This window comes from Amycolatopsis sp. NPDC052450, assembly GCF_044547565.1.
Classification (GTDB): domain Bacteria; phylum Actinomycetota; class Actinomycetes; order Mycobacteriales; family Pseudonocardiaceae; genus Amycolatopsis.
This window is the reverse complement of record NZ_JBIUAQ010000014.1, coordinates 804-57,790: the sequence shown is the minus strand read 5'-3', so window position 1 is coordinate 57,790 and position 56,987 is coordinate 804. Positions and strand designations below refer to the sequence as shown.

The following is a 56,987-nucleotide window of genomic DNA, read 5'->3' as shown; positions in this document are numbered from 1 at the left end:
CTTTACGGCACGTGTGCGAGTGATCGTTCCGGCACGGTCGGTGAGATCGTTGGGCCGAAAGGGGTGCAGGCGACTTGTGGCGGGTCCCTCGGACGGGGTCCCGGGTCTAGGGTCTCGCTACCGGTGACCTCACCCGGTCACCGGACTGTCCAAGGAGGTCAGTCTGTGGGGTATTCACCAAACCGGCGAAGAGCGGGATGGACGGCGGCGACCCTGGTGCTCGCCGGCACCTTCGTGGCACTTCCGTCGGCCACGACGGCAGGGGCCGCGGACAACGTGGTGCGGACCAATCAGGCCGTGCCGCGTTCCTGTTTCGCCGCGCTGCAGAAGCCGGGTGCCTCCGGCACCGATCGGCGCGAGTTCACGTCCACAGTAGACGGTCTGCTGCAGGCGCGGATCGCGCCTCGTGGCGGCGGTGATGGCGACTGGGACCTCGCGGTCTTCGACAAGGCGACCGGCGCCGTGGTCGCCGCGTCGGCTGCGTTGCGCAGCCACGAGCTCGCCGAAGGTTTCGTGAAGAAGGACCAGAAGCTGGTCGTGCAGACCTGCCGGTACGCCGGGCAGACCCGCGACGCGCTGCTGGGCGTCGACTTCCTCGCCCTCACGCCGACCGGGGCCGCGCCCGCGCCGCAGCGCGCCGAACTGGTCCGGGTCGAGACGCCTGCCAAGCAGGACAAGGACAAGCTCCTCCGGCTCGGGCTGGACGTCACCGAGAAGGCCGACGCCACCGGTGTCGAGGTCGTCCTCGCCAACGACACCGACCGCAAGACGCTGGCCGACAACGGCTTCAAGTCGAAGGTGATCGAGCCGGATCTTTCGGGCAAGTCGATCCGGAACGCCAAGGCCGACAGCGAGTACGACGCCAAGACCCAGGCATCGACGTTGCCGTCCGGGCGCACGAGCTACCGGCATCTCTACGACTACCAGTTCGAGGTCAAGGAACTGGCCCGCAAGAACCCCAAGCTCGTCACGGCGTTCACGCTGCCGCAGCCGACCTGGGAAGGCCGCGACGTCGTCGCCCTCGAGATCGCGACCGACGTCAAGAACATCGCCGACGGCAAACCCGTCAACTTCACCATGGGCGTGCACCACGCCCGGGAGTGGCCCGCCGGCGAACACGCCATGGAATGGGCCCACGAACTGGTCAAGGGCTACACCGGCACCAACGCCGAACTCCGCGGCCTGGTCGGCCGGACCCGCAACATCATCGTGCCGATCGTCAACCCCGACGGCTTCGAAATCTCCCGTGAGGCCGAGCCCAAGGGCGACTTCTCGCGTTTCGACTACGAGATGAAGCGCAAGAACTGCAACGTCAACGACTCGCCCAAGGAGTTCGCGACCGGCGTCTGCAAGGCCAACCCCGCCGGCCGTGAACGCGGCACCGACCCGAACCGCAACTACGCGGGCTTCTGGGGCGGCGCCGGCGCGTCGACCCTGTGGCGCAGCGACACCTTCCGCGGCGCGGGTCCGTTCTCCGAGCCCGAGACACAGAACATCCGCTCGATCGTGTCCAACCGCCAGGTGACCAACCTGATCACGCTGCACACCTACTCCAACCTGGTGCTGCGTGTCCCGGGTGTCGCCGCCGTCCGCCCGCCGCTCGACGAGCCGGCGTATAAGGCGCTCGGTGACAAGATGGCCTCGCGCAACGGATACACCAGCCAGCCGTCGTGGGCGCTCTACGACACGACCGGTTCGACCGAGGACTGGTCGTACTGGGCCACCGGTGGCTGGGGCTTCACATTCGAAGTCGGCCCCAACGAGTTCCACCCGCCGTTCGCCGACGGTGTCGTCGCCGAATACACCGGTGTCGCCCCCGCCGCGGGCGCGGGCAAGGGCGGTAACCGGCAGGCCTTCGTGGACATGCTGGCCAACACCGCGGACCCGGCGGCTCATTCGACGCTGATCGGTACCGCGCCGAAGGGCTACCAGCTGAAGCTGCACAAGACCTTCCAGACGCCGACCTCGCCGGTGGTACAGCCGGACGGCTCGACGAAGCCGCCGATCTACGTGACCGACAACCTGAACTCGTCGCTGGCCTCGACCGGTGGCCGGTTCGCGTGGTCGGTCAACCCGTCGACCCGGCCCTACGTCGCGGGCCGCTACGGCCGCGAGCCGCAGGGTCCGGCGCAGCCCGCTATCCAGGTGGCCAACCCGGCCGGGGTGCCGGCGATCAACACGAACTACCCGAACGACCCGACGTCGGAGAGCTTCAAGTTCCGCGTCGACGGGCTCCCCAAGGTGGACAACGGGAAGTTCAGTGTCGACGTCAAGTGGGCCAGCCAGGACTCCGACTGGGATCTGTACGTCTTCGACGCGGCGGGCAACATGGTCTCGTCGTCGGCGAACGGTTCGACCACGGAAGAGCACGCGATCCTGTACGACCCGCCCGCCGGGGAGTACACGGCCGTGCTGGTCAACTACGCGCAGGCCAATCCGTCCACTGTGGACGACTGGACCGGCGGTGTGTCGTTCCAGTCGCCGATCCCGCCGACCTACGGCCCCAAGGAGGCGTACCAGCTGACCTGTACGTCGCCGAAGGGCAAGCTCGTCGGCTTGGCGGACGTCTACATCGACCGCGGCCAGACGGTCGACGTCGGTGAGGTCTGCACCCGTTCCGCGCGGGCCAAGAAGGAGCGCGGCTAGCCGAAAGACTCGTGAGTGGCAAGGACGGTCAGGGCCAAGGGTGTCTTAGGTACCTACGTGGTTGAGGCCGCGGTTGATGCCAGGCCCTGTCCATGAAGGTCTCCTTGAGGGACCCAGAGTCTCTCAAGGAGACCTTCACGGACTCGGTAATCGCCACGTTCGCCCCACAGGCGCCAGCAGTCACAGCGGTTGCGCGTGAAGGACCCCTTCCCTCGGCTGAGCCGAGGAAAGGGGTCCTTCGGATGTCGTGAAGGGTCCCTTTGAGACGTTGAAGGTCTCGAAGGGACCCTTCGCGACATGAGAGTTCGACGACTGGCCGTCGGAAGCACTGAAACAGCCGCTCGCTCATCCTCGCGTCTCGTGAGTGGCGATTCGGGTTAGGGCCGACCGTGTTCTAGGTGCTTATGGCGGGGGTCGGGTTCGCAGGTCGGTGAGGGACCCCTTCCCTACCCTGAGAGTAGGGAAGGGGCCCTTCACCTCAGGCCGGACGGACCGGAACGCCACCGTGCGCTTCGGCGCTACAGCGATAGCGCGCGAAGGGGCCTTCACTCGCAGAACTCACTACATGAAGGACCCCATCCTTGCGCCCAGGTCACGCAGTACCCAGGTCACGCAGTAGATGCCACGGCGTCGGCCCGCTCTAGCCGTCCCTTGCCACTCGCGAAACCACATCGGGGTAGCGAGGGTCTCCTTCACCACCCTCAAGGTAGGTAAGGAGGCCTTCACGGCGAGATGAGCGGGCTGCCTGCCTAAACGGTGCCGACGACCCGGTCCCGCACCAGGCGCATCGTCGCCGTGTCCACAGTGGACGGCTCGGCAGCCAGCCAGCCGCCGATCTCGTGCAGGAACTGCTCGGGTGTCATCGGCGGCGCGGGGGAGGGGTCCTCGTGATCCGTGGTGATCTCGCCGGTCCGGCTCGGGTACACGATCATCGCACCGCGCAACGCGACGCCCGGCAGTATCCGCCGGTATTCGGCGAGGCTTTCCGTCAGTCTGCTCCCACCGCCGCGGAAGGCGCGGCCGTTGCGCAGCAGGCGATCGTCGTCATCGGTTTCGTAGTGGCCCGGCAGCCACAGTTTCGATTCGACGAGCACGAGCCGCTTTCCGCACAGCACCGCGTGGTCGACGTCGGCGAACACCGAATCCGGCCACGAGAGCCCGTGGAAGATCCGCGCGCCGGGCAGCCGGGTCAGGTAGCGCTCCAGCAGATCGGCGGTGAGGCGCTCGGCGAGTTCGTCGGTCTCGGTGCCGGGGGTGCCGAAGACGCGTTTCCCGCCGAATTCGGCGGCGAACCGGTTCTTGGCGCGGGAAGCGGCGAGATAGCCGCGCGCGAGGCGTTGCACCAGCAGCGCGGTCCCGGCGGTCAGGATCAGCCAGACGATCAGCGTGGGGGCGGTGAATCCGACGCCCGTCAGCACCGGGAGCAGCACCAGCACCATCCCGCCGACCGCCGCGACGACCGGGGTGTGCCCGGGCCCGCGCCGCCGTCCGTGGCGCACGCGGCCGTCCTGTGCGGCGAATTCCCACCATTCGAGGTCTTCCGGATCGATCACGACCGGCTCGGGCTCGTAGCCCGGTTCTTCGCCGAAGCGGCGTCGCGGCCGCGGCCGGATCGGGACGCGCACGGAGCGCCCGCCCGCGTCGTAGCCCGCACGCCGCATCGGATCGCTGAGTATGTCGTAGGCCTCGCGGACCAGCTGGAACGTGAGCGCGGAACCCCCGGTGTCCGGGTGATGCGACTTCGCCAGCCGCCGGTACGCGGTCTTGATCTCGTTGACCGAGGCGGCCTTGCCCACGCCGAGCACCTCGTAGTAGTCGACTTCGGGCACGGGCGGGTCACCTCCAATGGGCCGGGCCGCAACAATATTCGGCCGCCGCCGGTCACCCGCAACCACCTCCGCGGCGCGTCGGGGTGACGTCGCGGGCATACTGTTTCGCTTGTGGCGGAACGAGGTCCGCTTCCCGCGCGTCCTGGATATCGTGGAGATCGACAGCACGCGAGGAAGGACAGCGGTGGGAGAACCCGTCACGGGCACGGCCGCGGGAGTACCGTTCACAGTCTTGCCGCCATCGGCCGAGGTCAGCGGTCCCGCGCCGGTGGTCGTCGCTTGGCACATGATCGACGCGCCCCGTTCCGACGCCGCGTTCGCGGCCGCGTTGCCGCTGGCAGGGGTGCCGGCGTGGCGCGTGTACCTCGGAATGCCGTTGTGCGGCGCGAGAATGGTCGACGGCTCGATGGACGCCTTGCTCGAGCGGGCCCGGCGTGACGCGATGCTCGCCTACATCGACCCGGTCGTCGCGCAGGCGGCGCTGGAGTTCCCCGCCGCGCTGGCCGAACTGCGCGAACGCTTCGGTTTCGACTCGTCGCGGATGGCCGTCGTCGGCGGTTCACTCGGCGGTGCGGTGGCGCTGACGATCCTGGCCACGCGGGAGATCCCGGTCCGCGCGGCGGTCCTGATCAACCCCGCCGTGCGGGCGCGTTCGGTGATCGGCCTGGTCGAAGGCATGCTGGAGCAGGCGTATCCGTGGACGGACGAAGCAGCACGAGCGGCGGATCAGCTCGACTTCGTCGCACGATCGGGTGAAATCTCGGCGCGGGACGAGCAGGTTCCGTTGCTGCTCGTCAGCGGCGAGAGCGACTATCCCGCTCTGCGTACCGATGCCGACGACCTGGTCGCGGCGCTGCGTGAGCGGTACGCCCGTCCGGATGACGTCCACCTGGCCAGGCTGCCCGGTCTCGCGCATCCGCTGGCCGAAGAGCCGGGCATCGAACCCGCGCCGCAGCTGCCGATCGCGAAACTGGTCGACGACACGGTCACCGAGTGGCTGGAGCGCCGTCTGGCTTGACGAGCGTCAGCAGGCGGGCGGCGGGACCGATCGGGGCGGGCCGAATTCGAGGCGCAGCTTGTCGGTCTTCGGGATCACGAACGCGACGCCGGTCGAGGCCCGCCAGTTCGACGGAAGGAAGACGTACTGGCCACCGGACTGGAGCAGCAGCTTCAGCCCGGTGTATCGGTACTTGTACGCCGATTCGGCGTCGGCGCATTTCACCTGAACGACACCGTTCGCGGTGAGGTTGAGGCTTTCCGCGCTGTACAAGGTCGCGGCCGGTCTCGTCGGGATCACCCAGGAGGCCTCGTAGGCGCGGCTGGTGCCGACGGCTCCCGAGTAGTCGCCGACGGACCAGAAGAGGCCGATGCTCACCAGGACGTAGCCGGTCACCAGTTCCGCGACGTTCGAACGGCCGCTCGCCGTGCTGCGCGAGGTCCAGTGCCGCCAGGCGAAGAGCACCATCAGGACGCCGATCGCGAAGCCGAGCCCGGGAGCGCCGGGATGGTCGCGAAAGGGTTCCGGGTCGAGGGCGATCGCCGTCGACGAGACGAGGAGCGCGAGGCCGAGCACGCCGGCGACCGGGGCGCAGATCCGCAGCAGGCGGTTCCAGCGGCCTTCGCCGAGCCGCGTCTTCAGGAACCGGGTCAGGATCAGGAAGAGCAGCACCGCGCCCGCCGCGCCGGTCAAGGGCACGAGCATGCCGTCGACGCCCCGCCCGAAGATCTCGTCCGGGGTCTGGCCGAGCAGCGTGTAGTGCACGCGGAAGTAGATGAAGTACGTCTGCGTGTAGACGAGCCCGAAGTAATAGAGCAACGCGGTGAGCAGGGTGGTGTTGGCCAGCGCGGTGCCGATCAGCCTGAGCGCGCGCGACGGGTCGGCCACCGGCTCGCCGACGGCGGGCTCGGGTCTGCGGAGGCCACGGCGGTGTGAGCGCCGGACGCTCATCCGCCCGTGGTTTCGCTCGGTGCGGTGCTTTCCGGCTTCGAGGGAGCGGAGCTTCCCTCTGTCGTCTCGGTTGTGCACGACCTGGCCACGATCTTGATCGTCTTGCCGGGGGAAACCGGATTCGGCCCGATACTGCGGATGCAGTCACCCGCGTTCGGGTTCGGGATCAGCACGGAGACACCGCACCGCCGTGGACTCTTGCAGAGGTCCGCGAGGTTCTGCTCGATCGCGTTCTTGGCGGTGGCGGGATCGGTGCCGAGCAGGTCGCTGTTGTACCTGATGGGGCTTCCGGGAACCACGGGCGGACGGGGTTCCTCGGTACGCCGGGGTCCCGGCGCGGTCGGGGCCGCTTCGGAAGACGCCGTCGGCGCGGTCTCCGTCGTCACCTCGCTGTCGGTGGTCAGATCCGCCGGAGCGGTGTCGCGGGGAGCCGAGGTTCCGCCGCAGGCCGCCGTGAACCCGAGAGCGGCGATCGTGATAGCCGTGCCGAACAGCCGTTTCATGGACCTCACCGTCCCTGGGAAGACGTCCTTCTGAGTAAGGACGCAGAACGACGGCCCCCTGATACGTCCCGGCTTGGGCCGTTCGGGCGTATTTCGCCGATTTCGCCCTTTCGGGCAGTCCGGGGTGGACCGGCACGCGACAACTTCGCCGCCTGGCCTTCCGACACGCCGTGATTTATGTTAAGAAACTTTACTAACTAACAGGGAGGCGCGTTTTGAGTTCATCCCCGCTGCCGGGGCTCGAGCGGAAGATCGGGCCGCTCCAGGCGACCGCCATCAACATGACCCAGATGTGCGGGATCGGCCCGTTCGTCACCATCCCCGCGATGGTGGTGACCCTCGGCGGCCCGCAGGCCATGTTCGGCTGGCTCATCGGCGCGGTCATCGCGCTGGCCGACGGCCTGATCTGGGCCGAACTCGGCGCCGCCCTCCCCGGCGCCGGCGGCACCTACGTGTACCTGCGCGAGGCGTTCGGCTCCCGGACCGGCAGGCTCATGCCGTTCCTGTTCGCGTGGAGCGCGGTGCTGTTCATCCCGCTGATCATGTCCACCGGCATCATCGGGCTCGTCCAATACCTCGGATATCTGATCCCGGGGGTGGCCGACGACGGCGGGACCACCGGGCTCGGCAAGGTCATCGGCCTCGGCGTCATCGTCCTGATCGTGCTGGCGCTGTTCCGCAGGATCGGCGAGATCGGGAAGCTGACCACCGTCCTGTTCGCGATCATGCTGTTCGCCGCGCTCTCGGTGATCGTCGCGGCCTTCACGCGTTTCGACGGCGCGCAAGCGTTCGCGTTCACGCCGGGCGCGTTCTCGTTCGACGGCGGCGCGTTCTGGGCGGGGCTCGGCGCGGGCCTGATCATCGCCATCTACGACTATCTCGGCTACAACACCAGCGCCTACCTCGGCGGGGAGGTGCGTGACCCCGGCCGGACGCTGCCGCGATCGATCATCCTCTCGATCCTCGGCATCATGAGCCTGTACTTCCTGCTGCAGCTCGGCGTGCTCGGCTCGGTCCCGCTGGAGGAATTGAAGAACGCCACTTCGGTCGCCTCCACCGTGCTGGAACAGGCTTGGGGCACGGGCGCGGCGAAGGTCATCACCGTGTTCATCGTGATCGCCGCGATCGGCTCGGTGTTCGCCGGTCTGCTCGGCGGCTCGCGGGTCCCGTTCGAGGCCGCGCGCGACAAGGTGTTCCTGCCGGTGTTCGCCAGGCTGCACCCGAAACTGAACCTGCCGACGGCCGGCGTGCTCGCGATGGGCGTCATCGCCGCGATCGGCTCGCTGTTCACGCTGACCGCGGTGATCAACGCGGCGGTGACGGTGCTGGTGCTCATCCAGTCGCTCGCGCAGGTCGCGGCGATCGTCGTGCTGAGGCGACGGCGGCCGGAACTGGAGCGGCCGTACCGACAATGGCTCTACCCGATCCCGACGGTCGTCGCGCTGCTCGGCTGGGTCTACATCTACTTCTCCGCCACCTGGCTTTCGATCGGGCTTTCGGTGGGCTGGATCGCGCTCGGCGTGGCGGCGTTCCTCGCCTACGCGAAGGCGGAGCGCGTGTGGCCGTTCGGGCCCAAGGGAATCCAGGAATCGTTCGCGGGGGCGACAGCAGAGGGGAACGTGCGGTGACGGGGGACGAACTGATCCTGGGGATCGACTTCGGCGGGACGAAGGTCGCGATCGGGCTGGCGGACAGAGCCGGGAGCCTGCTGGTCACCCGGCGGCTCGACACCGACGCGCAGGCGGGCGCCGGGCAGGTGGTCAGCCGCGCGCTCGCCGCGGCACGGAAACTGCTCGCCGACGAAGGCGCCGCGGACAGCCTTGTCGCGATCGGCGTCGTCAGCCCCGGCATCGTGCTGGAGGACCGCATCCTGCTGGCCCCCAACGTGCCGGGCTGGGAGCAACTGCGGCTGCGTGAACTCGTCGCCGCGGAGTTCGAAGGCGTGCCGATCGAGGTGGGCACCGACGCCAAGGCGGCGGCGCTCGCGGAATGGCGGTGGGGGGCGCTGGCGGACACCGATCCGGCGGTCTTCCTCTCCTTGGGGACCGGGATCGCCGCGGCGGTCCTGGTCGGCGGCCGGCTGCTGGCAGGCGCCAACGGAGCTGCGGGCGAGATCGGGTACAACCTCCGCTCGCCACAGGACACCGACGGGTTCTCCGGCGGAGCGGCGCCGCTGGAAGAGGCCGTCGGTGGGCGTGGGCTGGGCGGCCGGGCGAGTGTGCTGCTCGGCCGCCCGGTAACCGCGGGCGAACTGTTCGGCCTCGCCAGGGAAAACGCACAGGCCAAGGAACTGGTCGGAGCGGCGCTCGACGAACTGTCGATGCACGTCGCGAACCTCGCCATCGCGCTCGACCCGCGGCGCATCGCCGTCGGCGGGGGACTGGTGCGCTCGGCCGACGTTCTGCTGCCCGCGCTGCGAGAGCGGCTGGCGCAGGCCGTGCCGTTCCCACCTGAGCTGGTGGCGGCGAAGTTCGACCAGGACGCGTCCCTGCTGGGCGCGATCGCGATCGCGCTGGCCGCGTAACCCGCGATTCGGCACCTGGTTGCGATAGTTGCGCCAGGTAAACATCGCGTTCAGGTGCCGAATCGCGATCACCGACCGAAGCCGCCGGGCCTTCGCTAGATCCGATCTAGCGAAGGCCCGGCGGCTTTCTCGCGCCTAAGGGGTGAGGCGAGAGAGGAGGTCGGTCATGGACGACAGTCCGCTGAGGGTCGCGGTGATCATCGGCAGCGTCCGCGAAGGGCGGGTGGGGGACGCCGTCGGCAAGTGGTTCACCGGCCGCGCGGAAGAGCGGGACGACCTCGTCACCGAAGTGCTCGACCTCGTCGAATTCGACCTGCCCGCCGGGCTGCCGGAACCGCCGTCCGCCGACATGAAGCGATTCGCGAGGCTGGTCGACGAGGCCGAGGCGTTCGTCGTCGTCACCCCCGAGTACAACCGCAGCTTCCCCGCGTCGCTCAAGCAGGCGATCGACTGCGCCTACGACGAGTGGCGCGCGAAGCCGGTCGGGTTCGTCTCCTACGGCTACCGCTCGCAGGGTCTCTACGCCGTCGAGCAGCTGCGCACGATCTTCACCGAACTGCACACGGTGACCATGCGCGACAGCGTGGCCTTCAACCTCCTTGACGGCACCTTCGACACCGACGGGCAAGGCCAGGCCGTGACCACCTTGCTCGACGAACTCGTCTGGTGGGGCCTCGCCCTGCGCGAAGCACGCGCCACCCGTCCCTACGTCTGCTGAAAGCTTCTGAAAGGAAAACGAAAATGAGTGAACTGGCCATCGAAGCCTCGGGGCTGGTCAAGGTGTTCGGGGAGAACCGGGCGGTCGACGGGATCGACCTGAAGGTCCCCGCGGGCACCGTGTACGGCGTCCTCGGACCGAACGGCGCCGGCAAGACCACCGCGGTGAAAATGCTCGCGACCCTGCTCCGCCCCAACGGCGGCGAAGCGCGCATCTTCGGCAAGGACGTCGTCCGCGAGGCCGACGCGGTCCGGTCCATGGTGAGCCTGACCGGGCAGTACGCCTCGGTCGACGAGGACCTGACCGGGACCGAGAACCTGGTGCTGATCGGCAGGCTGACCGGGCACCGCAAACCGGCCGCCCGCGCGCGGGCGGCCGAACTGCTGGCGGCGTTCGGGCTGACCGAGGCCGCGGGGCGGCAGGTGAAGAACTACTCCGGCGGGATGCGGCGGCGGATCGACATCGCCGCGAGCATCCTCAACACCCCCGACGTGCTCTTCCTCGACGAACCGACCACCGGGCTCGATCCCCGCAGCCGCAACCAGGTCTGGGACATCGTGCGCGCGATCGTGCGGCACGGCACCACCGTCCTGCTGACCACGCAGTACCTCGACGAGGCCGATCAGCTGGCTTCCCGGATCGCGGTCATCGACCGCGGCAAGGTGATCGCCGAAGGCACCAAGGGGCAGCTGAAGGCGTCGGTCGGCGCGGGCGCGGTCCACGTCCGGCTGCGGGAGGCAGACCAGCGTTCCGAAGCCGAAGCGCTGCTCGTCCGCACCCTGCAGGCGCAGGTGGTGCTCGAACCGGACCCGGTCGCGCTGACCGCGCGGCTTTCGGGCGAGAGCACCGAACAGGGCGCCGCCGAACACGCCTCGCACGCGCTGGGCGAACTCGCCCGCGCGGGAATCATCGTCGACACCTTCTCCCTCGGCCAGCCGAGCCTCGACGAGGTCTTCCTGGCCCTGACCGACCGCACCGCCACGCCTGAGGAGAGTGCAGCTTGAGCACCACGGCAGTCACAGAAAACGAACCCGTTCTCGCGGCACCGAAGCCCGAAGACCTGGCCGCGGTCCTGATCGCGAAGAACCGTCCTCAGCGCCCGAGCGCGCTGTCGGCCTCGGTCACCTTCGGGTGGCGCGCGATGCTGAAGATCAAGCACGTGCCCGAGCAGCTGTTCGACGTCACGGCGTTCCCGATCATGATGACGTTGATGTTCACCTACCTGTTCGGTGGCGCGCTGTCCGGTTCGCCGACGGAGTACCTGCAGTTCGTGCTGCCGGGCATCATGGCGAGCAGCATCCTGATGATCACCATGTACACCGGGATTTCGGTGAACACCGACATCGAGAAGGGCGTGTTCGACCGGTTCCGCACGCTGCCGATCTGGCGGCCGTCGGCGATGGTCGGCTATCTGCTCGGCGACATGCTGCGCTACCTCATCGCCTCGGTGGTGATCCTCGGCGTCGGACTGATCATGGGCTTCCGTCCCGGCGGCGGGTTCGGTGGCGTGGCCGCCGCGATCCTCCTGCTGCTGGCGTTCTCGTTCGCGTTCTCGTGGATCTGGACGATGTTCGGCCTGCTGCTGCGCAGCGAGAAGTCGGTGATGGGCGTCAGCATGATGGTGCTGTTCCCGCTGACCTTCCTCAGCAACATCTACGTCGACCCGAAGACGATGCCGGGCTGGTTGCAGGCCTTCGTCGACGTCAACCCGGTGACCCACGTGGTCGCGGCGGTCCGCTCGATGATGTCCGGCGACTGGGACGGCGGCGAGATCACCTGGGTGCTGATCGCCGGCGGCGTCATCCTCGCGATCTTCGGCACGTTGACGATGCGGCTCTACAACCGGAAATGAGCTGGGGGTGACAAGGTCCCCTGGCGGCTCACAGCCGCCAGGGGACCTTGTCTTCGGGCGCGTAGCGGCACGAAGAACCGGTGGTGACCGACGCGCGCAGGTGCGCGGCCAGCGCCGGATGCAGCTCGTCGAGTTTGCGCAGGGTGTCGCGGATGCGGGCGGTCACCGTCTTGCGGGCGCGTTCGGCCTCGTCGCCGAGCCGCCTGGTGCGGCCGCCGAGCCCGGCCGCGGACCGCAGTTCGGCGAGCAGCGCGTCGCGTTCACGGTCCAGAGCCGCGGCGCGCGCGTCCTGGCCGAACTCGGTCGCGGTGTCGATCAGTTCGTCGAGTTCGTCCAGCCGCGCGCGATACCGGGCCTTCGCCTCGTCGTCGAGGACGGCGTCCCCGCCGAGGCTCTTCGCGGCGACGACCTCCTCGCCTCCCGCGGGGTCGAGCAGCCGGACGGCCGCCACCTCCGAACCCGGCCTGCCGAGCAGGAAATGCAGGTCCCGCAACCCTTTCGAGTCCGGAAGGCGGGTGGTGACGCCGTCGAAGTGCAAGGTCCACACGGCTTCGTCGCGACGGAACTCGGCGGCGGGGGCGGCCGGCGTCCGCGCGCTGTTCCGCGTCCGCGCCACTCTGGCCACGACCTGCCGCATGCCGAAGGCGGTGGCTTCTTCGTCCACTTCGGACAGAAGGGTCACCGCGGCCGCCGCGTCGCCTTCGAGGTTCCGGCCGAGCAAAGCCGCCCCCAGCCAGGATTTGGCCTCGGTCGCCCAGACCGTGGCCCGCAGCCGGTCCGCGGAGAGCGCGGCGCCGCGAAGCCGGTCCACCGCGTCGTTCCAGCGTTCCTGCGCCAGATCGAGCCTGCCGAGCCAGAGGTCGACCGGGCCGGAGATCTCGCAGCCGTACAGGGAAACCAGCCATTCCCCGCTGTAGGGCGCGAGCAGCGCGCGGGCGGCTTCACAGCGTTCGGGATCGCGCGAGACCGCCGCCGTCTGCGCCTGACAGCGCAGCCACAACGCTTCCAGATCGCGAGGGTACGGTTTCGCGTCGGCCGCGAGATCGGTGAGCCGCACGGCCTCCCCGACGTCCTCGCGGTGGGCAGCGGTGATCGCCTCCAGCACGCGGCTGTACGAGTACCCGCTGCGGGCGATCTCGCGGTGTAAGCCGGCGAGATCGTCGAACCGTCCCTCCAGGCACAACCGGACCCACCGCTGCAACTGGTCCAGGTCACCGAAATGGGGATGCTCATCCCCCTCGTGGCACGAGATCACCTGCTGGATGTACGCCTCGGCTTCGGTGAACCGGCCTTGGAGCGTGGCGATGATGCTCTGGTCGATTCGGGACGCGAGCTGCGAACTCGGCGCGCGGCCGGTGCTCGCCAGGGCGAGGAATTCCTGATACTGCTCGAAATAGCGCGGATCGCCCTGTTCGAGCAGCGCCACCCACTTGAACGACGCCGCGTAGTGCTCCAGTTCCGGGTTCGCCGTGCGACGGCCGACCACGACCAGTTCGTCGGTGAGCCGTTCCCGTTCCGCGGCGCTTCCCGGCCCCCAGATCGCGTCGTGCCGGGCCCACAGACCGAACAGCAGAGCCGAATCGTCCTCGTGGTCGCGGGCGGTCATCATGATGCGCGCGGACAGTTCCTGCGTCATCTCCTCGACGGTGAGTTCCTGCCCTGGCTCGCGGCCACAAAGCCGCGCGTGCGCTTCGGTGAGCACCTTGACCGTCTCGTCGATCCGGAGGCTTTTGTGATCGGCGCGGACCAGGGTCAGCGCCAGCCTGGCGAGGAGATCGTCGTCGTCGAGTTCGTGGATCAGCGTGGAGACCTCGTCGAGGACCTGCCTGCCCTCGTCCGACTCGTGGTGGCGGGTCAGATGCGCGCCCAGTTCGAGGGCGATGACCGCCTGCTTCCGCCGGTCTTCCGCGATCTCCATCGCTCGCCGGTAATGCGTGGTCGTCTCCTCGACCGCCATGCGGCCGGTCGCGTCGACCGCGGCGGCCAGCAACAGGTCGATGGCCTGGTCCGGATCGAGTTCGGGTCCGGCGAGCAGCGCGTGGCGGGCCATGTCCGCGGGGAAGAGCCTGTCCCGTGACGTCGGTGACTCGCGGGCCGCCGCGACGACCGCGGCATGCTTTTTCCGGCGGTCCTGTTCGGACAGGGCCGCGTACAGCGTCTCGCGGACGAGGTCGTGGGCGAAGGCGAACCGGCCTTGCCCGTGTACTACGACCAGCCGCGCCGCGACGGCCTGGTCGAGCAGCCGGTCCGCCTGGGGCACGGGCGCCGAGGCCACGCCGGCGAGCAGCCTGCGGTGAAATTCCCTGCCGAGTACGGAGGCGGTGGTCAGCAGACCGAGAACAGGTTGGGGGAGCAGGGAAAGCCGTCTCTGCAGGGCATCGGCCACGCCGGGCGCGATGGTCTCCGCGGAACCGCCGCTGTGCCAGAGCCGCGCCGTCTGCTCGACGAAGAACGGATTGCCGCCGGTGCGGCGGTGGACCTCGGCGACCAGCGCGTCGTCGGGCGCCGTGCCCGCAGTCCTGGCCATGAGCGCGCCGACCTCGTCCGGTTCGAGGCCGGTGAGCGTGACCGAAGTGGCCTTCGCGAGCAACGGCAGCATGAGCGAGCGAAGCGGGTGATCGGTCGCCTCGACCTCGACGTCCCGGTACGTGCCGATCAGCAGCAACCGTTCGAACCAGGTGTGCTGCGCGGCGAACTCGAGCAACCGCAGCGACGCGGCGTCGGCCCAGTGCAGATCGTCGAGCACCACCACGATCGGCTGATCCTGGGAGGCGGCCACCAGCGCGCTCGTCACCGCGTCGTACAGCCGGAAGCCGTCCGCCGCACCGTCGCCGCGGGCCTCACCGAGCAGAACGTCCAGTTCACTGTCGGCCATCGCGGCCCAGCGCCCCTGCCCGACCGCGCGCCGCAGCCCGCGGATCACCTGGGTCCACGGCCAGTAGCCCGGCGCGCTGGCCGAGTCCCAGCAGGACCCGTTGAGCACCAGGGCACCGAGGCGTTTCGCCTCCTCGGCGGCGCCGGTGACGAGCGTGGTCTTGCCGATCCCGGCCTCGCCGGTGACCAGCACCAGCCCGCCGTGGCTTTCGGCGGCACGGGCGATCTCCGCGCGGAGAACCCCCGCGGGATGGTCGCGTCCGATGAGTACGGCTGACATGTCCGAATCCTCCCAGTAGGGTCCGACAATCCCACGACGCGCACCCGCTGTCAGGCGTTGTCTCCGGTCCGTTGTGACCTACGGTGACCGAGGTCTCCCGGTCGCCGGGAACCTCCCGCGGCGGAAATCCGACTTTCTGGACGTGACTAATCGAGTGGGACGGCGGGGTGATGCCGTCGTGCGTCCTGCCGGGCGAAGGCGCCCTGTTGTGCCAGGTCAGGTACTCAGCGGCTGGAGTAGGGTGCAGAGTATGGGGAGCATTCGCTCGCGTGTGTTGGCTTGGATCGGCCGCCGCTACCTCGCGCGTCAGCAGAAGAACGGTTTCGACCTGTCCAAGATGTCCATCATCCCGGACAACGCGCTGTTGCCGCTCAAGCGCGACGGCCTCGACCCGGTGGCCGAGCTGGGCCGGATCCGCGCGACGGAGCCGATCAGCAAGCTCGACCTGCCGTTCGGGATGAACGGCTGGCTGGTCACCGGTTACGACGAGGCCAAGGCCGTACTCGGCAAGGTGAGCGAGTTCAGCAACGACTTCACCAACCTGGTCGGGAACGCGGGCGTGACGGAGGACCAGAACCCCGGCGGGCTCGGGTTCGCCGATCCGCCGGTGCACACCCGGCTGCGACGCCTGCTCACGCCGGAGTTCACCATGCGACGCCTGTCCCGGCTGACGCCGCGGATCGACGAGATCGTCGCCGACCAGCTCGACGTGATGGCGAAGGCGGACGGCCCTGTCGACCTGTGGGAGGCCTTCGCGCTGCCGATCCCGTCGCTGACCATCTGCGAGCTGCTGGGCGTCCCGTACGAGGACCGCGACGACTTCCAGCGGCTGAGCACCGCGCGGTTCGACCTCTTCGGCGGCGCGGGCGCGTCACTCGGCGCGATGACCGAGTCACTGTCCTATCTGGACGACATCGTCAAGAAGCAGCGCGAGAACCCGGGCGACGGACTGCTCGGCATGCTCATCAAGGACCACGGCGACGAAATCGACGACCGCGAGCTGGCGGGCCTCGCCGACGGCGTGCTGACCGGCGGGCTGGAGACCACGGCGAGCATGCTCGCGCTCGGCGCGCTCGTGCTGCTCAAGGACCGCGAGCTGTTCGAGACCGTCCGCGGCGACGACGACGCCGTCCACAAGTTCGTCGAGGAACTGCTGCGCTACCTGACGGTCGTGCAGATGGCCTTCCCGCGCTTCGCCAAGGAGGACATGGAGGTCGGCGGCGTCCGGATCGCGAAGGGCGACATCGTGCTGGTCTCCCTCAGCGTCGCTAACCGTGACGGCGTCCTCGGCGAGGACATGGAGAAGTTCGACGCGACCCGCGAGCCGACGTCGCATCTCGCCTTCGGCTGGGGCATCCACCGGTGCATCGGCGCCGAACTGGCCAGGATGGAACTGCGCACCGCGTATCCCGCGCTGGTGCGCCGGTTCCCGGAGATGCGGCTGGCGGTCGAACCGGAGGCGGTGGACTTCCGGAAGGTCTCGATCGTCTACGGCGTCGACGCGCTTCCCGTGCTGCTGGACTGATTCTCAGGCGACTCCTCTCGGGCGGAACTGGATGCTGATCCTGGGGCCGACCGGTTTGGCGGTCTTGGGGATGGCGTGTTCCCACGTTCGCTGGCAGCTGCCGCCCATGACGATCAGGTCGCCGTGGCCGAGGGCGTGCCGGACGGTTTCGCCTCCGCCACGCGGGCGCAGCGCGAGCTGGCGGGCGGCGCCGACCGAGACGATCGCGACCATGGTGTCCTCGGTGCGCGAGCGACCGGTGTCGTCGCCGTGCCAGGCGACGCTGTCGCGCCCGTCCCGGTAGAAGCACAGACCCGAGGTCACGAACGGCTCGCCGAGCTCATCGGCGTAGTGCGCCGAGAGCGTCTCCCTCGCCTCCGTGAGGATCGGGTGGGGGAGCGGCATGCCCTCGCGGTAGTAGCTCAGCAGCCGGGGGACGGCGACGACACGGTCGTACATCTGCCGTCGTTCGGCGTGCCACGGCACGTCTTCGGCGAGCCGGGCGAACAGTTCGTCCGCACCGGTGAGCCAGCCCGGCAGCACGTCGATCCAGGCGCCCCTGGTCAGTTCGGTGCGCCGGATCCCGTCGAGCGAGCCGAGCCCGAGCGCGGCGCACTCGTCGAACAGTGAGGCTTGGAGGGCGGGGGTCATGGCAACCGAACATACCCCGGTCCTGATCATTTGTCGAACGCATGTTCGAGTGGGATAAATGACCTGCGTCCGGCGGCGAGGAAGGGCACGATGGCCGCATGATCAACACAGCGAAGTCCGCCGACGGAACGCCGATCGTGTTCGAGCGGCGCGGCGCGGGGCCGGTGGTGGTGGTCGTCGCGGGTGCCGCCAACGACCGGCACGGTGACGAACCGCTGGTCGCGGAGCTGGCGGCCGAGTTCTCCGTGGTGACCTACGACCGGCGGGGCCGGGGCGACAGTGGCGACACCGCGCCGTACGCGGTCGAGCGCGAGATCGAAGACCTGGCCGCTGTCGTCGCTTCACTCGGTGAGCCGGTGATCGTGCACGGCATCTCCTCCGGGGGCGCGCTGGCCCTCCTCGCCGCCGCGGCCGGCGTGCCGATGGCGCGCCTGTCGGTCTTCGAGCCGCCTTATCGCGGCGAAACCGAAGAAGTCCCCGAGGGGTACGCCGACGAGATGCGCGGCCTGGTCGCGGCGGACCGCTGGGACGACGCCGTCGCCCTGTTCATGATGTCCGCGGTCGGCTCTCCCGCGGAGGCCGTCGCCGAGGCCAAGGCGACGCCGATGTGGGCCGAACTCCGGTCGTTCGCGCCTACTCTCGTTTACGACGCCTTCGTGATGAGGGACTCGAAGGTGCCGGGCGAACTGGCGACGATCGCGACGCCTGTCCTCCTGGTGAACAGCAACGGCAGCACGGAGTGGCTCAAGGCCGCCGCACTCGTCGCCGCGAAGGCGACCCCGGGGGCGAGGCAAGTGGAGCTGGACGGCGAGTTCCACAGTGTCCCGCCGGAGCGGCTCGTGCCGGAACTCAGCGCGTTCTATCGGGATCCTCGCTGAGGCGCAGGTAGGCCGCGCCGCGTGGAGAGATCCGATAGCCGACTTCGAGGCTGAGCGTCAGTCCGAGGTTCTTGAGCTTGCGGATGTCGACCTTCAGTGTTTCCTTCTCGCGGCCGAGGAGGTCCGCGAGTTCCTGTGCCCGGCGGCCGGGATTCCCGGCGATGATCCGCAAGGTTTCGTGGGTCCACGGCCGTCGTCTGTCCATCCTGGACAATCGCTCGCGAACGGCTTCGAAGTCCTTTTCGGACAGTTCCGCCTCCGCGCTGAGCGCACGGCGGGGATCGGGTCCGAGGTAGCGCAGGTGGATGCGGTACACCGGGGCGTCCGCGGGGCCGCGCAGGGTGCCGCGGACCGCGTTCGCCGAGTCGGCTCCGGAGCGGCGGGCGTCGGCATCGGTGATCGCCGCCGGATCGACGGTCTCGACCGAGCCGACCTCGATCACGCCGGCCTCCAGGCGCATGACGTCGCCCTGGCGGACGTTCTGCTTCGACCAGCGCCGGAAGGCGAGATCGATCGTCCCGGCCGCCAATCCTTCGAGGACCGTCATGGAAAGGATCACCTTCGGTACCCAATCAGCGGGACGCCGGAGCGTCAACGTCTTGTCCGATGACGGTTCGTGCTCGTACAGTCGCAGCCTGGTCCTGGTCTGGACCATCACCGCCGCCCTGAGTGTGCAGGAGGCAGGATGCGGAGACGACTTCGGACCGCCGGGGTGGCCACGGCGGCCGTCCTCGGCCTGATGGCGTCGGCGGTGCCGGCGACCGCCCAGGTCGGAACGGGACCGTGGACGGCGGAGAACCCCTCGTTCAACGTCCAGGAACGCGGGTGCGGAAACGTCGACGGGCTGAATTTCGAACTGACCTGCTCCACCGGAAGCGGGGACCAGCGGGCCGAGCGGCGCTACGTGACCCACACCGGCGGCACCAGGCAGTTCGAAGGATCGTTCCGGATCACCAGCATGGCGGGCAGCCGGATCAGCCTGAAACAGACCTTCCGCGACGCGCCGACCGCCGGACCGTACTTCATGCTCGCGGTCGAACGCGGCGGGCGACTCTACGCCGTCCACGGCGGCGACACCCTGGGGAGCGGCGCGACCGTCGGGACGTCCGTGCGGGTCAACACCGTGCACCAGGTCGGAAGCACGCACAAGGTGTACATCAACGGTTCGCTGAAGCAGACCGTCAGCAGCAGCGGCGGCAGCTACTACGACAAGTTCGGTGCCTACCGGACGGCCAGCGGCGCCGGGCCGGTCAAGGTGACCTGGAGCGGGATCAAGTTCTGGCGTAAGTAAGGCGCAGAACGGTGTCGGGGGTCGTGAGTAGCGATTCGGGTTAGGGCCAAGGGTGTCTTAGGTACCTACGTGGTTGAGGCTGCGGTTGATGCCAGGCCGCGGACTCGGTAATCGCCAAGTTTGCTTCACAGGCGCCAGCAGTCACGGCGGCTGCGCGTGAAGGCCCCCTTTGAGACGTTGAAGGCTCAAAGGGGCCCTTCACGACATAGGATTTCGACGCCGGGCCGTGGGAAGCGCTGAAGAGTAGGGAAGGGGCCTTCACGCGCAGAGTCCCAGTACATGAAGGACTCCTTCCTTGCGCCTGGGTACAGGAAGGGGGCCTTCATGTACTTGGGGAAGGCCTTCACGGACTCACAGTCCTTGGTTCTAACCTGAATCGCCACTCACTACTCGTTCCGGACCTCGGCGCCACGAGTCGAGATCCGTCCACGCTTCGAGTGTCCGCTTGCTTTCGAACCGGCGGCGTTCCCCGGTGACCGGATCGGTGAACTCGAGGACCTTCGCCAGTAGCTGCAACGGTTCGGTGAAGTCGTCGAGCGGGGTTTCGGTCAGCTCCGGGTAGAAGTCGTCGCCGAGAATCGGCAATCCGAGGCCGCTCATGTGCAACCTGAGCTGATGCGTGCGGCCGGTCGCGGGGATCAGGCGGTAGCGGCCGAGGCCGTCGCGGTGCTCGATCAGTTCGACGCGGGTTTCGGCGTTGGGCGGGCCGTCGACCTCCTGCGCGGCGATGACCCCACGTTCCTTGACGATGCGGCTGCTGATCTCGCGCGGCAGCACGACGTCCGGATCGTACCGCGCGATCGCCTCATATTCCTTGTGCACCAAGCGATCCCGGAACATGGTCTGGTACTTGCCACGAAGTTCGGGGGTGCTCACGAACAGGATGAGCCCGGCGGTCACCCGGTCGAGCCGGTGCGCGGGGCTGAGCGCCGGGAGGTCGAGTTCGCGGCGGAGGCGGACCAGCGCGGTCTGCAGGATGTGCCGTCCGCGCGGGATCGTCGCGAGGAAATGCGGTTTGTCGGCGATCAGGAAATGCTCGTCGCGGTGCACGACGGAGATCTCGAAGGGAGCCTCGACCTCGTCGGGCAGATCCCGGTGGAACCAGATGAACGAGTCCGGCACGAACGGCGAGTCGACGCCGAGCGGCCCGTCCAGCCCGACGATGCGCTCCTCGCGGAGCATCTCCACGATCCGCTCGGGCGCGACCCGGGGGAGCCGCTCGACGAGGTGCTCCCGCAACGTCGTCCACGGTCCCTCGGCGGGCATCTTGAGCCTCGCGGGGTCGAGCCCGTGGCGGGGCGGCAGCGGCGGGCGGAGCTTGCGTCTCATCACCGCGCACTCTAGCCGCGACCAGGTGGAGTGGACCGACGTGAGGTTGCGAAAGCCACTTTCGCAACCATCAACGTTGCGAAAGTGGCTTTCGCAACGTCTGGCGAGTTATCCACAGTGAGGCTGATGTGGCGAGTTGTCCACAGGTCGAGGGGAAGACGGTGGCGCGCGATGGTCCGAAGCGCCGACGATCATGGTGTGAAATCCGGAGAGTGGGCCCGTGATCCCGAGGGGCTCCATCAGCACAGCCGTGGTGGCGTGATCACCGTCGCCCGATTGACGGAACTCGGCGTTCCTTCCATGACCTGCTATCGCCGGTGCCGTCCGGGAAAGCCGTGGCAACGGCTGCTTCCGGGTGTCGTGTTGCTGCATTCCGGCGAGCCGACGCGACGGCAGCTGATCGATGCCGCCCTCTTGTACGCGGGGCCGGACGCGGTGGTGACGGGGGCCGTCTCCTGTCGACGGCAGGGTTTGCGGGCCTTGCCGGACCAGCCGTTCCGCGTTCACTTGCTTGTGCCGCTTGAACACAAGATCGGCGGTTCCGGGCAGGTGATCATCGAACGCACGACCCGGCTGCCGCAGGCGGTCGTGTTCGATGGAGTGCCGCTGGCACCTTTGGTCCGGTCGGTTCTCGACGAGTGTCGCCGGCTCGGCTCGCGACAGGACGTTTCGGCTCTGCTTTCCGAGGCGGTGCAGCGGGGTGCGAGCCTTCCGGAGTTGTTCGGCGAGCTCGATGCCGGGAGTAGCCGTGGCACCGCGATCCCGCGCGAAGCGTTGCATCGGATCGCTGATGGTGCCCGATCGGCCGCGGAGGTCGACGCGATGCGGGTGTGGCGGATGACCGGTTTGCCGGAGCCTCGGTGGAATCGCGAGCTACGAGACGAAAACGGCGAGTACATCGCGACTCCCGACGGCTACTTCGCGGCGGTGGGCCTGGCCTGGGAGATCGATTCGTACGACTTCCACTTCGGCAAGCAGCAGTACGCCGCGACAGTGGCGAGAAACGCCAGATATGCGGCGGCAGGCATCGTGGTCCTTCAGACCTTGCCCAGTCGATTGCGAACGGAACCCAGGCGCGTCGCCGCCGAACTCGTGGCCGCGCATCGTGCCGCCGAAGCCCGTAGCCGAGCCGCCTGAGTGGCCGCAGTGCGTTGCGAAAGCCACTTTCGCAACCATCAACGTTGCGAAAGTGGCTTTCGCAACACCGGTGACCGCGCACCGCGGGATCGCCGCGCACGCTTGCCGCGTCGGCGACGTGACTGACCGCGGAGCGTCATCCGGCCTGGTCTCGGTACCGCGCGAGGTACCGCTCGGTCACGTCGGCCTCCGCGATGGCGGTGGCCTCGGCGCGGGTCCGGCGGCCGATGCCCGGCGGGAAGCCGTTCTTGGCGAGCCGGTGCTCGATGCTCTCCTCCATGTACGCCATCGAGTAGAAGTACGCCACGAGCGCGGCCATCAGCACGATCGCCAGCCGCAAGGGGAGCGGGCCGGGCAGGAGGAGCCACACCGCGCAGAGCGGGGCGATCATCACCGTGCTGCGGGCGACGTGTCGCCAGCGCCAGCTTCCGGTGGTGGCGTCGTGGAGGATCCAGTCGTGGTAGCGCTCGGGCAGCCTGCCGCCGAGTGAGTACCACAGCCAGCGGAACACGTCCGGGCGCTTGCGGGGCATCGGGCGACTCCTTCCGTCGATGCTCTCACAGTACACTAATGATTAGTACGCTAAACATTAGCGTCACGGTTAGGATCGGCGGCATGAACTCGGAGGGGCCGGAGATGAAGTCGATCGATCTGGGCGAGGATCCGCTCGCGCTGGAGCGTCAGGTGTGTTTCGCGCTGTCGGTCGCGTCGCGCAGCGTCATCGCCATCTACCGTCCGCTGCTGGAGCCCCATGGGCTCACCCATCCGCAGTATCTGGTCATGCTGGCGCTGTGGGAGCGGGGTCCGCAGGCGGTCAAGGATCTGAGTGTCGCCCTGCGCGCCGAGCCCGCGACGCTGTCGCCACTGCTCAAACGGCTGGAGACGATCGGTTACGTCACGCGCAGACGCAGCGCCGAGGACGAGCGGCTGCTGACGGTCGAGCTGACGGAATCCGGTCGAGCGTTGCGCGCGGAGGCGGAGAAAATCCCGTACCGCGTCGTCGAGAAGCTCGGCATGGAGGTCTCCGAGCTGGAGGCGCTGCACAAAGCCCTGACTCGCGTCATCGAAGCCACGGCTTGAGCGAACCGAAACCGGGGTGTGACGAAATGAGGGTGTGAAGCCGCGCCGGGGTGGGTAATTCCCGTCACGCCAACTCAATGTGACAGGAAGATGAGGGACCGTGACCACCTCGACCCCCGCGCCCACGGAAGCAGGTCTGGAGCTCGTGACCAGGCTGAACGCCTACCTGGAAGACGTGGCCGCGGCGCTGGGGATACGGAGGGATTCGTGCACCGTCGACCTCACCGGTCCGGTCGCCGCGCGGATGAGGCTGAACTGGCGCCTTCCCGGCTTCCCCGAACGTGACGTCGACCTGATGTGGCACGAGGAGCACGGTTGGTCGGCCGCCGTGGTGACCCATTCGGACGACGACCACCACGTCGTCGTCGCGTACCTCGGCGGCCGCACGGTCGCGTCGCAGCCGCGGCTGGTCGCCCGGTTCGCCGAAACCCTGCGTACCGGCGAACACCAGGACTGCTGGCCCGGCCCGCCGACGTTGCGTACCGCCGGCGGACCGTCCGCGCTCGCCAAGGAACTCGCCGCCTGGGCCTGATCAGCCGGGCGGGGCGAGGACCACGTCGAGCGCGATCGTGATCTCCGCGCCGATCAGGAACCTCGGCGCGCGGACACCGAGCGCCCGCCGGTCGAAGACGGCACCGGCGAGCACCCGCCAGGTGCCGTCGCCGTTGTCCACCGGCCCTGTCGCGGTCACCGTGAGGGGACAGGATTCGCCTCGCGCGCCGAGAGTGCCTTCGACCGACCACTCGCCGGAGCCACCCTCGATCCGGTCCGCGGCGAAGGTCAGCACGGGATGCGCGTCGATCGCGAGCAGACCGGGTTTGCGCAGGTCGGCGTCGCGTTTGGCGTTGCCGGTGTCGATCCCGTCGAGGTCGAGGGCCGCTTCGACGGCGGTGACGCCGTTTCCGGAGACGCGTACCGAGCCGAGGCTGACCGGGATCGAACCGTGGACCACGCGGAAACCGAAGTTCCGGACCGTGAACGCGGCCGAGGTCCGTTCGGCCAGCACGGTCCAGGTGCCGACGCGCGCGGACGTTCCGGCGGTCATCGCGGCTCACCCACCAGACCGGGTGCGGGCAGGGATGTGTGGAGCACGCGGTGGACGTCGATCCGGTCCGGCCCGGACAGCAGCGCCGGGTCCTCGCCGGGTAGCAGTTCCGTGCTCATGACCGCCTTCTGGACGGCTTCCATCGCCTCGATCGACTCGGTGAAACCGAGAACGAGACGAGACCTGTCCTCGGCGGTCAGGACGTAGAAACCGGCGATCCCGCCGAGCCCCTGGACTGCGGGCCGGATCCGCTCGCGCCCGCCGAAGTCGGCGGCGTCGGCCTCAGCCTGGGTGAGCGGCCGGTCGAACCAGGTCGCCTGCGCGACCCTGGGCTCGGCAGTGCCGCTTTCGACGTCGGAGACCTCGTAGACGCGGGCGTCGAAAGTGCGGGGGGTGTGGTGGTCCCCGGCCGCCAGCGCGGAGCCGCGGTCGCGCCACAACGCGACGACGAGCCCGGTCAGGCCGCCGATCTGGGCGAGGGTGCAGGTGCCCGGTGAACCGGTGCCGGGGTGGAGTTCCGCGGCGAGGGCGTGGCCCCAGCCTTCCGGCTCGTCGGCGTGCGAACGCCGGAACTGGTGAACGGTGGCGTACATGGGTTTTCCTTTCCGTCGGACGTGCCGACTCTGCGCTCCCGGCGGTGTCCGGACATCAGTGCCAGTACGCAGGGCGGTACGGAATCGGGCGCGGAGCGCGATACTCCTTCCGTGAACCGGGAACCGTTCGTGGGCAGGGTGGGCGAACTGGCGAGCCTGCGCGGCAGGCTCGCGGACGCCGCCGCGGGCTCCGGCGGGCTCGTGCTCGTCTCCGGGCCGCCAGGGATCGGCAAGACCCGGCTGGTCGAGGAGGCCACGGCCGGTGCCTCCGCGGTCGTGTGGGGCCGGTGCGCCGACGATCCCGGAGCGCCGCCGCTGTGGCCGTGGCGGCGGGTCGTCGAGGCGCTGCCGTCGGTCGATTCGGCGGTGACGAGGGCTTTCGCCGAGGCCGATGGCGTCGCCGACGTCCAGGCCGCGCGGTTCCGGCTGGTCGCCGCCGCGGCGGACGCGCTGGTGGCCGCGGCGGAGCCGTCGGGACTGGTCGTCGTCCTCGAAGACCTGCACTGGGCGGACGAGGCGTCCTTGCGCCTTTTGCGGCATCTGGCGGGGGAATTGCGGCGCTCGAAGCTGGCCGTGATCGCGACGCATCGGGACACCGGGCACACGCCCGCATTGGACGCCGCGCTGCCGGATCTCCTACGCCGTCCGGGCGCCCGCGGTATTTCACTGCCGCCGTTGGCCGAGCCCGATGTCCGGGCGCTGCTCACCGAATTGGCGGGGACGACGCCCGCCGAGCAGGAGGTACGCGAGGCGCATCGCCGCTCCGGCGGGAACCCGCTCTATCTCGGCGCGATCGCGCGTTCGGCGGGTGGATCGGAACTGGGGCACCTCGTCCGTGCCGCGGTGGCGGCGCTCGAACCCCAGGTGCGGCGGCTGCTCGCCATCGCGGCGGTGATCGGCGAAGACGTCGAAGCCGCTCTGCTCGCGAAGGTGTCCGGGCTGCCGCTCGGAGAGGTCGTCGACGGGCTCGACCGAGCGGCGGGGGCCGGGGTGCTGGGTGACGGCCGGTTCGCGCACGCCGTCGTCCGCGACGGGATCTACGCGGATCTGGGCCAGGCCGAGCGGGAAGCGTTGCACGGCCGCGCCGCCGCCGCGCTCGAGGAGCGCGCCCGGCGTGCTCCCGTGCTCGCCGGAACGGTCGCGGGGCATTGGCTGCGTTCGGCGTCCGCGCCGGAGAAGACGGCGGAATGGGCGGCGCTCGCGGCCGCCGAAGCGAACCGGGCACTGGCCTTCGACGAAGCGGCGCGTTTTCTCGCGATCGCGCTGGACGCGCGCTCGAAGGCCGGACTGTCCGAGAGGGACCGTGCCGGGCTGCTGCTCGATCTCGCCGTCGCCGAATACCGGTCCGGCCGGTTCGCGCGAAGTCTCGACCACTCCCGCCGGGCCGCCGATGCCGGGCTGGTCGCCGAAGCGGCACTGGTGGTCCGCGACGTCGCGGCGCCGGATCTCCTGCCCGGTATCCGCGACCTCGCCTCACGCGCACTCGCCGTGGACTGGGTCGACAAGACGACGCGGGCCCGCTTGCTGGCGCACAGCGCGTCGGTCGAGGCCGACTACGGCCGATTCGCCGAAGCGGGGAAACTCGCCGACGAGGCCTTCGCGCTCGCTGAAGAGTCAGGCGATCCCGAGGCGCTGGTCGACAGCCTCCGCGCCCGGATGAAGGTCGCGCCGGACACGCTGCCGTCGTCCGAGCGGCTGCGGCTCGGGGCGCTCGCGGTGGAACTGGGCACGCGGACCGGGCAGCCGCTGGTCTCCCTGTGGGGTCACAAATGGCGGATCGACGCCGCGCTGGAGGACGGGCGGATGGCGCTCGCCGACGACGAACTCGTCGCGGTGACGGCACTGGCGCGGTTGACGAGGCTGCCGCTGATCCGCTGGCATGACCTGCGGCTGCGCAGTTCGGTGCTGGCGTTGCGGGGAGATCTGGCCGAGGCACGCGAACTCGACTTCGCGGCGGAGGAACTGGCGGACACCGAACTCGCGGACGACTTCTCCGCGAAAGGGATGTCCTACGCGTTCCGCATCCAGCTCGTCCTGCTCACGGGTGATCCCGGCGAGCTGCGAGGCGACTACGCGAGGTTGCTGGACCGGGCCCCGCATCTGCCGGTGACGCTGGTTTCGCGGCCGTTGCTGAGCCTGCTCAAGGGTGACCTCGACGAGGCGAGGGTCCGGTACGAGCAGCTGGTACCGCTCGTGCGGAGCCCGGAGTTCGCGCTGCACAGCACTGGCGCGCTGCCCAACCTCGTGCCGCTGGTCGAGGCCTTCCACGACGTCGAGATGGCGGAGTACCTGTTGCGGCGCCTCGAAGAGGTGCGGCCGATCGTGTCCGGCGGTGCCGGCGTCTTCTGCGCCGGCTCGACCCTGGAACAGCCCGCCAGGCTCAACGCCGTCCTCGGCCGCCACGACGAAGCGGTGCGGCTGTACGAGCGGGCCATCGTCGTCAACGAAGGCATCGGCGCCCGGCCCGGTGTCGCCCAGGTTCGGCTGCTGCTCGCCGAAGTCCTTGTCTCCCGAGGCGACCTCGCTCGTGCCCAAGGCCTCGCGCGCGAGGCCCTCGACGAGTTCCGGCGGCTGGCCATCCCGGGGCCGCTCGCGCGGGCCGCGGCGCTGCTCGACCGGATCCGCGCCGAACGCCGCGCCGCCGACCCGCTCACCGGGCGGGAACGCGAGATCGTCGTCCTGCTCGCCGACGCGCTGAGCAACCGCCGGATCGCCGAGAAGCTGGTGCTTTCCGAACGCACGGTGGAAAGCCACGTCCGGAGCATCCTGGCGAAACTGGGGCTGGCGAACCGGACCGAGGTCGTCGCGTGGGCGAGCAGGGAAGGCCTCAGGGACTGACGGTCAGCTTGCCGAGGATGCGTGCGACGACGGCGTCGAGATTGGCGTCGAGGAAGAAGTGGCCGCCCTCGAACACCTCCATCTCGAACGAGCCCGTGGTGTGCTCACGCCAGTTTTCGACGTCCGGCACCTCCAGAACCGGATCCGCGTCCCCGGTGAACGCCACGAGCGGGCAGCTCACGTCGGAGCCGGGCCGGTACCGGTAGGTCTCGACGGCCTTGTAGTCGCCGCGCAGCGCGGGCAACGCGAGCGCGCGGATGTCCGGATCGTCGAAGATCGACGCGTCCGTACCGCCGAGCCTGCTGACCTCTTTGAGGAACGTGTCGTCTTCGGCGAGGTGGTGTGAGGTGTCCTTCCGCACGTCCGGGCCGCGGCGGGCCGAGACGAACAGCGCCGCGGGGACGAGGCCACGCGTTTCGAGCCGGCGGGCGACCTCGAACGCGACGATGGCGCCCATGCTGTGGCCGAAGAGGGCGAAGGGTTTCGGGAGCGCGGCGACGACGTCCACCAGCTGTTCGGCGAGGACGTGCAGATCGTCGACGACCGGCTCGCCCATGCGGTCCTGCCGTCCCGGGTACTGCGCGGTGTGCACCTCGACGGTGGGCGAGAGGGCCGCCGAAAGCGACCGGAACGCGCTCGCCGATCCACCCGCGTGCGGGAAGGCGATCAGTCTCATCCCGGCCGAAGGCGCCGGATGAAAGCAACGTGTCCAGCGGCGAAGATCCTGCCCTGCCATCGAAAATCCCCCAATCCGCGCGCGGACGGCCCACGCGACACTGGAATGTACGGGGGATTCGCGGGGCGAGTCCATGCTTGTGCGGGGTTCTTCACGTGAGAACACTGGACACCGGGGCCTGGCGGAAGGGAGCGAGTGTGGCGGAGGACCTGAAGATCAGGGTCGGTGCGGGGCTGGGGACCGGGACGGCGGCAGAGGAGTTCGGTGCCGCGGTCGACCTGCTGGAGCGGGCGGGCGTCGATTCGCTCTGGCTGCCCGAAGCGGTGTACTCGCCGAGGATCGACCCGGTCGTGGGGCTGACGCACGCGCTCGCCCGCACCACGAAACTGAAGGTCGGCACCGGGGTGATGGTGCTGCCCGGCCGTGATCCGGTCCTGGTCGCCAAACAGCTCGCCTCACTCGCCGCGCTCGCACCGAAAAGGGTCCTCCCCGTCTTCGGCCTGAAACCCGCGCGCGACGCCGAACTGCCCTTGTTCCCGGTGCCGCCCGGCCGCCGCGCCGCGGTGTTCGACGAGTCGTTGCGGCTGATCAGGGCACTGCTGGAACAGGAAGTGGTGACCTTCGAGGGCGAGTTCTTCCGCGTCGAGGGCAAAGGGCTCGGCATGTGCCCGGTCAACCGTCTCGACCTCTGGCTCGGCGGGAAGGCACCCGGCGCGCTGCGCCGCGTCGGCAGGCTCGCGGACGGCTGGCTGGCCAGTTTCCTCACGCCGGAGGAAGCGCGCGCCGGCCGCGAGGCGATCCAGAAGGCCGCCGCCGAAGCGGACCGGGAGGTCGAAGCCGACCATTTCGGCATCTCCCTCATCGTCGCGGAGGACGGGATCCCGGACGCGCTCGCGGCTTCGGTCGCGGCACGGTCCGACGCGGACCCGTCCCGGTTGATCGCGGGCGGCTGGAGCGCCGCCCGCGACCTGATCGCCGAGTACATCGACGCCGGGCTGAGCAAGTTCGTGCTGTACCCGGCCGGGACGGAGCCGATCGAGCGGTTCGTCGAGAACTTCGTCGAGCACGCCGTGCCGATGCAGAACTGAGTGGGTCACCGTGGACCGGCGCACCACCCTCACGCGCTAGTCGAACTTCAGCTCTTCGGTGCGCCGCGGCATCAGCAGTAGCGCGCCGACGCTGAGCACGGCGACCACCAGCATCGCCAGGAAGACGTGGTGCGTGGCGTCCGCGAGGGCGCCGCGCACGAACGTCGTCGTCGGGGTGTCCGGGCCGTGGCCCTCCAGGACGACACTGGTCGCGTCGACGCCGGACGGCAGGCCGGTGACCCCCGCGGGCGGGCTGGCGAAGCGGCTCGCCAGGGTGGCGTTCGCGATCGCGCCGAAGATCGCCACGCCCACGGCGCTGCCCAGCGAGCGGCTGAACATGTTGGTCGCGGTGACGACGCCGCGGCGTTCCCACCCGATCGTGGACTGCACGGCGATCAGCGTCGGGCTCGACGCCAGCCCCAGCCCCAGTCCGAGGACGAACGCGGCCGCGGCCGCCAGCCAGATCGACGACCCCGCCGCCAGGAACACGGTGAGCGCCGCGCCCGCGATGACGATCCCGCTGCCGATCAGCGCGGTGTCCCGGAACCCGATCCGCATGTAGATCCGGCCGGCCAGCGACGCCGAGATCGGCCAGCCGACGGTGAGCGCCGCGAGCGCGAATCCGGCGACGAGCGCGCCGGTGCCGAGCACGCCCTGGGAGAAGGTCGGCAGATAAGACGTGAGGCCCATCAGCAGCATGCCGACCACGACGGCGACCAGGTTCCCGCCGATCAACGTCCGTTTGGTGAAGATCCACAGTGGCAGCACCGGCTCGTCGGCCTTGCGTTCCACGAACACGAAGGCCACCAGCAGCGCCACCGCGCCGCCGAAGATCGCCACGCTCGGCGCGGACGCCCAGCCCCAGGCGACCCCGCCTTCCAGCAGGCCGAGGATCAGCAGCGAACAGCCGAGGGTGAGCAGCGTGGCGCCGAGGTAGTCGATGCGGTGTGAGCGGCGTTCGACACGCTCGCGGAAGTTCCGGAACAGCATCCACGCCGCCAGCGCGCCGAGCGGCAGGTTGATGAAGAAGATCCAGCGCCAGTCGAGGTACTCCGCGAACACGCCGCCCAGCGTCGGCCCGACCACCGACGAGATGGCCCACACGCTGGCGAGGTAGCCCTGCACCCTGGCGCGTTCCTCGACCGTGTACATGTCGCCGACCATGGTGAGCGCGATCGGCTGGATCGCGCCCGCGCCGATGCCCTGCACCGCGCGGGCCGCGATCAGCACCGGCATGCTCCATGCCGCGCCGCACAGCACCGAGCCCAGCAGGAACGCCGCGATCCCGAAGAACATCACCGGACGCCTGCCGAGCACGTCGGCGAACTTGCCGTACAGCGGAACGGTGACCGCCTGGGTCAGCAGATAGATCGAGAACAGCCACGGGAACTGCGAGAACCCGCCGAGATCGGCGACCACCGACGGCACCGCCGTCGCGATGATGGTCGAGTCCAGCGCGATCAGGCCGGAACACAGCATCACGGCGATCAGGACGGGGCCGCGTTCGGAGCGGAAACCGACCCCTTCCTTCGCGGTGACCGGGGCCGGGGTCGTCATCTGTGGCGGTCTCCTCGGGCTCATGAAGGGGGTCAACTACTTCGCATGGGTAAGCATTCCATGGAGACACCCGGTCATGGGACCGATTTTTTCCGTGAGCTATCCCGCAAAATGGATCGGATGAGCACCTGGATCCGCCCGATCGACCGTGGCTGGGTTGTCCGCGACACCGTCCCGGGACCCGACGTCGACGAGTTCGCCGACCCGGATCGGGTGGCCGCCGCGCTCGCGGAGGCACGTGGCGACAGTCTGCTGGCGGTCCAGCATCCGGCCAGGACTCCGGCCGCGCTGGCGGGCGGCCTCTCGATCGAGGCGGCTTTGCCGCAGGCCAGGGCCACCTTCGAACGCATCCGGCAGCGGCACTACCGGCCGGTCGCCGACGTCGTGGCGCCGTACCGCATCGACGGGCCGGACGGGGTGGCGCTGGGCGTGCTGTGCCTGGTCGACCCGGCAGCGGTCCGGGATGACGGGGTGACGCGGGTCCGGCACACCGAGGACGTCTACCCGGACGTCGTCGAGGAACGGGCCGCGATGCTCGCCGGGCTCGGCGTCGCCACGAGTGCCGCCATGCTCGTCCCCGCGACCGGCGGCCGTCGGCTGACCGCGCTGATCGAACGGCTCTGCCGGGGGCAGGCGCCCAGCCTGTCCACAGTGGACGGCGCGGGCCGTGAGCACGAACTGTGGCTCGCCGGTCCCGGCGAGGGCCAGTCCGAACTGCTGGCCGCACTGGACGAAATGGATCTCCTGGTCGCGGACGGAAATCATCGCGTCGCGGCCGCCGCGAAATCGGGGCGCGGCGCGTTGCTGGCGCTCGTCACCGGCGGACCGGCGCTGCGGATCGGCCCCATCCACCGGGTGCTCACCGGCACCGGATTCGACGCGGACACGCTGGCCCGGCGATGGAAGGACGCGGGGTTCGACGTCCATCTCGGACGGCCGGACCCGCCGACCGAGGAGGGTGAGATGACCGTGCTGGCGGGCGGATCAGCCTTCCGGGTGGTGCTCGGCAAGGCCGGCGGTGACCACGCCGTCGTCGAACAGAAGCTGCTTCGCGGGGCACTCGGCGTCGATCCGGAGGGGCCGAACGTGCGGCCGTTGCTGCCGGGCGTGCCGGTGCCCGAAGACGCGGACGCGGTATTGCTGCTGGCCCCGGTCCCGTACGCGCAGGTGCTCGCCGTGCACGCGGCCGGGTCGCGGATGCCGAGGAAGGCCACCTATTTCACGCCGAAACCACGCAGCGGGCTCCTGCTGGCCGAGCTTTGAGCCGCGCTTTTGTCGGTGGCCCGGCCTAGGATCACCTCGTGGAACTGCCCGTGATGCCGCCCGTGAAGCCGATGCTGGCCAAGGCCGTGCACGAACTGCCGCGCACGCCGGGGCTGCTGTACGAGCCGAAGTGGGACGGCTTCCGCTGCGTGGTCTTCCGCGACGGTGACGAGGTCGTGCTCGGCTCGCGCAACGACAGGCCGCTGACGAGGTACTTCCCCGAACTGGTGGACCTGCTCAAGGACGCGCTGCCCGAGCGCTGCGTCGTCGACGGCGAGATCGTGCTGGTCACCGAAGGCGGCCTCGACTTCGAGGCGCTCCAGTTGCGCCTGCATCCGGCCGCGTCCCGGGTGACCAAACTGGCCGCGGAGACGCCGGCCAGTTTCGTGGTGTTCGACCTGCTCGCCCTCGACGACCGGGACCTGACGCCGGAGCCGTTCGAGGAGCGGCGGAAGCTGCTCGAAAGCGTCGTCGACACGAAGTTCGCGCGGGTGCATCTCACGCCGCTGTCCGAAGATCCCGACGTCGCCCAGGACTGGTTCACCCGCTTCGAGGGCGCGGGCTTCGACGGTGTGATGGCCAAACCCGCCGACGCACCGTACGAACAGGACAAGCGGGTGATGTGGAAGGTCAAGCACCAGCGCACCGCGGACTGCGTCGTCGCCGGATTCCGGTGGCACAAGGACGGCGTCGGGGTCGGGTCGCTGCTGCTCGGGCTCTACAACGACGAAGGCGTCCTGAACCACGTGGGCGTGGCCAGCAGTTTCACCGCCGCGAGGCGTCGTGAGCTGGTGGACGAGCTCGCGCCGCTGCGCGAGAACGCGCTGGAGAACCATCCCTGGCGCGAGTGGGCCGAGGCGCACGAAGAGGCGGGTGGCCGCATGCCGGGCGCGGGCAGCCGGTGGGCGCCGAAGAAGGATCTGAGCTGGGAGCCGGTCCGCATCGAATGGGTCGCCGAGGTCCGCTACGAGCACGTCGAGGGCACGCGGTTCCGCCACGGCGGGCGGCTCGTGCGCTTCCGCCCGGACCGCGAACCGGCCTCGTGCACGTACGCGCAGCTCGAAGAGGTCCCGCCCGCCGAGCTGGCCACCTTGTTCACCGAGCTGGGGGAAGCATGAAAGCGGAGCCGGTCACGCTGGACCTCGACGGCGTCGAGTTCACGGTGTCCAATCCGGGCAAGGTCTACTTCCCGGAGAACGGCGAGACCAAATTGGACCTCGTCGAGTACTACCGCGCCGTTTCGGAGCCGCTGCTGGCGCAGCTCGGCGGCAGGCCACTGCTGCTGGAGCGCTATCCGGACGGCGCGGGCGGGAAGTCGTGGTTCCAGAAGCGGGTTCCGAAGAACGCGCCGGACTGGCTGACCACGACGGTGGTGTCCACCCCGAACGGGACCACTTCGGACGCGCTCGTGGCGAAGGACCTCGCCCACGTCGTCTGGGCGGTGAACCAGGGTTGTCTCGGCTTCCACGTCTGGCCGAACCGGGCCGACGCGCCGGACATCAGCGATCAGCTGCGCGTCGACCTCGACCCGTCGCCGGGGATCGGCTTCCCCGAATTGCGGCACGGCGCCGTCCTGACGAAGGCGCTGCTCGACGAGCTGGGCATCGCCGCGCAACTGAAGACCTCGGGCTCGCGCGGCCTTCATCTCTACGTGCCGCTGGAACCGAAGTGGGACGGCTACGAGGTCCGCGCGGCCGCCGTCGCGCTCGCTCGCGAACTCGAGCGCCGCCACCCGGAGGAGATGACGGCCCAGTGGTGGAAGGAAGAACGCGGCTCGCGGGTGTTCGTCGACTTCAACCAGAACGCGCCGCACAAGACGGTGTTCGGCGCGTGGTGCGTGCGGCCGCGGGTCGGCGGACAGGTGTCCACGCCGATCGGCTGGGACGAACTGGACACCGTCGAGCCGGACGAGCTCACGCTGTCCACTGTGCCCGCTCGGCTCGCCGAACGCGGAGACCCTTGGGCGGGAACGAAACCGCAGTCGATCGAGCCGCTGCTGGAAATGTCGCGAAAGGACATGGCGAACGGGCTCATGGACGCGCCATGGCCGCCCGTCTACCCGAAGATGCCGAACGAGCCGCCCCGGGTCGCCCCGAGCCGGGCGAAGAAGGACTGAGACAATTCGGCACCTGGTTGCGATGATTGCGAAGCGCAAGGATCGCAACCAGGTGACGAATTGCGGTCAGAGCGGGAGGTCGAAGGCGAGCTGGGTGTGCACGGCGCGTTCGGCCTTGCGGGTGGAGCGGTGGCTCGGCAGGGTCGCGGCGCAGCGCGGGCACGGGGCGACGTCGGTGCCGGTGAGATCCACCGGCGTCCACCGGCGGGATTCCTTTTCCCCGCAGGCGGAACGCCGGTAGCGGAGGTCTTCGGAGCGGGTCATCATGTGCGCGGCGGGGGAGTCCTCCGGCAGCGCGCCGACCAGGTACCAGCGTCCGGCGGTGTTCGTCATGGAACTGTCCTCCCGATACAGGTGGTCCAGCTCGAGATTCCTTCCGCAGGCCAGTGTCAACGAGACTCGCCGCGATTCCCGGTATTTCGGCCTTTCGGCGTGTCAGTCCTGAATGAACCGCAGGACGCGCAGCATGCCCCGCTCGTCGACGACCTCGGGATCGTCCGCGACGCACTCCCCGAGACGCGCGGTGACGGCCTCGGTGTCGATTCCTGAGCCGATCAGCACCAGTTCGCTCCGGCGCGGCAGGCCGGACGGCCACGCCGACCGTTCCAGCTGGATGAACGAGCCCACCGTGTGCAGGCCGAACCGGGACTGCTCGCCATTCGGGCCGAAGTCGAGGAAACCCTTGATCCGGTAGAGGCCGCCGGGACGCTGTTCGAGGAAGTCCATCAGCCGTCGCGGGTCCAGCGGGCGTTCGGTGGTGAAGGCGACGCTGTCGTACGCGGTGTGGAAGTGGTGCTCGTGGTCGTGCTCTTCCTCACGGAGATCGTCGAACGACAGTTGCCCGGCCCGTTCGCGCGGCCGCGCGTCGAAGAACAGGGTGGGGTCGATCCGGCCGTGGGAGGTCGCGATCACCGGGGTGCCGGGTGCGATCTCGTCGATCGTGCCGCGCAGTTTGGCCAGGGTGTCCTCGTCGGCCCGGTCGGTCTTGTTGAGCACGACCAGGTCGGCGAACCCGAGGTGCTCGTCCAGTTCCGGATGCCGCTTCCTGGTCGCCTCGAACTCGGCCGCGTCGACGAGTTCGACCAGCCCGCCGTAGGCGATGACGGGGTTCTCGCTGGCGATCATCAAGCGGATGAGGTCACGTGGTTCGGCGAGTCCGCTGGCTTCGATCACGATGACGTCGATGCCTGCCTCGGCCTCGGAAAGCTTGGCGAGCATGGCGTCGAGGCCGCTCGCGTCGACGGCGCAGCACAGGCAGCCGTTGCCGAACGACATCATGGTGTCGACCTGGCCCGAGACGGCCATCGCGTCGACCGCGATGCTGCCGAAGTCGTTGACCACGACACCGATCCGCGCGCCCTGCCGGTTGGCCAGCAGGTGGTTGAGCAGGGTGGTCTTGCCGGAGCCGAGGAAGCCCGCGACCAGGATGACCGGAATCCGCCTGTCGACCACGATTTTCCTTTCCGTCGGAGCTTCCCGCACTCTAGCGACGGCGGTGGCGGGGCAATACACCGGTCCGGGGAAAGAACAGAAGAGTCCGTGGATGAATACGCTCGAAAGAGTGATTAACGACGATCATAAAGCGATCTTGGGTGAGCGTGATCATTTTTTCTGACGCAATTCGGTGAATCTTCCGCGAAGTCGCAGGCAATTCCAAATATTGTCGTCGGCAAGCTTTCTGCCTGCTGAAATGTCAGCGAGGACGAAGCTTCTGCCATTTGGTGGATCGTGGCCTTCTTTCGGTGGGGTATCGTCTTTCGTCTGGTCCGGACCCGGCCGGCTCGCCGTGCGGGCGTGATCCTCCGGGCATTTCCGAGTGCAGGAGGAATGGTGATCGTTCCCGCCGCCGGTGCCGGCGTCGAATTCGGAGAGTGGGAGGCCGAGGTGACGACGGCCTCCATGCGGGTGACGGATATCCCCCGCTTGCCTCCGGAGGTGGCTTCGCGGGAACGGAGCGTGGACGTGGCCGAGGCGGAGGACTTCCTCCGGCTCTTCCACGCCGAAACGGACGGCGGGACCGCGGGACTGGACGAGCGGCTCGACCGGGTCCGCGCCGAGATCCACGCGACGGGGACGTACCGGCACACCGCGGCCGAGGTCGAGTTCGGCGCCCGGGTGGCCTGGCGGAACTCCGCGCGGTGCATCGGCAGGCTGTACTGGCAGGGGCTGAAGGTGCGGGATCGCCGCGACGTCGTCGACGCCGCCGCCATCGCCGAGGAGTGCGTCGCCCATCTGCGGGAGGCGACCCGAGGCGGCCGGATCCGCTCGACCATCACCGTGTTCGCGCCGGACGGTCCGGCGGGACCCGGCCCGAAGATCCACAACGAGCAGCTGATCCGCTACGCCGGCCATCGGCTCGGCGACGGCTCGGTGCTGGGCGATCCGCGCCACGCCGACTTCACCGAAACCGTCCAGGAGTACGGCTGGCGTCCGCCCGAACGCAAAGGTTCCTTCGACGTGCTCCCGCTGCTCATCGAGTCCGAACCGGGGGAGCGGCGCCTGTTCCGGCTGCCGTCGGACGCCGTGCTGGAAGTCCCGTTGTCGCATCCCGACCACCGCTGGTTCGCCGGGCTCGGACTGCGCTGGCACGCGGTGCCCGCGATCAGCAACATGCGGCTGGTCATCGGCGGGATCACCTACCCCGCGGCGCCGTTCAACGGCTGGTACCTCGCCACCGAGATCGGCGCGCGCAACCTGGCCGACACCGACCGCTACGACCTGTTGCCGGTGATCGCGGACCTGATGGGGCTGTCGACGAAGTCGGAACGCACCCTGTGGCGCGACCGCGCGCTGGTCGAACTGACGCTCGCCGTCCAGCATTCCTTCGACGCGGCGGGCGTGACCGTCGCCGACCACCACACCGAATCACGGCGGTTCCTCACGCATATCGCCAAGGAGGAGCGTGCGGGCCGTCGGTGCCAGGCGGACTGGAGCTGGATCGTCCCGCCGCTGTCCGGCGGGCAGACCGCCGTGTTCCACCGCTACTACGACGAGCCCGATCCGGCCGCGAGACCGGCGTTCCTGCCTCCCGGATAGCGCTCCGACGGGTGAAGAGGTGAGCCGAATGCGGCGTGTCGATGGGTCGGACGGTGGCACGGATCGCGGCCGCGCGGAGAATGGCGGCATGACCGCAGTGCTCGTCGCCCACGCCGGCAGATCCGGCGGGACAAGGGAGATCGCCGAGGTGATCGCCGCCGAACTGCGGGAAGCCGGGCTGACGGCCGATCTGCAGGACGCGGCCGAGGTCGACGACGTCGAACCGTACGGCGCGGTGATCGTCGGGAGCGCGCTGCACCACCGGCGCTGGCGCCCCGAGGCGGTGCGGCTGCTCACCGAACACGAAGAGGCGCTCCGGAACCGTCCGGTGTGGTTGTTCCACAGCGGGCCCTGCGGGCCGCTCGCCGCGGGCAAACGGGTGAGCTTGCCCGCGGGGGTCGCCCTGCTGGCCGCGAGGATCGACGCCGAGCGCACGGCCACCTTCGGCGGCAGGCTCACCCCGGCCACCGCGAGCGGCCTGTTCTGGAAGATCATGGCCGCGGGCCCCTGGGCGGGCGACTTCCGTGACTGGCCGTCGATCCGGGCCTGGGCCCGCGACGTCGGCCGCCGCGTGCGCATCCGCGTCACCCTTTGAAGTACCGGTTTCGTCGGTGGCCTGTCGTACGATACCTGCATGGACAAACGGTTCACTGCGAAGCTGCTCAAAAGCCCGGAGAAGGGCGGCTGGACGTACGTCGTCATGCCCGGCTCCGCCGAGTACTTCGGTACCAAGGGGCTGGTGAAGGTCCGCGGGACCATCGACGGACATCCGTTCCGGAGTTCGTTCATGGCGCTGGGCGACGGCACCCACAAGCTCCCGGTGAAGGCCGATGTGCGCAAAGCGATCGGCAAAGAGGAAGGTGACACGGTGGACGTCGTCCTGCTCGAGCGGCTCGAGGGCTGAGTGGCCGCGGAGTGGAAGCCGTCCCCGGTCATCAAGATCTACGAGGCGCTCGGCGCGGTGGCCGACGGCCGGGTCGAGATCGACGGTGACACGGCGCGCGTCGCCTCGTCGGACAAGGCCAAGACCTACGACGTCCGCCACGATCCGGCCGCGGGGTCGATCACGGCCAACGACAACGGGTCCTACTGGCAGGGCTATCTCGGCTACCCGGGCATCGCGTACTTGATGGAACGCGGCGTGCTCGCCTACGACAGCGGCCTCACCGCCGGGCTGGCAGGCGTGCCATGGAAGGAACTCGCCACCCGATACCGGAACGACTGGGCGAAGGTGGAGAAGCACGTCCGCGACGACCTGGCCGGCGAGGGCGTCGATCTGGACCGGTTCGACGCCGGGCTCGCGGAGATTTCGAAACGGTTGGAAGCGTTGGCGCTCACCAAGCTTTCCCCGCGGCTGCGCCCGCCCAAGTGACTTCTTGAGCGGCGCGGCGCAGCCGCGGCAGTCTCGCCTTCACGGACTTCCGTCAGGTGCCGGCGCACCGGCTGCCGACGTCACGGTGGTCGCATCGTCACCAGGGATCGCGTCGGCGGATAGTGAGGGCCTCCTTCACTACCTTCAGGGTAGGCAAGGAGGCCCTCACGGCCAGCTGGCTTGCCTGTGCGGGGTGACCCACGCACCGCCCTACCCGTTACAGAACGACGGGGGTTCAGCTGCGGGAACTTAGCACTGAAGTACATGATGGCCCCCTTCCTTGAGCTAGGCGCAAGGAAGGGGGGCCATCATGTACTTGAAGCAGTGCCGGTACCGCATGGGGTCGGCCAGGTACTCAGCCGCAGTGTTCCGACGGGCTGTTGTACGTCGTCCCACCCGCGGAACCGCCCCACTTCACGCATTTGCCCGCGGCGGCCGCCCGCACCGGGCCGGCGAACCACGAGAACGACCCGGAGTCGGTGATCCGGGAAGACCCGGCGACCTCGAGGTAGGCCGACGTCGCGGTCGCGGTTCCGGTGGCCGTGCTCTTCATCGTGCTGACACAGTTCTGTCCGTTGGAAGCGTTGTAGGACAGGTAAACCGTGCCCGCCGTCCCGAGCGGTGCCGAGTCGATCACGCTGTATCCGCCGCCGCACACCGGGGCGCCGAGCGTGGTCTCGGTGACCGTCGAGAAGCGGATGGTCTCGTTGGCGTTGCCCGCCGGGCCCGCTTCGTACAGCACGCCGACCGAACCCGAGGACAGCTGGACCATGTCGGAGTACGCGGCGTCGCCGCTCCACACCAGGGTTCCGGCGGAGTTGCCCTGCCAGTTCGCGCCCTCGTCGAAGGAAGACCGGACGACGAGTTCCTTGCGGCGGTCGCAGACCGACGGTGCGGCGAACAGGATCCGGTTGTACTTGCCCGCCTTGTCGGTCCCGGTCATCCGCGCGGTCGAAGCCTGCACCACCGGGGTGATCAGATCCTCTTCGAAGGTGAACTTGGTGGAGAAGCTCGCCCCGCCGTCGGAGCTGATGGCGTAGGCGCGGTTCTTCGCGCCGCCGCTGAGGCATTTGTCGCCGTTGTTGGCCTGGTTGCGCGCCGCGGCGTAGACCCTGCCGTCGAGCAGTTCGGTGACGCTGATTTCCTGGGGGTTCAGCGCGGCCGACAACGCCGGGGTGTCGGTGGCGCCGCGCTTCCACGTGACACCTTGGTCGTCGCTGTAGACGAGCGCGCCGCTGTTCTTGCCGTCGATGGTGTAGCTCATCCCGGCGACGATCCGGCCGGCGTGCGCGCCGCGGGTCAGCACGATGCCGTGTGACGGGCCGGTCGCGAGCCAGCCCGGCGCGGAGTCGAACCCGAGCTGGGTGGTGAGCACCTTGGGCGCGGTCCAGGTCTTGCCGTGGTCGTCGCTGATCGAGACGCGCGGAATCCGGTTGCAGTCGGGGTTCTTGACGCATTCCATCACCGAGAGCAGCACGATCCGTCCGGTGGACGGGATCACGATCGGCGTCGGATTTCCTTTGGTGTCACCGAAACCTTCGATGACGATTTTCGGCGCGCTCCAGGTCCTGCCGTTGTCCGCCGAACGTTTCACGACGAGATCGATGTCGCCGCTGTCGTTGCAGAAGCTGGCGCCGCCGTTGCGGCCTTCGGCGAACGCGAGCAGTTCGCCGTTGTTCGCCTTGACGATGGCGGGGATTCTGAAGCAGTCGTAACCTTCTGTTTTCTCTTTGTACACCAACGTGTTCCCGACGGCGGCGGCCGAGATCCGGTCGACGGTGTCCGGGGTGGCGAGAGAGGTGGCCGGGGATGCGCCGACCGCCGCGGTGGCGACGAGGGCCGCGAACAGGCCCTGTGCGACGCGGGAGATCTTCACGGGAGTGCTCCGTCCTGGATTCGATTCCGGGTGACGGGACATGAGGGTCCTTCCGGCTCGTACAGCCGTCGTACAAGGCGCGTACAACCCCGGTTTCGCCTTCTGTGTCAGGTGACGCAGAACGACGGTGGTTTCCCTGCCAAGCTCGTTCCCGTCGGACACGGCGCGAGATCGGAAGGGGGAGGGCCGATGAAGGTGTTCGATCTCGAGGGGCGAGAGTGGACGGTCGATCGCCGGTTCGCGCCGTGGCGCCGGTGGGTCCAGCCGATCGCGGGACTCACCGGCGGTTACCGGCAGCACAAGCTCACCGCGGACTGGAAGTTCCCTGCCGACGACGGCATGGGGCAGCGCGAGGGAGAATCCGTGAACAAGGTGGCCCTCGGACTGTGGGGAACGCTGGCCGTCGTGGAGATACTCGTGCACGTTCCGGTGTACGTGCTGCTGGGGCTCCTCCTGCTGCCGTTCCTGGCGTTGGAACTGCTGTGCCAAGGCGTGGCGGGTTCCTTCGCGCGGGCCGTGCGGTGGTTCCGGAAGGCGCCGGCGCGGGTCGACGTCGCCGGATGGCACAAGGAACATCGCAGCCTCGCGTCGCTGACCATCCTCAAGGTGCGCGACGATCTGGCGGCTCCTCTGGTGGCCGAGCTGAGCGGCCTGCTCCGCGGCCGCGTCATGTTCGATCCCGGTGACCCGGCCGTGTACGAGGTGCTCACCCGATTCGACGTGCGGGTGGAACGCCATCGGACCTTGCTTCGTCGGAGATCCGTGCACCGATGAGGGGGAGACGCGATGCGGGTGACCGATACCGACGGCGGCGAGTGGCTGATCGTGCGCCGGTTCGCGCCGTGGCTGCGCCGGATCCGCCCGCTCGCCATCGTCACCGAAAGCGAGCGCTACCGGGAGGTGTCGTTCACCCGGCTCCGCGGCCGGTCCGGCGCGGAAGAGCGCCTTGGCTTCGAGGACTGGCTGATGCTGGGCTTCGCCGTCGGACAGGCCGCCGGGCTGGCGTTGATCCTGTCGCCGGCCATCCTGGTGGAACTGGTGGCCTGGGCGGTGACGGGTGCGGTCCTGTGGTCGGCGAGGCTGACCGGTCTGGCTCGCGCCCGGATCGACCTCGTCGCGCCGCCGCCTTCCGCGCGCAGCCTCGCGCCGGTGCGGGTGCTGCTGGTGCCGGCGAAGGCCGCGGCCGAGCTCACCCGCGAACTCGCGACGCTGATCGAGACCACGCCGGATTTCGATCCGGGGAACGAGCCGCGCGTACGGAAACTCGGAGCGCGCGTGGAACGGCACTTCGGTATGCCATGGCGGCTCAGTGGTCGTCGGGTGCCAGCTGCCTGAGATCGTTCAGGCTCCGGACGACGAGCCGCTGGCGCCCGGTGCTGAGGAGCCCATCGGAACGCAGGGTCCGGAGAGTCCGCGCGACGGCTTCCCGTGACGCGGACGCGAGTCCCGCCAGGTCGCGCTGGCTGATCCGCAGGGCGATCAGGGTGCCTTCGGGGACGGGCACGCCGTACCGCTCGGCGAGGTCGACCAGGATCGCGGCGATGCGTTCGGCGGCGGTGCTGTCCCCGAATTCGGTGCGGCGCGAGTTGGCGTAGCGCAGGCGGGAGGTGATGATCCGGAGCAGGACGACGGAGATGCCCGGCTGCTCGCGGAGCACGGAGTTGAACGCCCGTGAGGACAGCCACAGCCCGGTGACCGGCTCGACGGCGATCGCGGTGGCCGAGCGCAGGCTGCCGTCCATCGACGCCATCTCGCCGATGATGTCGCCCGGATCGCGGACGGCCAGTACGGCGTCGTAGCCGCCGGTGGACACCGACGTGATCTTGACCCGCCCGGTCATCAGGATCAGCACCCAATCCGACCGGTCACCCTCCCGGATGATCACCGTGCCCGCCGGGTACCGGCGCAGTTCGGCCTCGGCACGCAGCGCCTTGCGCTGGCCGTCGTCGAGCAGTTCCCAGAGCCTGCCGGGTGGGTCGTGCGGCTCCGCCGCCGGCTGTGTCATGCCTTCTCGTCGCCTCCGTGCGCGATCGTACGAGCAGGCACGGCCGGGCGTTGACCGGGGATCTCTTGGTATGCCTGGGAAAGGCGCTGGATGCCGTCCCGCAGCTGCGCGCCTGTCGCGGCGCTCACATAGCTCAGCCGCAGATAGGGCCCTGGCGCCTCGGCCGCGAAGTACATCCGGCCGGGGGTGACCGCTACTCCGGCACGGAAAGCGGCGCTGGTCAGCGCCACTTCGTCAGCGAAAGCGGGGAGCGGCTGCCACAGGTGATAGCCCCCGGTCGGGACCGGGACGGCGGTCCAGGACGGCAGGAACTCCCGCAGTGCCGAGACGGCGACGTCGCGGCGTTCCCGCAGCGCGGCGGCGAGGATCCGCAGATGGCGCGACCAGGCGGGAGAGCTCACCAGTTCGAGCGCGGTCTCCTGCAGTGGCCGCGGTACGAAGAAGCTCTCGACGGCGTGGAGCCCGCGCAGCCGCTCCAATGCCGGACCGCGGGCGGCGAGCGCGCTGATCCGCAGGCTCGGTGACGCGGGTTTCGTGAGCGACCGGATGTGCACCACGACGCCGTCGGGGTCGTCGGCCACGAGCGGGGGTGGGGGAGCCGGGCTCCCGGGATGCGCCATCAGCCGGGCGAAGTCGTCCTCGATGACGAAAGCGCCGGCGTCACGGGCGATCCGCAGGACCTCGGCACGGCGTTCGGCGGACAGCACCGCGCCGGTCGGGTTCTGGAACGCGGGCTGGCAGACGAACAGCCGCGCGCCGGTGTCGCGGAAGGCGCCGGCGAGCAGTTCGGGCCGGACGCCGTCGCGGTCGATCGGCACCGGGACCGGCCGCAGTCCCGAGGCCCGCGCGATGGCCAGCATCCCCGGATACGTCGGGGATTCCACCAGCACCGGCGCGCCGGGGGCGCCGAGCGCGCGCAACGCCGTGGTCAGCGCGCTCTGCCCGCCCGAGGTGATCAGCACGTTCTCGACGTTCACCGGGCTGCCGATGTCGCGGGCGAACCAGGCCCGCAGTTCGGGCAGGCCACAGATCGGCGGCCGGGTCCACGCGCCGGGGCGGCGTCCGGCGCGGGCGGAGGCCGCCGCGAGTTCGCGTTCCGGCTGGAGGCTCGGATGCGTGTAGCCGCCGTTGAGGTCGATGACTCCCGATGGCGGGTCGCTCAGCGCGGCGAGCACGCCGCTCGCGTCGATGGCGCGGGCACCGGACTGGGAACTCAGCGCCACCTCCTGCCACGACACGTCACCGGTCACCGCGACTTCCCGGGGTGGCGGGGCACGGAAGACGCCGGCGCCGGGACGGGTGATCACCAGACCTTCGGCGGCCAGTGCGGCGATCGCGCGCGACACCGTCACCGGGCTCACCTTCAGCTGCCGGACCAGCTCCCGGCTGGACGGCAGCTTTCCTTCGATCGGATAGCGCTCCAGCTCGGACCGCAGCTGTGTGACCAGGCTGGTGACGCTGCTACCATCGGACATGAGACTGGATGATAGCGCTATCGCGGACCGGGCAGTAGCGGTCCGCTCCGGGACCGCGCTGGCGGCGCTGGGGGTCCTCGCCTTCTCGTTCACGTTCCCCGCCACCGTGTGGGCGCTCAAAGGCTTCGACGCGTGGACCGCCACCGGGCTGCGCAGTGTCCTGGCCGCGCTGGTCGCCGGCACCTGTCTCCGCGTCTTCCGGGTCCCGCTGCCGAGACGCGATCAGTGGCGTGGCCTCGCCGTGGTCGCCCTCGGCTGTGTCCTCGCGTTCCCGATCCTGACCACGCTCGCGTTGAAGACGTCGTCCACGGCGCATTCCGCGGTGGTGATCGGGCTGCTGCCGCTGGCCACCGCCGTCATCTCGTCGAGGCTGACCGGGCACCGGCCGTCCCGCCGGTTCTGGCTCGCCGCCGCGGTCGGCGCGAGCGCGGTCGTGGTGTTCACCGTCGCGCAGAGCGGCGGCGGACTGTCCACAGCGGACCTGTTCCTGTTCGGCGCGCTCGTGCTGTGCGCGTTCGGGTACGCCGAGGGCGGCAGGCTGGCCAGGGAAATGGCGGGCTGGCACGTGATCGCGTGGGCGCTGGTCCTCGCGCTGCCGGTCACCGGCGCGTTCGCCGTCTTCGGGCTCGCGACCGAACCGCTGCACGTCACGGGCGAGGGGATCGTCGGCCTGCTGTACGTCGCGCTCATTTCGCAGTTCGGCGGGTTCTTCGCCTGGTACCGGGGGATGGCCGAGATCGGCGTCGCGCGGGCGAGTCAGTTGCAGCTCGCCCAGCCGCTGCTGACGCTGGTCTGGGCGGTCCTGCTGCTCGGCGAGCACCTTCCGGCCGCCGCGCCGGTGACCGCGCTGATCGTCGTCGCCTGCATCGTGGTCACGCAACGCTCCCGCAGCTAGATCAACGTCGCGAATCCGCCAGACCGCGGTGCCCGCGCGGTGATGGGCTGAAGCACATGACCGCTTCGACCCTCGACACCTCCGCGCGGACCCCGCTGAAGGGATGGCTCGCCGTCCTCGCGGTGACACTGGGGATCTTCTCCCTCGTCACCACGGAGATCCTGCCGATCGGCCTCCTGACCCCGATCGGCGAGGACTTCCGGATCACGCCGGGGACGGCGGGCCTGACCATGACCCTGCCCGGATTCCTCGCCGCGATCGCCGCCCCCGCGGTCACCGTCGCGGCCGGGCGGCTCGACCGCCGGATCCTGCTGTGCGCGCTGATGGTGGTGCTGGCGCTGGCCGACGTCCTCGCGGCGACCGCGCAGGCCTACTGGGCGATGCTGGTCTCGCGGGTACTGGTCGGGCTGGTGATCGGTGCTTTCTGGGCGATCGGTTCCGGGCTCGCCGAACGGCTCGTCGGCCCTCGGCACGCGGGCAGGGCGACCGCGGTGATCTTCTCCGCCGTGCCACTCGGTTCCGTGCTGGGCGTGCCCGCGGGGACGTTCGCCGGCGAGTTGCTCGGCTGGCGAGCGGCGTTCGCGGTGATGACGGTGTTCACGATCGGCGTTCTCGCCGCGTTGGCCTTCTCGCTGCCTCCGCTGCCGTCGCGGGGCGCCACCCGGCTGGGCGTCCTGCGCGAGATGACGCGGGGGCGGGCGACCAGGCTCGGTCTGCTCGTCACGGTCCTGGTCGTGCTCGCCCATTTCGGGACCTACACCTACGTCACGCCGCTCCTGCGCCAGGTGACGCAGGTGGGCCCGGAGCTGATCACCGTCTTCCTGTTCGTCTACGGCACGGCCGGGATCGCCGGCAACTTCGTCGCGGGCGCCGCGATCGCCCGCGATCTCCGGCTGACCTTCCTCGCGGCGGCGGGGTCTCTCGGCGTCGCGGCACTCGCGTTGCCGTTTCTCGGCGATTCGAAGCCGGGCGCGCTCGCGCTGCTGGCGGCCTGGGGTTTCGCCTACGGAGCCGTCCCGGTCTGCTCGGGAACCTGGTTCGCGCGAGCGGCACCACAGGCGCCCGAAGCTGCGTCGGTGCTGTTCACGTCGTCGTTCCAAGCGACCCTCTCGGCGGGAGCACTCCTCGGCGGGATGGTCGTCGACGCGGTCTCCGTCCCGGCCGTGATGGTCACCGGCGGGGTGATCGCGCTGCTCGCGGCCGCCGTCCTCAGCCGAGCACGGTCAGCGTGACCAGCGCGGTGGTCCCGACCAGCAGGGTGGAGAGCAGGCCGAGCAGCAGGGCGCGGCCACCGGTGCGGACGAGCTTGCCGATCCGGACCGCGCAGCCCAGCCCGAACAGCGCCCCGGCCAGCAACAGTGTGCAGGCGATCTTGGCGACGTCGAGCGCGAAACCCGGCACGACGCCGGTGCTGCGCACGGCGGCCATCGCCAGGAAACCGAGGACGAACAGCGGGACCAGCGGCGGCCGCTTCCCGTCGACGGGGCGATGCCGTTCGTGCATCCCGACCGCGGCGACCATCGGGGCCAGCAGGACCACCCGGCTGAGCTTGATCACGATGGCGACCGCGATGGCGGCGCCGCCCGCCGGGGTCGCCGCGGCGACGACCTGCGCGACCTCGTGCACGCTGAGCCCGGCCCATTCGCCGATCCGGACCGCGTCGAGCCGCAGCCAGCCGCCGATCAGCGGGACGGCCGCGATGGCGAGCCCGCCGTAGAAGGTGACCAGGGCGACGGCGGTGGCGACGTCGGAGTCTTCGCGTTCGACGACGCCTTCCATCGCGGCGATGGCCGACGCGCCGCAGATGGAGAATCCGGTCGCGACCAGCATCGCCAGGCCACGCGGCACGCCGAGGAGCCTGCCGAGGCCGATCGTGCCGAGGAAGGTGATGCCGACCGTGAGCACCACGGCGAGCAGCGTCCCGGGGCCCAGCGCCAGGACCGAGGGGAGCGAGAGCTGAAGGCCCAGGAGCACGACACCGGCGCGGAGCAGCTTCTTGGTGGTTCCGGAGATCGCCTTCCGGGTCTCGTCCGACAGCGACGGCAACGAGCCGGTGATGATGCCGAGCACGACGGCGATGGTGAGCGCGCTGACGACCGGGAACGCGGTGCCGACCAGGTACGCGGCGCCCACTCCGGCGCCGGTTACGGCCACCGCGGTCAGGAAGGGCTTCGTCGGTCTCGCGTGCGTGGTGCTCATGATTCGAGCTTCGTCCGCCCGGGGTGACCTCGGTAGCCGGGAAAGCGAGGGGTAGGTCATACACTTGGGCTATGACCACACCCGACCTGGACTCCCTGCGCCTGCTGGTGCTCGTGGACGAGCTCGGCAGTATCGGGCAGGCCGCCGCCAGCCTCGGGATCGCGCAGCCGTCGGCGAGCAAACGACTGTCCACAGTGGAGCGACGGCTGGGGCTGGTGCTGGTCGACCGTACGCGGCGCGGTTCCGCGCTCACTCCCGACGGTCGGGTCATCGCGGGCTGGGCGCACCGGGTGCTCTCCGAACTCGACGGTCTGCTCGACGGCGCCGAAGCGCTGCGCACCCAGCACGAGGCACATCTGCGGGTCGCCGCGAGCATGACGCTGGCCGAGTATCTGGTGCCGGGCTGGATCGGCGAACTCAAACGCCTCGACCCCGGGCTGTACCTCGGGCTGGAGGTCACCAACTCCGACCAGGCCGCCGAACTGGCACGGGAGGGCAAGGTCGATCTCGGGTTCGTCGAGTCGCCCGGTTCGTTGCCCGGCCTTTCGTCCCGGCGGGTGGCCACCGATCACCTGGTCCTCGTCGTGCCCGCGAGTCATCCGTGGGCACGCAAGCGCCGGCCCGTGACCGCGGCCGAACTGGCGATCACGCCGCTCGTGGTCCGCGAACCGGGTTCCGGGACCAGGGAGACCGTGGACGCCGCGTTGCGCAAGGCCGGTGTCGGTCCGGCGAAACCGTTGCTGGAACTGGGTTCCGCCTCCGCGGTCGGCAACGCGGTGATCGCGGGCGCCGGTCCGGCGGTGATCAGTGAACTCGCCATCGTCCGGGATGTCGCCGAAGGCAGGCTCGTCCCGGTCGCGGTGGACGGCGTCGACTTCGGCCGGGAACTGCGCGCGGTGTGGCCCGCCGGGCGACGGCTCGCCGGTCCGGCCGCGGCGCTGCTGGGCATCGCGGTCCGGAACGCGAAATCCCGATGAGTCCTTTCATGAAAGCGGAGTGCCGGACTCCGGGTAGCCGGCCGGATGGCGCATTGGAGGCTTTACTCCTCTAGCTCTTGAAAAGCCCGCGTGTAGGGACTCTCCTGGAGGGGTACCAGCTTCTCGAAGGTGTGTCCTCGTGCTGGGAGTCGTCATGACCGAGGTGAAGGCAGCGCCCCGACCAGACGCCGTCCGCTTCGGCGGGCGAAACCGGGCGCCCAAGGGCAGCGTGTTCCTCAATATCGTGCGCACCACCGATCACAAGACGATCGGGCTGATGTACCTCACCACCTCGTTCGGGTTCTTCGTCGCCGGCGGGTTCATGGCGCTGCTGATGCGCGGCGAACTGGGCAGGCCGGGGATGCAGTTCCTGTCGCAGGAGCAGTACAACCAGCTGTTCACCATGCACGGCCTCATCATGCTGCTGCTGTACGCGACACCGAACCTCTTCGCCTTCGCCAACTACATCCTGCCGCTGCAGATCGGCTCCCCGGACGTCGCTTTCCCGAGACTGAACGCGTTCTCCTACTGGCTCTACCTCTTCGGCGGGCTGATGGTGCTCAGCTCGTTCCTCACCCCGGCCGGCGCGCCCGACTTCGGCTGGACGATGTACACGCCGCTGTCCAACGCCGCGCACACCCCGGGCGTCGGCGCCGATCTGGTGATCATGGGCCTGATCGTCTCCGGACTCGGGACGATCCTCGGCGCGGTCAACATGGTCACCACGATCCTCTGCCTGCGCGCGCCGGGGATGACCATGTGGCGGCTGCCGCTGTTCACCTGGAACATCCTGTTCACCACGATCCTGATCCTGGCGGTCTTCCCGATCCTCACCGCGGCGCTGTTCGGCCTGATGGCGGACAGAAGGCTCGGCGCGCACGTCTTCGATCCGGCCAACGGCGGGGCGATCCTGTTCCAGCACCTGTTCTGGTTCTTCGGGCATCCCGAGGTGTACATCGTCGCGTTGCCGTATTTCGGCATCATCACCGAGATCGTCCCGGTGTTCAGCCGGAAACCGCTGTTCGGCTACAAACTCATGGTGTTCGCGACGATCGCGATCACCGCGCTGTCCTTCGCCGTGTGGGCGCACCACATGTTCGCCACCGGTGCGGTGCTGCTGCCGTTCTTCTCCATCATGACCTTCCTCATCGCGGTGCCGACCGGGATCAAGTTCTTCAACTGGATCGGCACCATGTGGAAGGGGCAGCTCACCTTCGAGTCACCGATGCTGTGGTCGATCGGGTTCATGGTGACGTTCCTGCTCGGCGGGCTGACCGGGATCATCCTCGCCGCGCCACCGCTGGACTTCCACATCCACGACACCTATTTCGTGGTGGCGCATTTCCACTACGTCCTGTTCGGCACCATCGTGTTCGCCACCTTCGCCGGGATCTACTTCTGGTTCCCCAAGATGACCGGGCGGATGCTCGACGAGCGGCTCGCGAAACTCCATTTCTGGACCACCTTCATCGGCTTCCACACGACGTTCCTCGTCCAGCACTGGCTCGGCAACCAAGGCATGCCGCGCCGCTACGCCGACTACCTGAGCAGCGACGGTTTCACCTTGCTGCACACCATTTCCACGATCGGCGCGTTCCTGCTCGGCGCGTCGGTGCTGCCGTTCGTCTGGAACGTCGTGCGCAGCTACCGGTTCGGGGAGATCGTCGAAGTCGACGACCCGTGGGGGCACGGGAACTCCCTGGAATGGGCGACGACCTGTCCGCCGCCCCGGCACAACTTCCACGACCTGCCGAGGATCCGGTCCGAACGTCCCGCGTTCGAACTCCACTACCCCCACATGATCCCCCGGCTGCGGGCCGAGGGGCACACCACCCCGTTCCAGCGCCGCGATCAGCCCACCCCGTCGGAACTGGCGGCGGACAAGGCGCTGAAGGACGACACCGCCTGACCGAGGGAATGAGGTACCGCGCATGATCCCCATGGACGTCGAAGGGATGGCAGTCCTGGCTCCGGAAGCGGCACCGGTGATGTTGCTGCGGGAGCGGGAGGGCGAACGCCGCTGGCTGGCGATCACGATCGGCGGCCCCGAGGCGAGCGCGGTGGCGCTCGCGCAGGAGAAGATCCGGCTGCCAAGGCCCGGCACGATCGAACTGATCGGCCAGGTGGTCGAATCGTTCGGGCACCGGGTCACCGGTGTCCAGGTCACCGCGCTGCGGGACGGCATCTTCTTCGCCGACCTGGTGCTCGATTCCGGGATCCGCGTCTCGGCCCGGCCGAGTGACGCGGTCGCGATCGGCCTGCGGGCCGGAGTCGGGATCGAGGTGGCGGACGCGGTGCTCGAGGTCGCTTCCGTACGGGTCGAGATCATGGGCTCCGGACCCGACGCGGAACTGCCGTCGGTGCCGCCGGACCCGGTCGCGCAGGAACGGGAGGTCGAGGAGTTCCGGGCGGCGCTGGACAAGATCGTGCCCGAGGACTTCGGGGACCTGCCTCCCGACCCTGGCCCTGGCCACTAACCCGTGCAATGAAGGGGCCTTTCATAGCAAATTTTGCTATGAAAGGCCCCTTCATTGCGGTTAAGTACGACTACTTCTTCGCCAGGCCCTGCTCGATCGCCTCGATGATGCGCGGCCGCATCTCGGCCGCGCTGATGATCGCGTCCACCGAGCCGACCTTCACCGCGCGTTCGATGCTGTGCACGCCGTCGAACTCGGCCGCGACCGCGCCCAGTTTCTCGGACCGCACCGACGACTGGAGTTCGGCCAGTTCCGCGGCGAGCGCGGCGCGTTCGGCACCGGTCGCCCCGCTCAGCTTCTCGGTGAGCGACCGCACCCGCGGGTCGGCCGCGGTCCGCGCGTTGACCTCACCGGCGAACACGACCGCCGCGGCGGGCGCGCCACCGAGCACGGAGGCGAACGAGCCTTCCAGCGCCAGCACCGTCATGTTCGGGTTCAGCGCCTTCGAGAAGACCACGAACGCGCCGCCGTGGTACCGCGAGATCACGGTGAACACGATCGGGCCTTCGAAGTTGACGATCGCCCGGCCGATCTCGGCGCCGTACTCCAGTTGCAGCTTCCGCATCGACTCCGGCGAACCGTCGAAACCGGACAGGTTCGCGAGCACCACGAGCGGCCGGTTGCCGCTGGCCGCGTTGATCGCCCGCGCCGCCTTCTTCGACGACCGCGGGAACAGGGTGCCCGCGGTGTAGGTGTCCGGTCCGTCGGTGGGCGGGAAGCCGCGGCGCGGCACCGAACGCGACTCGATCCCGAGCAGGCACACCGGCCGCCCGCCGAGGTGTACGTCCTGCACGGCCGCGGTCTCCGCGTCCGCCATTCCCGGCCAGCGCTCCAGCACCGGGTGGTCCTGATCCGACAGCGCGCGCATCACGGTGCGGATGTCGAACGGCTTCTTGCGGTCGGGGTTGGCCTCCCGCGAGAAGATCTGGCCGACCGTGGTGAAGTCGCTGTCGACGGCCGCGTGCGGGAACGACGAGACGTCCCGGTCGATCGGGTCGTTCGTGACCGCCTTGCGGGGTCCGGATTCGCCCGGCGCCACGTAGGTGTGGTCGTAGTGCGACATCAGCACGTCCCGCGCCGCGGCGAGGTTCGGCGCCCAGTACTGCGCCTGGCCGTTCGGGCCCATGACACGGTCGTAGCCGCCGATGCCGAAGTTGTCCTCCGCGGAGACACCGCCGGAGAAGTCGAGCGACTGCTTGCCGGTCAGCACCATCGCGGAGTCCGGCGTCATCACCAGGATTCCCTTGGTGTGCATGAGCATCGTCGCTTCGGCGTTCCAGTACGGCTGGGCGCCGACGTTGATCCCGGCGACCACGATGTTGATCTCGCCGCCGTTCTGGGTGAAGTGCACGATCCGTTTGAGCGCGGCCGCGACCCAGTCCATGTTCTCGGTGCCGGACTCCATCGAGATCCGGGCGCCCGCCGAGAGCGCGTACCACTCCAGCGGGACCCCCAGCCGCTCGGCGAGATCCAGCGCCGCGATCACCCGTGAGCACTCCGGCTCCGACAGCGCGCCGAGCGCCTTCGTCGGGTCGCCCAGCAGCACCACGCGCTGGACACCCTCGGGGTAACGCTCGGTCGGCGTGGTGACCACACCGGCGACGATCGCCGCCTTGTTGCGCCCCTTCTTCCGGTCGACCGGGACGAGGGTGTTCGTGTCGTCCATGTCGTACTCGGTGAACGAGCCGAGCATCTCGGTCAGCTCGTACGGGTACACCGTGTCGCGGCGGCGGGCGCGCAGGACGTTTTGGCGGTAGTCGTCGAGCGGGAGGATCGGCTCGGTGACGGGTTCGGACACCGACATCTGCACGCCGCCGCTGACGTCGTAGCCGATCCGCACGGCGACCTCGTTGACTTCACCGGTCGCGCGGTCACGCTGCCTGCCGAGGAACTGGACCTCTTCGAGACCCGCGCCCGCCGTCGACGGCTGCACCCGCTGGGCGACCGTGTCCAGTTCTTCGCCGGTGAGCTCACTGGTCGGCCACACATACAGCATGATCCGGTTGGTGTCGAAACGCTTCCTCGGCGGAAGCTTCGCCTGCACCCCGCGGATCGCGTCGAGGCACCCCGCCAGCGTGCCTTCGACCGCGGGCAGTGCCAGCAGCTTGCCGTCGCTGTCCCGCAACGGGGTCAGGTCACGGACCTGGGCGAGCGCGACCAGCCGCTGATCGGACGGGTTCATCGGCGAGACGCACTTGAACAGGTAGACGTCCTCGTCGCCGGACGGCAACCGCGTGAGGTCGAAGTTCGCCAGCCGCTGCAACTGCATCCGCTGCGCGATCAGCGGGTGCAGGCCGCGGATCAGCCGCTCTTCGCTGAACCCGGTCGAGGACGGGCGGAAGGTGAAGTGGTGGTGCATGACCGCGCCGCCGTGCCCGGCGACCGTGGTGGTGATCCGCCGGACGCGGCTGGGCAGCGACCCGGCCACGAGGACCTCACGCAGCCCGGCCGCCATCGCGTCATCGTCGGCCGACTCGTCGTCCCACGTCAGGTAGAGGTCCGCCTCGACGTCGGTGTCGGCGGGCAGCTTCGCGGCGAGATCGGCGACCGCCTCGATCGCCCCTGGCAGCCCGGCGCGGTCGACGGCGGTGGTCGCCATGTGGAACCGCTCGTTCTCGTCGGTGTAGTCACCGGTGACGAAGGTGCAGCCGCCGACGGTGACCTGCTGGACACCGGTGAGCGCGCGGTTGCCGTAGTAGCGGCGGCTCAGCACCTCCAGCAGCGGGGTGTGATCGGTGCCGGGACGGCCGATCCGCTGCCCGAGCAGGCGCACCAGCGGCTGCGCGCTGGCCAGCATGCTCGCGATCCGCTCGGCGCGGTCCGGCGAATCCGGATGCCGGTCGAGGTGGCTCAGGTGTTTGCGGACCTCGCTGTACACCTCGGCGCGGGTGCGGCGGAGCAGCGGCTGGGCGAACCAGCGGAACACCACACTGCGCGCCAGGTCGCCGACCACCGGGAAACGGAGCTGGGTGGCGGCGATGAGCGCCTCCAGCGCCTTGCCCGCCGGCTCGCGCATCGACTCGAACGGCTGCGGCTCGGTGAGCCACTGCCGCAGCAGCGCGGTGACGATCGCGACGTCGGACGAGGTCCGCTGCTGGGCGAGGAAGATACGGAAGACCGCCTCCTCCAGTTCCGGCGTCCGCTCCAGGTCCTCGATGCCGTAGTGCGCCAGCACCTTCTTGAGCTTGTTCTGGAACGACTCCGACAGCCCGGCGCGTTCGACGTCGAGGCTCTGCAGGTAGGTGTGGAAGAACTCGCGGGAGCTGTGCACCCGGGTGTCCGTCTTGACCTCCTCGCGTGCAGGCTTGTTGCGCATCAGCTCGGAAAGGTCGGCGAAGACGGTCAGCAGTTCGACCTCGCCCTCCAGCGGGCGGTCGCCGTTGCCCTCCAGTTCGGCGCGGGCGGCCAGGTACGCGCTCAGCGTGCGGCGCTCGTCGTGCGGGTCGACGTCGAAGCCGAGCAGGAGGCTGCGCAGATCCTGCTGTCCCCGCGTGATCCGCTGCACGGCCGACGTGCCGTCCGGCTCCACGGGCAGTTCGATCTCGACGCTACCGGTGTCTTCGGCGACCTCTTCGCCTTCTTCCGCCAGCGGCTCGAGCCGCAGCAGTGGAGCGCCGGTCTCGACCTGACTGCCGACCGAGACGACGCACTCACGCAGCTTCGCCCGGAACGGCGCGCGAAGGACCGTCTCCATCTTCATGCTTTCCAGCACCAGCACGGGCGCGCCTGCCTCGACCTCCGCGCCGACCTCCAGCGGTGTCGCGACGACGAGCGCGGGCGCGGGGGAGCGGACGACGCCGCCCTCGTCGCGGCTGACGCGGTGCGTGACGCCGTCGATCTCGACCAGGTGGATCGGTCCGTGCGTGCCGGTGACCAGGCGGAACCGGGTGCCGTTGACGGTGATCTGGCCGGTGTGCTCGTCGAACCGGTCGACCTCGACGTCGGCGGGGTGGACGTCGCCGCCGCCAGCCCAGATGCCGACGCGGAACCGGCGGTGGCCGACCCTGGCCACGCTCACGCGGTACGCGGCGCCACGCAGTTTGAGGTCGAGCGGACGGCCGCTCTCATGCTGAACCTGCGGGCGGCCACCGTGTGCGGTGGAGAGAAGCCGTTGGCGCTCAACGGCTTCTTCGTCTTCGTAGGCCTCGATCGCGGCGGCCGCGAGCGCGATCGCCGAGTGGCGATGCGTGACCAGCTTGCCTTCGCCGCGAACCCGGTCGATCCAGCCGGTGTCGGCGGAACCGTCGATCACCTCGGGCTGGTCGAGCAGGTCGAGCACGAAACTCTTGTTGGTCGCGCCGCCCTCGATGATGACCGTGGTCTGGGCCATCGCGCGGCGCAGACGGCCGAGCGCCTCGTCACGGTCGCGGCCATAGGCGATGATCTTCGCGATCATCGAGTCGAAGTCGGCCGGGATCGTGTCGCCTTCGCTGACCCCGGTGTCGACCCGGATACCGGGGCCGGCGGGCAGGGCGAGCCGCGCGATGCGGCCGGGCGACGGCGCGAAGTCGCGATCCGGGTCCTCGGCGTTGAGCCGCGCCTCGACGGCGTGACCGGACTCGGCGGGCTGGGGGCCTTCGAGCTTGCCGCCGGCCGCGACGTGCAGCTGGGCCTTGACCAGGTCTATGCCGGTGGTCAGCTCGGTGATCGGGTGCTCGACCTGAAGGCGGGTGTTCACCTCGAGGAAGGCGAACAGCTTGTCGCCGGGGTGGTAGAGGAACTCCACCGTCCCGGCGCCGCTGTAGCCGACCGCGAGCGCGAGCCGCTCGGCGGACCGCTTGAGCTCGTCGGCCTGCTCGAGGCTGAGTACGGGGGAGGCGGATTCCTCGATGATCTTCTGGTTGCGGCGCTGCACCGAACAGTCGCGGACGCCGAGCGCCCACGCGGTGCCCTGGCCGTCGGCGATGACCTGGACCTCGACGTGCCGGGCGCCCGTGACCAGGCGCTCCAGGAACACGACGCCGCTGCCGAAGGCGCGCTCGGCCTCCAAGCTGGTGCGCTCGTAGGCGTCCTCGAGCTCGTCGGCGGAGGTGATCACGCGGATACCGCGGCCACCACCGCCCGCGGTCGCCTTGAGCATCAGCGGGTAGCCGATTTCGTCGGCGGCCTTGATGGCGGCGTCGAGATCCGCGACGGCACCGCGGCTCCACGGCGCCACCGGCACACCGACCTCTTCGGCGATCAGCTTCGCGCCGATCTTGTCGCCGAGCTTGCGCATCGCGTTCGCGCTCGGCCCGATGAAGGTGACGCCCAGCCGCTCACACAACTCGGCGAACGCCGGATCCTCCGCCACGAACCCCCAGCCGACCCAGGCCGCGTCGGCCCCGGTCTCGGTCAACGCCCGCTCCAGCACGGCGAAGTCCAGATACGGACGCGCCGACGCCGGACCCAGATTGTGGCTGATGTCGGCTTCCCGCACGAACGTCGCCGACCGGTCCGCGTCCGTGTAGAGCGCGACGGTCTCGATCCGCCGTCCGGTCTCCGCCGAAAGCTCGCGGACGGCGTGGATGAGCCGCATCGCGGCTTCTCCGCGGTTGACGATGGCGACACGACTGAACACCGACTGAGCCTCCCAAGTACCTGACACGACAGCTGACCGTCCCCCCGGATCACGCGCGGGACAGTCTCCTGAACCTGTCTAACAGCCTGCCTCTTACCGGCCGGTACGAGAATGTCGTCGGTGGCGCATGCCGAGGGCCGGGTCTTGTAGGAACCCGCCAAAAAGTGGCCTGGAACACCTCGCCGAGGGGCCTGATGACGTCATGAAGTGGACAACTGGGGGTCCGGCTTGGTAGCCGGGTTCGCGAGGTGTCATCCGGTGTTCACGCCGGTTTCATCGGGTGGGGTTGTCGTCGCTTGGTTCGGTGAGGGAGGGGTGGCCGGTTTTCGGCGACGACCGGGAATGCTGGTGGTTCAGGGGGGCGGGCAGTGGCTGCCGTCGGGGTGACGGCGGCTCGGGATGGCTCAGTGGTGAGTCTCTGACGTGGGTTTCGGGTGGTGACGCTTGTCCGGGTGTTGCGTCGTCGTTTTCTGGCGACGCCCAGGAAGGCCCGGTCGGGGGGAAGGTTGCGGGCTAGCGTGGTTGGACTTGGGTGAGGGCACGCTCGGCCATGAGAACGGTGGTTTCTCAGGTCGAAGGGCGCGGCGGTGCGGGAGACAGCCGTTGCCGTTGTCCGGCGATGGCTCAGTGGTGGATCTCCGACGTGGGTTTCGGGTGGTGACGCTTGTTCGGGTGTTGCGTCGTCGTTTTCTGGCGATGCTCAGGAAGGTCAGGTCGCGGAGCCGGTTGCGGGCTAGCGTGGTTGGACTTGGGTGAGGGCACGCTCGGCCATGAGAACGGTGGTTTCTCAGAGCGAAGGCCGCGGCGGTGCGGGAGACAGCCGTTGCCGTTGTCCGGCGATGGCTCAGTGGTGGATCTCCGACGTGGGTTTCGGGTGGTGACGCTTGTTCGGGTG

The 56,987-nt window shown here is 69.3% G+C and carries 48 protein-coding genes; 29 read left to right on the top strand and 19 right to left on the bottom strand.

The window, feature by feature from the left end; all coding sequences use genetic code 11:
- Positions 1-165: 165 nt before the first annotated feature.
- Positions 166-2,646, top strand: coding sequence for a M14 family zinc carboxypeptidase (locus ACIHAO_RS23375; RefSeq protein ID WP_396561030.1), 2,481 nt, complete (start codon positions 166-168; stop codon positions 2,644-2,646).
- A 749-nt stretch (positions 2,647-3,395) separates the two neighbouring features.
- Here the strand turns inward: ACIHAO_RS23375 and ACIHAO_RS23370 are convergent.
- Complete coding sequence (locus ACIHAO_RS23370; RefSeq protein ID WP_396561028.1) at positions 3,396-4,475, bottom strand: DnaJ domain-containing protein; 1,080 nt, start codon at positions 4,473-4,475, stop codon at positions 3,396-3,398.
- 109 nt (positions 4,476-4,584) lie between these two features.
- Here ACIHAO_RS23370 and ACIHAO_RS23365 point away from each other — a divergent pair, with 109 nt between their 5' ends.
- A complete protein-coding gene (locus tag ACIHAO_RS23365) occupies positions 4,585-5,493 on the top strand; it encodes an alpha/beta hydrolase family protein (protein WP_396561026.1) in 909 nt (302 codons plus the stop codon).
- 6 nt (positions 5,494-5,499) lie between these two features.
- Here the strand turns inward: ACIHAO_RS23365 and ACIHAO_RS23360 are convergent, their stop codons facing one another.
- Together ACIHAO_RS23360 and ACIHAO_RS23355 are read right to left on the bottom strand one after the other, a co-directional pair.
- A complete protein-coding gene (locus ACIHAO_RS23360; RefSeq protein ID WP_396561024.1) occupies positions 5,500-6,423 on the bottom strand; it encodes a hypothetical protein in 924 nt (307 codons plus the stop codon).
- On the bottom strand, positions 6,420-6,926 hold the full coding sequence (locus ACIHAO_RS23355; protein WP_396561022.1) for a hypothetical protein: 507 nt from the start codon (positions 6,924-6,926) through the stop codon (positions 6,420-6,422). Before ACIHAO_RS23355 ends, ACIHAO_RS23360 begins: the two co-directional genes overlap by 4 nt.
- Positions 6,927-7,141: 215 nt before the next feature.
- On the opposite strand from ACIHAO_RS23355, the gene ACIHAO_RS23350 reads away from it, so the two are divergent.
- The 5 genes from ACIHAO_RS23350 to ACIHAO_RS23330 all read left to right on the top strand — a co-directional run bounded on the left by ACIHAO_RS23350 (position 7,142) and on the right by ACIHAO_RS23330 (position 12,020).
- Positions 7,142-8,554, top strand: a complete 1,413-nt coding sequence (locus tag ACIHAO_RS23350; protein ID WP_396561020.1) for an APC family permease — start codon at positions 7,142-7,144, stop codon at positions 8,552-8,554.
- The gene (locus ACIHAO_RS23345; RefSeq protein ID WP_396561018.1) at positions 8,551-9,450 is read left to right on the top strand and encodes an ROK family protein; all 900 of its coding nucleotides are present in this window, start codon (positions 8,551-8,553) and stop codon (positions 9,448-9,450) included. The genes ACIHAO_RS23350 and ACIHAO_RS23345 overlap by 4 nt, the downstream gene beginning before the upstream one ends.
- A gap of 166 nt (positions 9,451-9,616) precedes the next feature.
- Complete coding sequence (locus tag ACIHAO_RS23340; protein WP_396561016.1) at positions 9,617-10,168, top strand: NADPH-dependent FMN reductase; 552 nt, start codon at positions 9,617-9,619, stop codon at positions 10,166-10,168.
- Between the two features lie 23 nt (positions 10,169-10,191).
- Positions 10,192-11,172: an ATP-binding cassette domain-containing protein gene (locus ACIHAO_RS23335; protein ID WP_396561014.1), complete on the top strand. Its 981-nt coding sequence runs from the start codon at positions 10,192-10,194 to the stop codon at positions 11,170-11,172.
- Positions 11,169-12,020 carry an ABC transporter permease gene (locus ACIHAO_RS23330; protein ID WP_396561012.1) on the top strand — a complete coding sequence of 284 codons (852 nt, stop codon included), beginning with the start codon at positions 11,169-11,171 and terminating at the stop codon, positions 12,018-12,020. The genes ACIHAO_RS23335 and ACIHAO_RS23330 overlap by 4 nt, the downstream gene beginning before the upstream one ends.
- A gap of 28 nt (positions 12,021-12,048) precedes the next feature.
- On the opposite strand, the gene ACIHAO_RS23325 is transcribed toward ACIHAO_RS23330, so the two are convergent.
- Positions 12,049-15,174, bottom strand: coding sequence for an ATP-binding protein (locus tag ACIHAO_RS23325; protein ID WP_396561010.1), 3,126 nt, complete (start codon positions 15,172-15,174; stop codon positions 12,049-12,051).
- Between the two features lie 250 nt (positions 15,175-15,424).
- On the opposite strand from ACIHAO_RS23325, the gene ACIHAO_RS23320 reads away from it, so the two are divergent.
- Positions 15,425-16,699, top strand: a complete 1,275-nt coding sequence (locus ACIHAO_RS23320; RefSeq protein ID WP_396561008.1) for a cytochrome P450 — start codon at positions 15,425-15,427, stop codon at positions 16,697-16,699.
- 3 nt (positions 16,700-16,702) lie between these two features.
- Here the strand turns inward: ACIHAO_RS23320 and ACIHAO_RS23315 are convergent, their stop codons facing one another.
- The gene (locus tag ACIHAO_RS23315) at positions 16,703-17,329 is read right to left on the bottom strand and encodes an alpha-ketoglutarate-dependent dioxygenase AlkB (protein WP_396561006.1); all 627 of its coding nucleotides are present in this window, start codon (positions 17,327-17,329) and stop codon (positions 16,703-16,705) included.
- Between the two features lie 98 nt (positions 17,330-17,427).
- Between ACIHAO_RS23315 and ACIHAO_RS23310 the strand changes: the two genes are divergently transcribed.
- Entirely contained in the window at positions 17,428-18,207 is a 780-nt protein-coding gene (locus ACIHAO_RS23310; RefSeq protein WP_396561004.1) for an alpha/beta fold hydrolase, read from the top strand.
- Here the strand turns inward: ACIHAO_RS23310 and ACIHAO_RS23305 are convergent.
- Positions 18,179-18,754, bottom strand: a complete 576-nt coding sequence (locus tag ACIHAO_RS23305; RefSeq protein ID WP_396561002.1) for a hypothetical protein — start codon at positions 18,752-18,754, stop codon at positions 18,179-18,181. The two genes, ACIHAO_RS23310 and ACIHAO_RS23305, sit on opposite strands and share 29 nt — an antisense overlap.
- Before the next feature lie 138 nt (positions 18,755-18,892).
- Between ACIHAO_RS23305 and ACIHAO_RS23300 the strand changes: the two genes are divergently transcribed.
- Positions 18,893-19,498: a hypothetical protein gene (locus ACIHAO_RS23300; RefSeq protein WP_396561000.1), complete on the top strand. Its 606-nt coding sequence runs from the start codon at positions 18,893-18,895 to the stop codon at positions 19,496-19,498.
- Positions 19,499-19,864: 366 nt separating this feature from the next.
- Here ACIHAO_RS23300 and ACIHAO_RS23295 read toward each other — a convergent pair whose 3' ends face one another.
- Entirely contained in the window at positions 19,865-20,827 is a 963-nt protein-coding gene (locus ACIHAO_RS23295) for an RluA family pseudouridine synthase (protein WP_396560998.1), read from the bottom strand.
- A gap of 198 nt (positions 20,828-21,025) precedes the next feature.
- Between ACIHAO_RS23295 and ACIHAO_RS23290 the strand changes: the two genes are divergently transcribed.
- Positions 21,026-21,964 carry a hypothetical protein gene (locus ACIHAO_RS23290; RefSeq protein ID WP_396560996.1) on the top strand — a complete coding sequence of 313 codons (939 nt, stop codon included), beginning with the start codon at positions 21,026-21,028 and terminating at the stop codon, positions 21,962-21,964.
- Between the two features lie 136 nt (positions 21,965-22,100).
- On the opposite strand, the gene ACIHAO_RS23285 is transcribed toward ACIHAO_RS23290, so the two are convergent.
- The gene (locus ACIHAO_RS23285) at positions 22,101-22,496 is read right to left on the bottom strand and encodes a DUF5313 domain-containing protein (RefSeq protein ID WP_396560994.1); all 396 of its coding nucleotides are present in this window, start codon (positions 22,494-22,496) and stop codon (positions 22,101-22,103) included.
- Between the two features lie 104 nt (positions 22,497-22,600).
- Here ACIHAO_RS23285 and ACIHAO_RS23280 point away from each other — a divergent pair, with 104 nt between their 5' ends.
- Together ACIHAO_RS23280 and ACIHAO_RS23275 are read left to right on the top strand one after the other, a co-directional pair.
- The gene (locus tag ACIHAO_RS23280; RefSeq protein WP_378429244.1) at positions 22,601-23,044 is read left to right on the top strand and encodes a MarR family winged helix-turn-helix transcriptional regulator; all 444 of its coding nucleotides are present in this window, start codon (positions 22,601-22,603) and stop codon (positions 23,042-23,044) included.
- Between the two features lie 100 nt (positions 23,045-23,144).
- A complete protein-coding gene (locus ACIHAO_RS23275; RefSeq protein WP_396560992.1) occupies positions 23,145-23,576 on the top strand; it encodes a DUF6292 family protein in 432 nt (143 codons plus the stop codon).
- Here the strand turns inward: ACIHAO_RS23275 and ACIHAO_RS23270 are convergent, their stop codons facing one another.
- Together ACIHAO_RS23270 and ACIHAO_RS23265 are read right to left on the bottom strand one after the other, a co-directional pair.
- Positions 23,577-24,089: a YceI family protein gene (locus tag ACIHAO_RS23270; RefSeq protein WP_396560990.1), complete on the bottom strand. Its 513-nt coding sequence runs from the start codon at positions 24,087-24,089 to the stop codon at positions 23,577-23,579.
- Complete coding sequence (locus ACIHAO_RS23265) at positions 24,086-24,682, bottom strand: hypothetical protein (protein ID WP_396560988.1); 597 nt, start codon at positions 24,680-24,682, stop codon at positions 24,086-24,088. Before ACIHAO_RS23265 ends, ACIHAO_RS23270 begins: the two co-directional genes overlap by 4 nt.
- A gap of 111 nt (positions 24,683-24,793) precedes the next feature.
- On the opposite strand from ACIHAO_RS23265, the gene ACIHAO_RS23260 reads away from it, so the two are divergent.
- A complete protein-coding gene (locus ACIHAO_RS23260; protein ID WP_396560986.1) occupies positions 24,794-27,520 on the top strand; it encodes an ATP-binding protein in 2,727 nt (908 codons plus the stop codon).
- Here the strand turns inward: ACIHAO_RS23260 and ACIHAO_RS23255 are convergent.
- Positions 27,510-28,196, bottom strand: coding sequence for a thioesterase II family protein (locus ACIHAO_RS23255; RefSeq protein ID WP_396560984.1), 687 nt, complete (start codon positions 28,194-28,196; stop codon positions 27,510-27,512). The two genes, ACIHAO_RS23260 and ACIHAO_RS23255, sit on opposite strands and share 11 nt — an antisense overlap.
- Positions 28,197-28,393: 197 nt before the next feature.
- Between ACIHAO_RS23255 and ACIHAO_RS23250 the strand changes: the two genes are divergently transcribed.
- On the top strand, positions 28,394-29,284 hold the full coding sequence (locus tag ACIHAO_RS23250; RefSeq protein ID WP_396560982.1) for a TIGR03854 family LLM class F420-dependent oxidoreductase: 891 nt from the start codon (positions 28,394-28,396) through the stop codon (positions 29,282-29,284).
- A gap of 36 nt (positions 29,285-29,320) precedes the next feature.
- Here ACIHAO_RS23250 and ACIHAO_RS23245 read toward each other — a convergent pair whose 3' ends face one another.
- Positions 29,321-30,841 (bottom strand): MDR family MFS transporter, encoded by a 1,521-nt coding sequence (locus tag ACIHAO_RS23245; RefSeq protein WP_396560980.1) that lies wholly within the window; start codon positions 30,839-30,841, stop codon positions 29,321-29,323.
- A 111-nt stretch (positions 30,842-30,952) separates the two neighbouring features.
- Between ACIHAO_RS23245 and ACIHAO_RS23240 the strand changes: the two genes are divergently transcribed.
- The 3 genes from ACIHAO_RS23240 to ligD are packed head-to-tail and all read left to right on the top strand — an operon-like array spanning position 30,953 to position 34,220.
- Positions 30,953-32,104 (top strand): DUF1015 family protein, encoded by a 1,152-nt coding sequence (locus tag ACIHAO_RS23240; protein WP_396560978.1) that lies wholly within the window; start codon positions 30,953-30,955, stop codon positions 32,102-32,104.
- A 38-nt stretch (positions 32,105-32,142) separates the two neighbouring features.
- A complete protein-coding gene (locus tag ACIHAO_RS23235) occupies positions 32,143-33,222 on the top strand; it encodes an ATP-dependent DNA ligase (protein ID WP_396560976.1) in 1,080 nt (359 codons plus the stop codon).
- Positions 33,219-34,220, top strand: a complete 1,002-nt coding sequence (gene ligD / locus ACIHAO_RS23230; protein WP_396560974.1) for a non-homologous end-joining DNA ligase — start codon at positions 33,219-33,221, stop codon at positions 34,218-34,220. The genes ACIHAO_RS23235 and ligD overlap by 4 nt, the downstream gene beginning before the upstream one ends.
- Positions 34,221-34,286: 66 nt before the next feature.
- Here the strand turns inward: ligD and ACIHAO_RS23225 are convergent, their stop codons facing one another.
- Together ACIHAO_RS23225 and ACIHAO_RS23220 are read right to left on the bottom strand one after the other, a co-directional pair.
- On the bottom strand, positions 34,287-34,553 hold the full coding sequence (locus ACIHAO_RS23225) for a hypothetical protein (protein ID WP_396560972.1): 267 nt from the start codon (positions 34,551-34,553) through the stop codon (positions 34,287-34,289).
- Between the two features lie 102 nt (positions 34,554-34,655).
- A complete protein-coding gene (locus ACIHAO_RS23220) occupies positions 34,656-35,672 on the bottom strand; it encodes a CobW family GTP-binding protein (protein WP_396560970.1) in 1,017 nt (338 codons plus the stop codon).
- Between the two features lie 375 nt (positions 35,673-36,047).
- Between ACIHAO_RS23220 and ACIHAO_RS23215 the strand changes: the two genes are divergently transcribed.
- The 4 genes from ACIHAO_RS23215 to ACIHAO_RS23200 all read left to right on the top strand — a co-directional run bounded on the left by ACIHAO_RS23215 (position 36,048) and on the right by ACIHAO_RS23200 (position 38,628).
- Positions 36,048-37,256: a nitric oxide synthase oxygenase gene (locus tag ACIHAO_RS23215; protein ID WP_396560968.1), complete on the top strand. Its 1,209-nt coding sequence runs from the start codon at positions 36,048-36,050 to the stop codon at positions 37,254-37,256.
- Positions 37,257-37,344: 88 nt separating this feature from the next.
- Positions 37,345-37,851, top strand: a complete 507-nt coding sequence (locus ACIHAO_RS23210; protein WP_396560966.1) for a flavodoxin domain-containing protein — start codon at positions 37,345-37,347, stop codon at positions 37,849-37,851.
- Between the two features lie 39 nt (positions 37,852-37,890).
- Entirely contained in the window at positions 37,891-38,160 is a 270-nt protein-coding gene (locus tag ACIHAO_RS23205; protein ID WP_125783966.1) for a DUF1905 domain-containing protein, read from the top strand.
- The gene (locus ACIHAO_RS23200; protein ID WP_396560964.1) at positions 38,161-38,628 is read left to right on the top strand and encodes a hypothetical protein; all 468 of its coding nucleotides are present in this window, start codon (positions 38,161-38,163) and stop codon (positions 38,626-38,628) included.
- Between the two features lie 355 nt (positions 38,629-38,983).
- Here the strand turns inward: ACIHAO_RS23200 and ACIHAO_RS23195 are convergent, their stop codons facing one another.
- A complete protein-coding gene (locus tag ACIHAO_RS23195; RefSeq protein WP_396560962.1) occupies positions 38,984-40,504 on the bottom strand; it encodes an exo-alpha-sialidase in 1,521 nt (506 codons plus the stop codon).
- Positions 40,505-40,693: 189 nt separating this feature from the next.
- Between ACIHAO_RS23195 and ACIHAO_RS23190 the strand changes: the two genes are divergently transcribed.
- A complete protein-coding gene (locus ACIHAO_RS23190; protein ID WP_396560960.1) occupies positions 40,694-41,278 on the top strand; it encodes a hypothetical protein in 585 nt (194 codons plus the stop codon).
- Between the two features lie 12 nt (positions 41,279-41,290).
- A complete protein-coding gene (locus ACIHAO_RS23185; RefSeq protein WP_396560958.1) occupies positions 41,291-41,839 on the top strand; it encodes a hypothetical protein in 549 nt (182 codons plus the stop codon).
- Here the strand turns inward: ACIHAO_RS23185 and ACIHAO_RS23180 are convergent.
- Together ACIHAO_RS23180 and ACIHAO_RS23175 are read right to left on the bottom strand one after the other, a co-directional pair.
- A complete protein-coding gene (locus ACIHAO_RS23180) occupies positions 41,811-42,509 on the bottom strand; it encodes a Crp/Fnr family transcriptional regulator (protein ID WP_396560956.1) in 699 nt (232 codons plus the stop codon). The genes ACIHAO_RS23185 and ACIHAO_RS23180 overlap by 29 nt on opposite strands.
- Complete coding sequence (locus ACIHAO_RS23175) at positions 42,506-43,984, bottom strand: PLP-dependent aminotransferase family protein (protein WP_396560954.1); 1,479 nt, start codon at positions 43,982-43,984, stop codon at positions 42,506-42,508. The genes ACIHAO_RS23180 and ACIHAO_RS23175 overlap by 4 nt, the downstream gene beginning before the upstream one ends.
- On the opposite strand from ACIHAO_RS23175, the gene ACIHAO_RS23170 reads away from it, so the two are divergent.
- Together ACIHAO_RS23170 and ACIHAO_RS23165 are read left to right on the top strand one after the other, a co-directional pair.
- Positions 43,983-44,879, top strand: a complete 897-nt coding sequence (locus ACIHAO_RS23170; RefSeq protein ID WP_396560952.1) for a DMT family transporter — start codon at positions 43,983-43,985, stop codon at positions 44,877-44,879. The genes ACIHAO_RS23175 and ACIHAO_RS23170 overlap by 2 nt on opposite strands.
- A 56-nt stretch (positions 44,880-44,935) precedes the next feature.
- A complete protein-coding gene (locus ACIHAO_RS23165; protein ID WP_396560950.1) occupies positions 44,936-46,111 on the top strand; it encodes an MFS transporter in 1,176 nt (391 codons plus the stop codon).
- Here the strand turns inward: ACIHAO_RS23165 and ACIHAO_RS23160 are convergent.
- A complete protein-coding gene (locus tag ACIHAO_RS23160) occupies positions 46,089-47,078 on the bottom strand; it encodes a YeiH family protein (protein WP_396560948.1) in 990 nt (329 codons plus the stop codon). The genes ACIHAO_RS23165 and ACIHAO_RS23160 overlap by 23 nt on opposite strands.
- Positions 47,079-47,149: 71 nt before the next feature.
- Here ACIHAO_RS23160 and ACIHAO_RS23155 point away from each other — a divergent pair, with 71 nt between their 5' ends.
- The 3 genes from ACIHAO_RS23155 (at position 47,150) to ACIHAO_RS23145 (ending at position 50,532) form a co-directional block, all read left to right on the top strand.
- Positions 47,150-48,055 carry a LysR family transcriptional regulator gene (locus ACIHAO_RS23155; RefSeq protein ID WP_396560946.1) on the top strand — a complete coding sequence of 302 codons (906 nt, stop codon included), beginning with the start codon at positions 47,150-47,152 and terminating at the stop codon, positions 48,053-48,055.
- Between the two features lie 154 nt (positions 48,056-48,209).
- Positions 48,210-49,964: a cytochrome c oxidase subunit I gene (ctaD, locus tag ACIHAO_RS23150; protein WP_396560944.1), complete on the top strand. Its 1,755-nt coding sequence runs from the start codon at positions 48,210-48,212 to the stop codon at positions 49,962-49,964.
- A gap of 22 nt (positions 49,965-49,986) precedes the next feature.
- Positions 49,987-50,532 (top strand): bifunctional nuclease family protein, encoded by a 546-nt coding sequence (locus tag ACIHAO_RS23145; RefSeq protein WP_396560942.1) that lies wholly within the window; start codon positions 49,987-49,989, stop codon positions 50,530-50,532.
- A gap of 70 nt (positions 50,533-50,602) precedes the next feature.
- On the opposite strand, the gene ACIHAO_RS23140 is transcribed toward ACIHAO_RS23145, so the two are convergent.
- Positions 50,603-56,092, bottom strand: a complete 5,490-nt coding sequence (locus ACIHAO_RS23140) for a carboxyl transferase domain-containing protein (RefSeq protein ID WP_396560940.1) — start codon at positions 56,090-56,092, stop codon at positions 50,603-50,605.
- Between the last annotated feature and the right edge of the window lie 895 nt (positions 56,093-56,987).

Excerpts from the sequence above, each read along its gene's own strand:
- ACIHAO_RS23360 (WP_396561024.1), bottom strand. The coding sequence starts at position 6,423 with ATGAGCGTCCGGCGCTCACACCGCCGTGGCCTCCGCAGACCCGAGCCC.
- ACIHAO_RS23355 (WP_396561022.1), bottom strand. The coding sequence starts at position 6,926 with ATGAAACGGCTGTTCGGCACGGCTATCACGATCGCCGCTCTCGGGTTC.
- ACIHAO_RS23340 (WP_396561016.1), top strand. The coding sequence starts at position 9,617 with ATGGACGACAGTCCGCTGAGGGTCGCGGTGATCATCGGCAGCGTCCGC.
- ACIHAO_RS23335 (WP_396561014.1), top strand. The coding sequence starts at position 10,192 with ATGAGTGAACTGGCCATCGAAGCCTCGGGGCTGGTCAAGGTGTTCGGG.
- ACIHAO_RS23325 (WP_396561010.1), bottom strand. The coding sequence starts at position 15,174 with ATGTCAGCCGTACTCATCGGACGCGACCATCCCGCGGGGGTTCTCCGC.
- ACIHAO_RS23320 (WP_396561008.1), top strand. The coding sequence starts at position 15,425 with ATGGGGAGCATTCGCTCGCGTGTGTTGGCTTGGATCGGCCGCCGCTAC.
- ACIHAO_RS23315 (WP_396561006.1), bottom strand. The coding sequence starts at position 17,329 with ATGACCCCCGCCCTCCAAGCCTCACTGTTCGACGAGTGCGCCGCGCTC.
- ACIHAO_RS23310 (WP_396561004.1), top strand. The coding sequence starts at position 17,428 with ATGATCAACACAGCGAAGTCCGCCGACGGAACGCCGATCGTGTTCGAG.
- ACIHAO_RS23305 (WP_396561002.1), bottom strand. The coding sequence starts at position 18,754 with ATGACGGTCCTCGAAGGATTGGCGGCCGGGACGATCGATCTCGCCTTC.
- ACIHAO_RS23300 (WP_396561000.1), top strand. The coding sequence starts at position 18,893 with ATGCGGAGACGACTTCGGACCGCCGGGGTGGCCACGGCGGCCGTCCTC.
- ACIHAO_RS23295 (WP_396560998.1), bottom strand. The coding sequence starts at position 20,827 with ATGAGACGCAAGCTCCGCCCGCCGCTGCCGCCCCGCCACGGGCTCGAC.
- ACIHAO_RS23285 (WP_396560994.1), bottom strand. The coding sequence starts at position 22,496 with ATGCCCCGCAAGCGCCCGGACGTGTTCCGCTGGCTGTGGTACTCACTC.
- ACIHAO_RS23280 (WP_378429244.1), top strand. The coding sequence starts at position 22,601 with ATGAAGTCGATCGATCTGGGCGAGGATCCGCTCGCGCTGGAGCGTCAG.
- ACIHAO_RS23270 (WP_396560990.1), bottom strand. The coding sequence starts at position 24,089 with ATGACCGCCGGAACGTCCGCGCGCGTCGGCACCTGGACCGTGCTGGCC.
- ACIHAO_RS23265 (WP_396560988.1), bottom strand. The coding sequence starts at position 24,682 with ATGTACGCCACCGTTCACCAGTTCCGGCGTTCGCACGCCGACGAGCCG.
- ACIHAO_RS23255 (WP_396560984.1), bottom strand. The coding sequence starts at position 28,196 with ATGAGACTGATCGCCTTCCCGCACGCGGGTGGATCGGCGAGCGCGTTC.
- ACIHAO_RS23245 (WP_396560980.1), bottom strand. The coding sequence starts at position 30,841 with ATGACGACCCCGGCCCCGGTCACCGCGAAGGAAGGGGTCGGTTTCCGC.
- ACIHAO_RS23240 (WP_396560978.1), top strand. The coding sequence starts at position 30,953 with ATGGATCGGATGAGCACCTGGATCCGCCCGATCGACCGTGGCTGGGTT.
- ligD (WP_396560974.1), top strand. The coding sequence starts at position 33,219 with ATGAAAGCGGAGCCGGTCACGCTGGACCTCGACGGCGTCGAGTTCACG.
- ACIHAO_RS23225 (WP_396560972.1), bottom strand. The coding sequence starts at position 34,553 with ATGACGAACACCGCCGGACGCTGGTACCTGGTCGGCGCGCTGCCGGAG.
- ACIHAO_RS23215 (WP_396560968.1), top strand. The coding sequence starts at position 36,048 with ATGGTGATCGTTCCCGCCGCCGGTGCCGGCGTCGAATTCGGAGAGTGG.
- ACIHAO_RS23210 (WP_396560966.1), top strand. The coding sequence starts at position 37,345 with ATGACCGCAGTGCTCGTCGCCCACGCCGGCAGATCCGGCGGGACAAGG.
- ACIHAO_RS23205 (WP_125783966.1), top strand. The coding sequence starts at position 37,891 with ATGGACAAACGGTTCACTGCGAAGCTGCTCAAAAGCCCGGAGAAGGGC.
- ACIHAO_RS23190 (WP_396560960.1), top strand. The coding sequence starts at position 40,694 with ATGAAGGTGTTCGATCTCGAGGGGCGAGAGTGGACGGTCGATCGCCGG.
- ACIHAO_RS23185 (WP_396560958.1), top strand. The coding sequence starts at position 41,291 with ATGCGGGTGACCGATACCGACGGCGGCGAGTGGCTGATCGTGCGCCGG.
- ACIHAO_RS23180 (WP_396560956.1), bottom strand. The coding sequence starts at position 42,509 with ATGACACAGCCGGCGGCGGAGCCGCACGACCCACCCGGCAGGCTCTGG.
- ACIHAO_RS23170 (WP_396560952.1), top strand. The coding sequence starts at position 43,983 with ATGAGACTGGATGATAGCGCTATCGCGGACCGGGCAGTAGCGGTCCGC.
- ACIHAO_RS23175 (WP_396560954.1), bottom strand. The coding sequence starts at position 43,984 with ATGTCCGATGGTAGCAGCGTCACCAGCCTGGTCACACAGCTGCGGTCC.
- ACIHAO_RS23165 (WP_396560950.1), top strand. The coding sequence starts at position 44,936 with ATGACCGCTTCGACCCTCGACACCTCCGCGCGGACCCCGCTGAAGGGA.
- ACIHAO_RS23160 (WP_396560948.1), bottom strand. The coding sequence starts at position 47,078 with ATGAGCACCACGCACGCGAGACCGACGAAGCCCTTCCTGACCGCGGTG.
- ACIHAO_RS23155 (WP_396560946.1), top strand. The coding sequence starts at position 47,150 with ATGACCACACCCGACCTGGACTCCCTGCGCCTGCTGGTGCTCGTGGAC.
- ctaD (WP_396560944.1), top strand. The coding sequence starts at position 48,210 with ATGACCGAGGTGAAGGCAGCGCCCCGACCAGACGCCGTCCGCTTCGGC.
- ACIHAO_RS23145 (WP_396560942.1), top strand. The coding sequence starts at position 49,987 with ATGATCCCCATGGACGTCGAAGGGATGGCAGTCCTGGCTCCGGAAGCG.